Origin of the sequence: Providencia sp. R33, assembly GCF_019343475.1 — a bacterium.
In the GTDB taxonomy this organism is placed as follows: Bacteria; Pseudomonadota; Gammaproteobacteria; order Enterobacterales; family Enterobacteriaceae; genus Providencia.
The window spans coordinates 1,610,233-1,664,033 of the sequence record NZ_CP072453.1 but is presented as its reverse complement, the minus strand read 5'-3'; the positions used below and the strand labels follow the sequence as shown (position 1 = coordinate 1,664,033).

Below are 53,801 nucleotides of genomic sequence, written 5' to 3'. Positions count from 1 at the left end.
GTTATGTGTGCTCATTCCTTCTAGATCTACCATCACATGGTTATATTTCATTGTTAGTCCTTATTTATTTAAGCGATATACTGGGATGTTATTTGCCCTGCTTTTTTCTTCATTAATATGCGTAAAGCCATGAATCCTGATCCACTTCTCGCCTTTTGATTCCATGTAACCAATGGGCTTTAGGTTATTTATGTGCTCCAATTCCTTCTGCATTTCAGTACATTTATCAGCTAACTTAACTACCAAACTAATCAAGGTTAAGTTTTCCTGCTCCCTTGCATCAAGTAACTTATGCCATTCAGCATCATCAGCGCAGAACGCTTCGATTAATTTAGTACTATCTTCATTGACCTTGTAAGCGTGTTCAATGTACTCACAGAGTTCAATTACCTGATGATAATTAGACAAAAGAATAAAGTATTCATATGGTGAGCCATGACTCCAGTCGTCTGTTAATTCATTTTTTAGCCAAATATGATCATATTTATTGACCTTCAACTTTATTGCCGCAGCTTTTAATTCCTTGACTAATTCAAGCACCTTATTATTCATAATCACACTCGCTTAAACTCAATAACCCACACCCACGGGTTACTATCCCATCCGTCAGTGCCGTTGATATTTTCCCAATCACGCCGAAATGCTCTTACTGGTTTTTCAAACCACCCAATTGAATTAGCGGCATCAGATTGTGAATTATCAAAGCCTTCTGCCTTTGCATCTTCTTCACTAATTGATTGCAAGCGCTCTACGCGAACATCAGTAATTTCTAATGTAATGCGTGAAGCCCAGCGAGGCATATTGCTTGATGGCTTCCAACCGTAGTGAATATTGCCATCTAAATCGCAAAACTCAGGACGGTACCCACCATCGGCTGCATACTCACAGAATTCACTGGTCTGGAATTTGTCTGCATCGGCGCGATAATTGTCGAGATGGTCTTCATCAACTAACGGGCCTTGCCATGTTTCACGAACCCAAAGGCGATCACCAACTTTACCAAGTGGACATTTTTTGTGTGCAAAATTACGATTAGTTTCTCGGTCATCACTACCGGCACCAAAAAGACCACCTTTCCACTTAAAGCCTGATTTTTGCGTTAGCTCTGGTTGTGGATTAATAATTCTACGAGTTTGAGTTTTACGGCCATCAAGGATGGCGCGTACCATTTCTGAGTTAAAAATAATTCCGCGCTCTTTCATATCAGCCACCTATACGTGTAGCAGTTCTAATGCGTTCATAAACCTCACTAGCTTGAATACGTTCATCACCAACATCACAGGCGCAGAAATATTCAAATGCAGCTTTTTCAGCCTCTTTATGTGCTCTGAGGAATTTTGCCTTTAGTTTTGCCACATCAGGCCTTAGCCATGAACAAACAGGACCATCTTCTGATTCAGAAATGCCACCGATAAACCAACCATCACCTTGAGGTTTGCTGGGCACCCACCCTGAGATATCACACTGGCCATCTTCAAAATAGAGCTTGAATGCTGGGTGGCTTTCATCAATATCGCCATCCATATAGACATTACAGATTTCAAGGCAGTTGTTATCAAACCATTGTTTTAAATATTCACCGTCTTCACTTACAGGAATTTGAGAGTGAGCCCAGTAGCCAAGTTCATCGCGTTCTACTAACTCAGGTTTAATAGACATATGCACCCCTACACAATAATTCTGTAAACTGAATTAACTGTTTGTATATAGCCATCAGTTAAATAAGTATCGATATTGATAACTCGTGATGTTTGAATAGGGTCACCATCTTGAAAGCGTTTTTTCTTATCTAAATAAATGTCACCCCAAGCGTATTCACCACGGATTGTGCTTAATCTTATATCTGCATCGAATTTAGGTATCGTTCCTGTTAGCTGGTTATAGCGATAAATAAACATTGCTCTTGCTTGTACAGGTGACAATGGGCTAACTGTAATTAAATCAGTTGCCGGAATACCGTCTAAAATTGGCCAGTAGTTATCACCGTCAACTTCTAAATCTCGACGTTCTGTTGCTAACATTGTTAAATCAGCATAATGCACAACATCACTTAAATTGGCTGGTAAGTTCCATTTGTCAGTTATTACCAGTTGTACTCTGCGCTCAATTTCCTTGTATTCTGGTAACAGCGCTTTTAATGGGCTAGGCAAGTCTTTGCAATATGCTTCCGATGCATCGTGCAGTAATGCTTCCAGCGCATATTCAGGCGGTACAATTTGACTCACATAAACAGAATGCTGAGCAACAGAATAAAACTGGTTAATTTGCCCGGCAAAGCGACATTCATTAGATAAACCCTGCGCAATATCATTGATATCGATATCATCCGCACTGATATTGATAAAATTAAAATGTTTGCCAGTAAAAGTTGAAATATAAGACATAATTAATACTCCACACAAAATTTAGATAATAAGAGTCCGTCTCTTAATAAAGAGAATTAATTCCTTGGTGTTGGCTAAATAGTTACTCTGATTCTTCTTTGTATTTTAATAATTCGATTAATAGCTCGATGGTATCTATCATATAAAACATAAATAAAGAATTTACATGTCGATGACGGAAAGCTCTATCTCCATCACAATAAACTTCACTAGTTGGTTTTATTCCCTTGAACTCGAAGTTATCACTTAATTTAAAGACAATATCAAGCGTTGCTAATTCCATTAGGCTGACACGAAATCCATTTGATAAACTCTCACTTAATTCGCGTTGAACATAGCACAGTTCAGCGTCGTATTTAACAGATTCTAATTTCTTCTCAACTTTTCTTTGCAGTAAGTAGAAATTACAAGGGTATAATCTCCCTCCAAAGCTGTCTGCTGGCGGTTCGTTGTTTATGTAGTTAATTAGGCGAGTTGTTATACCGTTCTTAGCATCATCAACATGGATTGTTTCTGTTTTTACTGAACCACAAACCTTAATTAAACATCTAACAAGCGCTTGGTGCTCTGGTTTGCGAGTGCTCGATACAATAAGAAAGCCTTTTTTAACGTGATAAAGGGCGGTGATGATTTTTGTTTTAGTTAAAGCAACTTTAAGCATTTCCTCTATAGCAATTCGCTTTACTTCCGCTTCATTTAAGTCATTAGCGCCTTGTTCTTTCAATTTTTCAATGCGTCTATTAACCTCAAAGGCGATAGCTGCTTTAGGAATTATCTTTTCATCAATACGAAAATTAATAATATAGCCACCTTCAATTGGTGTAACTAATTCACCAGTGATTTTATTAGGAATAAATCCGTAGCTAATAGAATGTGACTCTAAAATATCAACAAAGGGTAATTCTTTTAAATGATTTTCTAAAGCTTCGGCGTTGGGTAATTCAGCTTTAAAAATAACACAGCTAGTAATTGGAAAACGTTTCATTTGTTTTTTCCTCAAATATAATTAACTCCACACAATAAATAAGACCACTGACAATATATAAAGACATATTACCTAGTATGGACTGACATAAAGTCAGTGGCCTTATGTATTATGAAAAAGGGCGGTGCGATACCGCCAAAAACTACAAGGGTCAATCACTAGCAGTGGCAATACTGTTTTCAGCTAAGATACGCTGATAAATTTCTTCACGATGTACAGCAACATCCTTTGGAGCTTCAATACCAATCCGCACTTGGTTTCCATTGAGACCCAAAACAGTAACCTTAACATCATCACCAATCATTAAAGTTTCACCGACTCGGCGAGTTAAAATAAGTCTTCCCATACTAAGCACTCCACACAGTTTATAAGGTTGCCTGAACTAACTTATCCACATCAGGCGGCTGTGGTTCCTGCTATTCCCCAACAGAAGGAACTTTGATATATTTCCCTTACCTCAACAGAAAAAAAGGAAATATGAATGTCAACCTACGAAGAAAAACAGCTACCTAGAAAACCTGCACCAGCTCATAAACCTGATGGTCAAGTACCTAGGAAGCCAGCACCGGCACCAAAGCCACCCCAAAAATAAAGAGGTATTACCATGAGCCACCAAGATCCAATTTTTAACATTACTAGTTCTTACTACCTAAACGAAATGCAAAGTGTTCTTTTAGGTCGGATTGATAAATTTATATCAATCACACTTTTTGTTCTTGGCGGCTCCGTAATGCTATCTTTCTCAAGCCTGTTCATTGTTGGTGCCTTAATTTCTATTCTTTCAGCGCTCCAATTCTTTTTGCAGTTCGGTAAGCAATCAGACCTTGCAAATGAGCGATCAAAAAAATACCTATCTCTGCTGCACAACTCCGACATCATCCCAAAAGAAGAACTACACCGACAATTCGAAGAGCTATTAAAAACAGACATTCCCGTTTTTGGTGTTCTTTACAACCCAGCCTTCAAAAGGGCAGCAATAAAACTAGATCGTGTTGATGACACCACGCTAACCAAGTTTGAATCTGTTGTAGCTTGGCTAGCTGGAGATCTTCCTCGCTAATACCCCACACATTTAAAATTCAGTTAAGCACTAATAATGACTTGGCAGCGTTCAGATTGGTCGAAAATTTGCTCATCAAGCTTTTCTAGCTGCCGCTGCAGGTCGACTTGCTTAGCTTTAAGTGCCGCCAGCTTTTGAAGTTCAGCGGCTTTCTCCATAATCCATGCCGCAGCATCTTCTTGCGACATAGCAACGCTAAAAGTGACGATTGGTTCATTTGAATTAGTTTGCATTGAGCACCTCCTAAGTTGTCTTAGATATAAACTAATTCAACTTAGGATTTGTGTCAATATAAAATCTAAGAAAACTTAGATTAAAATTAAGGAGGGAGGTTATAGCTCGTATTGAACACCGCGAACGAGGCCGACTATTTCGCAGTTACCGTTGATTGGGATGTTGTTATATCGAGGGTTTAGTGGCATTAAAAACTTGTTGGGGCCATCAACAACATAACGTTTTACTGTAACTTCATCAGAGCCTTGCAATCTAGCGACAACAAATTTACCACTGACAACCTCAGCTTCAGGATCAACTATAACTGTTGACCCTTCTGGGATTGACGGTAAGCCATAAGGGTTTGTCATAGAATCGCCAATGACGCGCAGGGCGAATGATAGAGGTGATACTTTAAGGGTTGTCTCTATAAACTCTAAATCATCATCGTAGATCTGATTTGGTGCATAGTCAGTGAAGTTGCCAGCTTGGACATAAGATAAAATCGGCACTTTTTGGGCGTTCGTGATTATGTTGGATGCCTGCTTAGATGGAATACCATACAATATATACGCTTCAGTTGTATTGAAATATCTAGCTAATTTCAATAGAGCATCACTTCGCGGGGCATTTAGGTCTCTCTCCCAATATCCGACTGTAACATCAGACACGCCACAATACCGCCCAAGTTCTTTTTGGGTGGTTTTAGTGATGTCTCTCAAAGCTTTTATTCTGCTTCCGATGGTGTTTTCAGTTTTACTCATTCCTAAGTCCATTTCATACAAACCTAAGTTATCTTAGTTTTTATTGACCAAATATAAATTAACAATTAATATCTAACTTAACTTAGAAATCAGGAGGTGTTATGACTACAGAGCAGATCGAAAAATACTTCGGAACAACTAATAAAATTGCTGAGTTTTTTCGGATAAGCCCCGAAGCTTTTTACCAATGGAAAAAACGACCAAATCAACTAATTCCGAAAAATCGTGCCATGGAGGCTGATTACAGAACGAAAGGTGAATTGAGATTTAACCCAGAGCTTTACCAGAACAGTAGCAAAACCAACTAACCGAGTTAACTACCAACAAAACAACGGAATTGTAGATATGTGCAAACAAACATTAAAAGAAGTCGTGAAAGAGATGTGTAAGGCGTACCCCGGTGGTCGTTCAGCGATGGCTGGCGCATTGGGTATGACAGAAACCACGTTCAATAACAACTTGTATGAAAAAAACGGGTGTCGTTTTTTTGAGCGTGAAGAACTTGAGGCAATGGAGGATTTATCTAACACCTCATTTCTTGCTGGGTATTACGCAAACAGAAGAAATTTGCTGCTGGTGGAAAAGATAAGCCCAGAGGATTTAGACGAACCCGAATTATTTAAATTACAAACTCGAGCATCAACAACTCGCGGTGAGTTAGTTGTATTCATTGGTAAGGCATTGGAAGACGGTGTTGTTGATAGACATGAAGAAAAACAAATTCTGACCATGTTGGATAGGGCAATCGCAAGCACTAGAGGGGCTATCAATGCGCTCATTAAATTACATAAGAAAGGTTGACGCCCCAGATATGCGGTCCGAGGCGTCGGGTGCTAATAACAACTTGTGTGGAGTAACTAGCATGAGCAGTGTAACGAATTTATCGGGTAGAGCGCAAGTACGCGCTTCAATCCGTAATAACCGTTTCGTCTATGAGATTAAATTACCAAATGGTTACCAAGAAACCAACTACCCATTTATGCAGTGGTTGGTAGATGAATTTAATGCCAATTGCGGGAGAGGGGATCATGTCCAATGAAGACGCCAATAATCTCAATCGCATTTATCTGGATAAGCGGGGTATCCGTGTTCGTGTCATACGTTATGACCGAGTCAAGCAGTGGGTCATTTTCATGCGTGACGGTTATGAACATGAATGCTTCGCCCCTTTGTACAGATTTAAAGCTGAATATACACGAGTCGAATAGGTAACAGCATGAGCGTAAAACTATCAAGTTATGTATGGGATGGCTGCGCAAGTGCAGGTTTAAAAATAACCTCTGTTGCGATTATGGCCCGTCTTGCCGATTTTTCTAATGATGATGGAGTATGTTGGCCATCGGTACCGACAATTGCTCGGCAAATAGGCGCGGGTGAAAGTACAGTGCGTACGGCAATTAAAAACTTAGAGAAAGCGGGGTGGTTATCAAGCGAAAAGCGCCGTAAAGGTAACCGTAACGCAAGTAATATCTATCAATTGAATGTTGATAAATTAGCTTCAGCGGCAATGGCTGCACTTTCTCAACCATCAGCTTCTGATACGTCAAATCCTGACGCATCAAATTCTGTTGCATCAAAATCTGTCCCGTCAGAATCAAGCAAAAGTAACCGTTTTGACCCGCCAGAATCTGGGGGCGATCCGTCAGTAACTTCAATACATGATCCATCAGTAACTAACTCTTCGTCGCAGAATTCTAGCGAATCCAGCGACCAGTCAAAAATTGATTTTTTAAATCGTTACCCAGAGGCGGTGATTTACAGCGCTAACTTCCAGAAATGGGGCTCAAGCAATGACATCAAGTGCGCTGAATGGTTGTTTGACCGCAAATGCGAAGTTTTCAAAGACTTAGGGCTCAAAGCTCCTAAGGAGCCTAACTTCACCGATTGGGCTAACGAAGTTCGCCTGATGGTCAGTGTTGACGGGCATAGTCACAAAGAAATTTGCCAATTCTACAAGCGTGTTACCCAAGACGATTTCTGGAAGAAAAACGTTCAGTGCCCAAGAACACTGCGCAACCAATGGGATGACCTCGCATTGCGTTTATCTGGTGAGCAAAAAGTGAAAGTCGATGCAGTTGAGCGTGATGAAGCATTTACACGGATCATCGGTTCCCGTTCAAAACCTCAAAACCGCACTGAGGAAATCGCAAGTGAACTGGCGGGTAAATCAGGTGTTCGTCGCATGACTGATTTTGTAGGCCGTAAGGCATGGGCAGGCATTTGGCAGCAAGCGGCAGAGCAAGCAGCGAAAGAGGTGACAGCGTGATGCGTAGTGAATCTAAGGAAATTTACGGGGCTAACGTTTTTGGTTTAGTCGCCATGTTTCATCAATTGCGCCGCTGGTGGGCTATTCGTGAATTGCGTCGTCAGTGGAACCAAGATAGATATTTTTTAACGATATCTAGGAAATATAAGCACTTAAATTGCTTAGTTGATGGTTTCAGTGTTCAGCATCGCTATAAGCATGTTCGCTTATTCGCAGAGGTCTTCAAGCAAAAGGAGATTATCTAATGGCTGTTTATTCAAGTAATACCGCGCCCGAAGATAAAGATTGCTGGCAAACACCTCAGTGGCTATTTGAAGCTTTAACGCTTGAATTTGGTTTCTGGTTAGATGCTGCGGCAAATGAACAAAATGCCCTGTGTCCATACTTTCTCACCATAGAACAGAATGCATTGGAAATCGATTGGGTAAGTCGTGGCGCCATATGGTGTAACCCGCCTTATAGCAAGATTAAACCGTGGATCGCTAAAGCTGCGGAACAATGCACAAAGCAAAATCAGCCAATAGTTATGTTATTGCCAGCAGATAAATCAACATCCTGGTACTCATTGGCGCTAAAAAGTGTTGATGAAGTTCGAACTATTATCGATGGCCGTATTAATTTTGTTGATCCCAATACTGGAAAAGAGAAAAAGGGCAACAGTAAAGGATCAATTCTTCTTATCTGGCGTCCATTTGTAGAGCCAAAAGCAATTGGTACGCATGTCTCAAAAAATCGCTTAATGGAAATAGGCAAAGCAATTTTGGGGGTGGCAGCGTGAGAGTCGACACTTACCAACAGTGCATTGAAATAATTAAAGCGGGTCGTCAATTCGACACCTTTAGTACAAATCACCTCAAAAGCGTGTGTGGGTATCATAAATTATTATCCAGAAGAATGCTTGTCATCCTGATTGATCTTGGGTGCGTCAAATACCTTGGTGAAATGAAGAAGGAGGGTAAGGGGCAAGCAATGAGCCATTATCAAGTGACGCCATACACTATCACCAAACTAAAACAGTCAATTGAGAAAGAGAAACAAGAAAAAGAGCGCAAGCAGGCTATAAAAGCCAAGGCAAAGCTTAAATCGCAGCCACCAGCCGAGCCTAAAAAAGTGGATGAAATCAAGAAGTGCGAGCCTGAGTCTCAATTCGAGTGTGGGATTAAAGTTGTTGAAAAAGCTTACATAGGCGATATGGGAAACCAATCACTTAAACAGTTAGATCAGTTGCTGGCGGGGGTGAGGCCATGAGTGCAGATGACAATGTTATTCAATTCAAAGCGCCTAGTGATGCAATTCCCACTATCGACACGGAAGTAAAGGGAAGAAAAAGCAGACAGCAAATGTACTGTAAGCATCATTCACTAGTTATCGATGAAGAGAATAGAACAGTTGAATGCAACGATTGTGGCTGTGTTGTCGAGGCTTTCGATGTTCTGTTAGCTAGGGCGAATAATGCCGAGTCGGTAATCCGAGGTATGAGTGAATTACTTGATAAGCGTGACGAACTGCGCAAATCAGTCGATGGGCTTTTGAAGGAAGAAAAGAACACTAAAGCTAGATTACGTAGCGCAAGAACAGATTTAGCGTTTATTGAAAATAAAAAGCTTCAGCATGAGGGAAAGGTTGGATGAAAAATAAAATGCCAGAAATTCAGCCTTGCCGTTATTGCAATAGTTCTGACGCGACAGTTGAAAGTCATAGCTATAGAACATGGTTCTACGTTCGTTGCCATAGCTGCGGTGCTAAAGGTCCCGATGTTAATGATAAGCCAATGGCGGTGACTGTATGGAATAAGGGGGTAATTAGTGAGTAATTCAATTTCTCTAATTTTACCTTTTCCTCCCAGCGTTAACGCTTGCTGGCGGAACATTAATGGTAAAACGTTAATCAGTGCAAAGGGACGGGCGTTCCGGGCAAATGCAGCAGCAGCCATCTATGAGCAATTACGTAGAAGACCGAAAGCAATCACTGAGCATGTATCTGTCATTGTGAAGATGTATCCACCGTCAAAACGCAGAATGGATATTGATAATTACTTGAAAGCGCCTTTTGATGCATTAACGCATGCTGGCGTTTGGAGTGATGACGCTCAGGTTAGACGTGCAGTCATTGAGTGGCATGAAGTCGTAAAGGGCGGTCGATTTGAAATTGAGATAAGGCCACTCAATGCAGAAGTGGAGAAAGTATCATGAGCCACCAATGGATATTAACCCCAATAATAATCCCTGAGCTTAGCGCGGTGATATTCAGACCAGGAGCAAGCCTAAATTTGTTTAATGGCAGAATGCTGATCACGACATTACCTGATGAATTAAAGCATCAACCGTCAGGCCTTATCTCTTTTTCTGACCCATACCTCAGCGACGTAGTTAATGATGAACGGGTATCGGAAACTGTATTAAATTTAACCATCGACCCCGAGCCACCAGCAAGTCTAATGCTAAAGCCAAAGTTTAAACGCTGGACAAGCGACGAATATCTTAAGTGGGTTAAATCACAGCCCTGTTGTGTTTGTGGAGCCACAGCAGATGATGCTCACCATTTAATAGGTTACGGGCAAGGTGGAACAGGCACCAAAGCCCATGACTTGTTCACTATTCCATTATGTCGCATTCACCACAGCGAGTTACATAAAGATCCAAATGGGTGGGAGCGGGAGCACGGAAGCCAAATCATTTTGTTATTTAAATTTCTAGATCGGTCTATCGGTCTGGGCGTTTTTGGTTGATAGAGGCGGATATCATGAAATTAGAAAATGTACTTAAAAACTTTCACCCTAAGTCACCTACATTCGGCAATGTAGCTGGCTGCACATCCCCAGACCGTTTAACAGGTACCGATATTATGGCGGCTGTGGGCATGACTGAATCGCAAGCTGAATTCGGTATGGCGGCTTTTTTGGCGAAAAATGATATCAGCGAAGAGGATAAGTTTTCTACAGTGGAAGCCTTAACTCAATACGCTAAAAAAATCACACCAAAGCTGGTGGCTAAAGCTGCAGGTAAAAAATTAGGTTATTGCTTAATTGTTCTGGCCAGAATGGCATTTGAAGATTATGCCCGTTCAGCCGGTTCAGTTTTTCCATGTTCAGCATGTAGCGGTAAAGGTCTTATTTATAAGCGCAAGGACGTAGTCAAACATCCTGGTATAACGAGACTAGACGGAACAGTGGTTATTGAGCCATGGATTGAAAACGAAAAGGTGGATGAGTTATGTGTTTCTTGCAATGGAAAAGGGCAAATAGCGCACCGTTGCCGCTGCAAAGGGCGAGGTAAGGTATTAGATGACATTCAAACTAAGCTGCAGGGTGTTCCTGTATTTAAAGATTGTCCTCGTTGTGCTGGTAAGGGGTTCAACCGTGTACCGTCGTCTGTGGCATATAATGCAATAAGGCATTTAGTACCCGACCTTAACGAAAGAACATGGCGTAGAAACTGGAAGCCGTTCTATGAAAAATTAACAAGCAAGTGCTTTATTGAAGAAAGCATGGCGGAACAAGCATTTAGTAAAGTGATTAAGTGAGTTGTTCGAATAAATAGTAAAACTTGAATTTTGTCCGAAATTGGCTTATTATCTTCCAATAATGGACATTCTATACCTAGTCGCATTAAACCAATTCAAGGCCTCGCAATCGCGGGGCTTTTTTGTACCTAAAACAAACATAAGACTTGCTGTTACGTTTGGTCAGAGTTACATGTGTAGTTAATGAAATGTTACAATTATTAATTGCAAGTCAGATGGCTGTAGCATAACCTACGTGGCGCTATAGGTATCAAGGATGATTAGCAGGTCCCTATAGCGGAACCCGTCAGCAATGGCGGGTTTTTTATAGAGCGGATTAAGGATACTTTTATTGGCCAAGCTTTAATAATCTTTCTATTAACTATCATGCTAAAAATAATAAGAAAGGAATGGAGTATGGAATACTACGTAGACACTTTAATTGATGAATACGCTTATCATCGTGTGCATAAAGGGGGCTGCGGATATCTACCTGAGGGTAAGAGACGATTATTCCTAGGTAAATTTGATAATCATTTCTCAGCCACCTATGTTGCTCAAATGTATTTTTTCCCGAAAGTTAAAGCATGCCCTAATTGCTGCAATACTTGATTGTATATACTGAACGTGAGAAAACTAAAAAAGCCACCCCACGAGGTGGCATAAATTAGAAAAAATGACAAATTTAGTTAGCAATGTACGAAGAATCACCTTATCATTAATTTTACTTAAGGTAAATGAGTAAAAAGTATTCAGCTCACATAACAGCCACAACATATTAAATATAATTATCCGTCAAATATTTAATTGGTTGTTTGTTGATTTGATTGTCCGTACATCTCATTTTGCATGCATTTTGCGTGAGTTGGACCTCTCTCTGTTCCACACACTTTTAGTGCCTCATTATGCTTTTCACATAGAGCGGTATTAACAGTACTAGAACAGTCTAACAACCGAGGACCTCTTACTGTTGATCCTTGATTGATGTTTTGCATATTAACTCTATTTTGATTAAATGGGCGTTCATTAGCCGTATCTTGCCAACGAGGATTATTTGAGTTTTTCCATGGCCCTGGTTGTGCAATTGCAATTATAGGAACCAATAGAAGTAGAGGAAATAAAGCTTTCATAATCTGACTCCTTATATTTCTAATTAACAGGTAGGTGCTAGATTGCTTTTTTAGTTTACTTAAAAACCTTTTAAAAAGTATGGAGATATAATGAGATATATTTGAGGATTTTATGATGATAATTTATGTATGGGGTGCTTAGTATTACTTTGGCGTGTTTCTCATAATGAAAAGATAACTTCACGTGGTAGGCCCGCTGCTTTTGAAATCCACTCGTAAAGCTGGGAGTTACCTTTTCATTGTGGATAACGCGAGTGCTGAGTACCTACCCATATATTCTTTCAATTATTTACCTGCGTTAGATCTATTCATTGATACAAAGTTGTCTATTTGCTAGGTTGAAATAACAGGGAAAAGAATAAGGCAGGGCGTTATGGATTATTATTTAACAAAAAGCGATCGTGGTGGAGTGGTCATATTACACAAAAAAGCATGCCCGAAACTTGCTCAACACAGTGATGCTACTTATGTGGGTTACTACTTTGGTGAATATGGCGCAATACAGAAAGTTAAGAGTATGACCACGAGCACTGTTGTTAGTTGCCCTGAATGCATGAGTGATATGCAAGCTGAGAATAGCGTTTTTGAAAAAAAACGATAAATACTAGTTACTATCATTTTAAGTATAGGAAGTAATTCAACAACAAACTATTCCAAGGGCTACGCATCTACGCATTGCGTGGCCTTTTCTATTTAAGAGAGGTAGTTATGAGTCGAAATATCAAGAAAGCACGAATTGCCCGCATTTCTAAGGTAAAGGCAGACCGTAGTTTAGAAGAACGCGTAATAGCATTAGAAAAACAGCTCAATGACATGCAAGCGGCAATGAGCTGTGGGTCTAAAATGGTCAGAATAGCATCTGGAAACTTTGAACAATCAATAAAAGCAACCCTTTCTATGGGGTAAGTTGATTATTTCATATACATATTCATATACTTGATTTGCTTTTCTTGCAAAATCAAATCAGTGTGAGTTGAGCTTTTATTTTGCTTAGTCTTTTCATAGGAATTGACCACCATTTTCTTAATTAACTCTTTATCATCTTCAGTTAAATATTTTTGGATCAGTACATTCAATATAGTCCACTGCAAACCTGTTTGTGCAATTAGGTTTAGTATTACTTCATCAGTATCTGAAAATTGAACAGAATCAACATTGTTCGTTTCTGACATAACATTTCCTTTTTCGAAGTTAATCAGCCATCCCTTCGGTAAGTCACATAGGGCTGAACCTCTAACTTAACCTAAATATCAACAGAATTCATTAACCCACACTGGCTTCTGTAGCTGGTGGTTCTGGATTGTGAAAAATGTGAATATCGCTTAAGTATTGTTTTGTTGTTCCATGTATTATCTCCTAGCGTACGCAACAACTGGAGAATAAGTATGGATTACTATGTTCACATATTTAAAGATGCACAAGGTGACTACGAGGTACATCAGGATGGATGTCAGTATATGCCATTGCCGTCAAATAAATTGTATTTGGGGAATTTCTCAGTTGTCACTCAGCAGTATTGGCGGCAAAAAATCAAGGATACACTCCAGCCAATGGTTGTTATTGGTGTAGCAGGGGTTGTCATACATCTTAAGCTATCAAATATGAATTAACTTAAGGTCTCCATTTGGAGGCCTTTTTTATTACCTATGCACTAAGGAACGTAACTATGTACGCACTTAAATTAATAACTGAACGTGAAGGCCGTAAAGTTGAAGAGTCACATTATTTGGGAAATATGTACCGGTTGGAGTTTTATCCAGCGGTTGATAATCCCGATATTGCCGCTCGATTAGAATACACAACAAAAGACGGTGTACCTGCATTTGATATTAAGCGAACTGACCATGCTTACATTACTACGGTAACGGGCGATACAGTTCGGGTTATCTGCAGAGGTAAAACACCTTCTCATTAACAACGGGCACTTGGTTGTTTTATTTCTGAGAGTCACATATTAGATATATTTATCGTTATGCAGTATGGTCTATTGGCTGATTTTTCAGCTAAACAATTACTGCATGAGGTATATATGAAAGATGGGATTTACTACGTTACTTTTCGAAGTAATATGCAAGATTTTGGAAATGGCACGGTAGTCGTTCGAAATCACGAAGTTAATGGTGGCGATTTTGTGTATTCATACAAGGGTCGAGTGTTAGCAAATGATGTTATTTTGCAATTAGAACAACATGACAAGTCTGTAACTTCTGTGTTTGGTGATATTGGCAATTTTACTCTTGGTTTATTTACATTAACCACTCCCACTGGCTATATATTGAGAGGTGGCGTTCAAGGGATGCCAGAAACCATGATTGAAGTAGAAGCAAAGTTTATCGGGGATTTATATTAAGGCACCTCTATAAATGACAAGGTCACTTAGGTGGCCTTTTTTATTGGAGATAATATGAAAAATATATTTATTAATCTATGCATTAAATTGTCTGGTAAGACTAAAGAACAGTTAAGTTTAGCCTGGTCATTTCATTACTTTCTAACTCGCTCAAAATACAAAGCCTATTGGCGAGCTGTATTTCATTAATTTATCGAAAACCTCATGCAGAGAAATCGATATCTGCGCGTAAGGCGGAGTTGCGCCCGCCACCTATTCAGTTCTAGCTGCTATTGCTGGTGGCTTCCTATCAACTAAAAACAGGTGTCATTTATGCCACACACAGTAACAGCAGGTATCGCCGTCGGTGGTGCAGTAGGTGGTTCGCTTGGCGGTATGTTATTTGGCGCTGATTATGGCGTGGTATTAGGCGCTATTATTGGTGCTTCTGCTTCCGTGATAGCGTCGAAAGACAATAACCGACGAAAGATACTGCATTTTATTCTCGCTTTTTGTGCAGGAATACTCGTTGCTAAAGAAGCATCCGAGGTGATTGCTCAAGTTTGGACTTGGAATATCAGCCCTCGAATAATGGCTATTGTAGTTTCAGCCTTGCTAATCCCCGTTCTGGTACTTGCTGCAAACAAAGACAACCTTAGAAAGTTGTTTAGCCGTATTGCAGCATCAATAGACCGAAACTTCAGCAGTATCGTACAGGCCATTAAAGATTGGCGAAATAAAGGGGGTAACTGATGGACGCCTTCTTAACAGTTTTTACCACCGTGACGCGCTGGATAGATATCAATCCTCTAGGTTCCGCTGATATTTTATTTAAATCAGCCTCGGCAATCACCGTGTTTTTGTGTCGTTATGCTAAGCGCCGAGATTCGATTATCGGTACGGCCTTATTTATTTGCTGGGTTTATCAAATATACCAAACCGTTGCAGGCGACCGAATAGCAGCATCATCAGATGTATTGCTCAGCGGTATTTTGTTTATCGTCATATTCTCAGCGGGTGGCAACATCATGTCGGTTGTTGTCATCAGTAAACTAATGTCCCGAATCAAATCAATCTGGCTGCTAATTAAGCGGCCTTTTACTTTTATGGTGAAGAAATGAGTAACCAACAGCGAAAAATAGCACGCGGTGAGCGCAATAATAACCCGGGTAATATTGACTATAATCCTGCGAATAAATGGCAGGGTCAGATAGGTATTGAGATAGGTGTTGATAAACCTCGCTTCTGCCGCTTTGAAACGGTTGAATACGGCATTCGTGCCATCTATAAACTACTTCAAACTTATCAACGTAAATATGGGTTGAATTCTGTAGCCGCAATTATTAACAAGTATGCGCCACCGATTGAAAATAATACGTCTGGTTACATTAACCGCGCTGCTGCTTCAATTGGTGTAGGTATTAATGATCATATCGACACTAATAATAAAAAAGTGGGGATTGCATTAGCAACTGCAATTGTCAGCGTTGAATTAGGTTATCAACCCTATAGCGAGGCTACGTTCGAAAAAGCGTGGAGCTTGCTGTGAACAGCTTAAAATCATGGCTACCTGTTCTGTTGTGGGGTGGGTTGTGTATTGCTTTGTTCTTTTCGACTAAAGAAATTATTGAGCTTGGTAAAGAGAATAAAGACCTAAAGAAAGCAAACAGCTCCCTCGTTGCTGAAATGGCAGACTACGAAAAGCGTATTGAATCACTTCACGAACTCGATATCAAACACACAACGGAACTCACAAATGCAAAAGCTAAAATTGACCAGCTGCGTATTGCTGCTGAGCGCAATCCTGAGCGGGTGTACATCAGAGCCAGTTGTCCGAAAGGCGAAACCAATTCCACCTCCAGCTTGGATGATGGAACAGCCGCCAGACCTACTGACTCCGCTATCGGAAATTATTGGTTACTCAGGCAACGAATCGCAGAGTCCAAGCAAATGATACTTGGCTTGCAAGATTACATTAGAGCAGAGTGTTTAAGATAAAGCTAAAAATAACCTGAAAGCTTGCTTAAAGCTTTTATTGCTGAAATAGCGACATCTTTATTAGGGTCTTTACATAATTCAATCAGCCTAGAAATAGCTAAATGTTGCTCAATAGTGGCTTTATAGTCACCAAGCGCACTAACAGCTGCTATTTTAACGTCATCATTGCTTCTGCGAGTTAACTCAACAAGAGTGCCTATTATATTGTGTTCCATGTATTTATTAACCTATGTGTAGTTTTCTTTTGCCTAATTTTATATAAGTCTATATATAATTTTCATTTGTAAATTTTATATAAACCATATTAATCATTATTTTCACACCAACAGCGCTTGGTGACTAATTAGAATGATTAGTGATGATAATTTAAGAGATGCGCAAGAAAGCAATACGGGAAATTGAACAACAACGACATAACTAACGAGGTTTACATGTCAAATCCAATCATGAAGTATTTTGAATATCAACACTTACCCGCTCACCTGCAAGAGGTTAGCAAGCCAATTGGTGATCTAGCTAAGCAGATGGATGAGCAGTTACCAGATGGTGCTGAGAAGTCAGCGGGGCTTCGCAAGTTGCTTGAAGCTAAAGACTGCCTTGTCCGTGCGAAATTAGGTTAGTTGCAATAAAAAAGCCCCTCGTTGGCGCGGGGCAAATACTACACTTGGAATGATTATTACTAATTATATGAACAGCCCGAGTAGGGGTCGTTGATAGTACCAATATAAGTTAAATAATCTAGGGGTTAATTGTTACAAGATACGGAAAAGACTATTGATTGATGAGTTTGATAGCAAAAAAAGCCTACACAGCGGTAGGCTAAAGATGTTGCTTTATACAAATGAATATCAGCGTTAAGCCTAGCAGGTTATTTCAAATGCGCAATTATATTGGTGATTATCAAATGACATAAAAAAAAGCCCATCTATAGAAGGGCATATCTAATGGAAATGTAGCTTTATCATTATTGTTGTAGGACCAGTCATCCTTGACCAGCGGCGAGATATTATCACTACTTATTACTTAATCCAAATCGGAGTATCAATCAAATGGGTAAATTGTACTAACACCAGAACAAATTAAGTATCTTCATGAGTTCGCACAAGAAGAAGGGCAACCGTCTTACACCATTGAAGTGGGTAAGGTCTTTGATGGTTATGAAGTAGTTTATGAAGGGCTGTTGGCTTATTCAGGCTCAACCGAACACGGTGTTCTGCAGCTAGAGAACTAAAGATAAAAAAAATAGCCCATCAAGGATGAGCAAATAATGCAGTAATTTCACTATATCCTTGTCACGGGATAGTAAACAATGAGTTAGCATAAATCTTATTGTTATTCCCAATGACTCTGGGTGTACTGCATGAGGTCAATGACAGTACGTGTTTATTCAAACAATAGCCATCTTATATTTGTAAAGGTTCATAGCCATCAGCTAATCACTGGTGGCTTTTTCATTTGAGGAACAAGTCATGTCAGATAAAAAAGAAATAGCCACCCTATCTATAAAGATATCAGTCGATAGCACTGACTTAGATAAGCTGGAAGCACAATTAAAACGTATTGAAGGTCTAATGGTGAGCACTGGATTAAAACAGCCAGCTCAGCAAGGCTTCACAATGGATTTTGGTATATTCAACCCTAAAGGGTGTTTAGAACCTGTGTTTACAGTTTCTTCTGGCAGAGTGTTCATTAATGATGTGTTTATTGAGAATGGCACTATAGAGAAAATAGTACTGCCGCCAGTAAAAGAAGGTGCTAGAAAAGGCGCTGAGCAAGCGCGGTTTGAAATAACCACAGGCATTAATGATAACCGTGAGCAAGTATCTGCTGAGATGATCCTTAAATCTTCCGCTGAAATTAGCCGAACAAGTGAAGTTATTTCTCGTGAGCAGTCAAAATACGAAAAGCTTCAGCAACTGATTGAGGATAAGTTTAATTACTTGGAGTCTTCAATTACAGCCATTCAGCATACGCAAGCCAACTCAGAGATAGCGAGCTCGAATGCTATAGAGCAAGTTCGCGCTGAAATTCAACGTAAAGAACCACTTGATTTATAAAATTCTACAAACGTCATTCACTGAGTGGCGTTGATAGAGTTTTATATAGGTTTTTATAGTTTAACTTCACAACGGATCTTGAAGATATATCGATATGTCCAGTTAAATATTCTGATTGAGGAAATTATGAGTGATGAAGCATTTGCTAGGCCATATCCACCTCATGAGTTTATCGAATCATTTTCTCCACATATAAAAATAACGCCTGCTCCTGAGGTTAATGAGTGGGTACAGCAACACCTACTCAATGATGACGGTGATATTCATAATCCTGATCATATGCACTTAATTGATGCGGATATTTGTTTTATGTGGGCCTCAAACTCATTCAATAAGAAAGGTCGGTATGTGCTAGGTCAATGTGAAGAAGTCATGATGCGTGCTGGTGGCTGGCAGAAAGCCAGAATGGAACAACAAATGTATGAATGGTTTGGTCGTATACCTAAGTTTGTTATCACATTAGCTGCTGATTACTGCGCTCAATGTTCGGATGCCGAGTTTTGTGCATTGATTGAGCATGAGCTTTACCATATAGCACAAGACATGGATGAATTTGGCGCACCCAAGTTCACTCAGGACGGTATGCCTAAGCTGAAATTAAGAGGGCATGATGTAGAAGAATTTGTCGGCGTTGTTCGTCGATATGGCGCTAGTGAAGAGGTTCAAGCAATCATTGATGCCGCAAGCGAAAAACCAGAAGTGGCTAGGTTGAATATATCCAGAGCGTGCGGAACCTGTTTAATGAAACTGGCTTAAATTTTTGACTAGTTTTGACAGGTATTGATTATGGCAGCGTTAAAATCAGAGGTTAAAATTTATATTATTCAATCCCTTGCCTGCTATGACACCCCCTCTCAAGTGGTTGAGTCCGTCAAAAATGAATTTGGGTTAAAAGTGAGCCGCCAGCAAGTTGAATCTCATGACCCAACAAAGTCAAGTGGGCGTAAATTGGCGAAAAAGTGGGTAGAGCTTTTTAATGAAACCCGCGAACGATTCCAAACCGAAATAACAGACATCCCCATAGCGAATAAAGCCTACCGTTTGAGAATGTTAGACCGAATGGCGGTTAAAGCTGAGAACATGCGTAATTTTGCGTTAACGGCACAATTGGCTGAACAAGCAGCAAAAGAGTGTGGGGATGTTTATACCAACAGACACAAGGTAGAGCAGAAAGTTGAGACGACGCACAACATTATGCCTGTTCCTGCTTGTGACAGCGTGGATGATTGGGAGAAAGTCGCACAACAGCAACAGGGCGGGGTATTAGGTGAATGAATTACAACGTAGTTTGGAAGCCTTTGCCTGGTTCGCAGTCGTTATCCTTAAGTTGCCCATGCAATGAAATACTGTATGAAGGCACGCGAGGTCCTGGTAAAACAGCGGCACAGCTTGCCCGTTTTAGGCGCAATGTGGGTATTGGCTATGGTTCATTTTGGCGCGGTATCATATTTGACACGGAATACAAAAACCTTGCTGACATCATCACGCAATCAAAGCGTATGTATCGGTTGTTTAAAGATGGCGCTCGCTTTCTTGCTTCAGCCTCAGAATTGCGTTGGGTATGGCCGACAGGTGAAGAGTTACTATTTCGTTTTGGTAAAGAAGCGGATGATTATTGGGATTACCATGGGCAAGAGTTTCCCTTTATTGGTTTTAACGAGTTAACCAAGCAAAAATCAGCTGATTTCTATGAGGCAATGTTCTCTTGTCGACGTTCATCATTTAGGCCAAAAGATTACCCCCTTGAAAATGGCACATTACTAAAGCCTATTCCGCTTGAGGTTTTCAGTACGACCAACCCGTTTGGTATTGGTCATACATGGGTGAAAAAGCGTTTTATCGAACCAAAGCCACGAGGAACCGTTATTCGGGAAACACAGAAAGTGTTTAACCCTCAAACTGAGCGTGACGAAGAAATCACATTAACTCGCGTCGCTATCCACGGTTCATTTAAAGAAAATCCGTACTTAGATCCCCAATACATCGCCACGCTCATGAGCATTAAAGATCCAAACCGTAAAAAGGCGTGGGTGGAAGGCTCTTGGGATGTGACAAGCGGGGGGCGTTTTGACCATCTTTGGAATGCAACACACCATGTTATTAAGCCGTTTCAGATCCCCGACAGTTGGATTGTTGACCGCTCCCATGACTGGGGGGAGTCAAAGCCATTTTCTAACTTATGGTGGGCGCAATCGGATGGTACCGAAGCCACCTTACCCGATGGTCGTAAGTTTTGCCCACCAGCAGGGACGTTAATTTTGATTGGTGAGTGGTATGGGTGCCCGCCTGATGAGCTCAACAAGGGGCTGAATATGTCATCAACCAATGTTGCTAAAGGCATTAAGTGGATTGATGAGCGCTTAGCTGGCTTAGATAGCGTTATCCCTAGTGAAATAGTTCAAGACGGTATTACACAGGGGCAAATGAATATTATGCCAAATATCTGTAAAAAGGTGATTCAAGGTCCTGCAGATAATTCTATCTATACCCCTAACGATGATGAGGACTCTATCGCACAAAAAATGGAGGCTCAAGGTGTCGAATGGATGAAAGCGAATAAAAACCCCGGCTCCCGTATTAACGGTGCATCACTTTTTGCCGATATGCTCGAGGCCGTGATTGAAGGTAAGAAAAAAGAGTCAGGCATACCAGAAAAAGCGGCATTTTATGTCTTTGACTATTGCCGAGGCTGGATCAGTCGAGTTCCTGTTTTAGTTCGAGACTCTAAAAACCCTGATGATGTAGATACCGAGCAAGAAGATCATGACTGGGATAGTACACGCTATCGTGTTCTCCATAAACCGAGTCGTCCAGCCTTTGGCATTAATTTAGGAACAACCTTCTAATGAGTACAAACAACGTTGATTTTACTCGCCCTGAATACAAAGCGGCTGCACCTCAATGGAAGTTAGTCCGTGATGTATGTCGAGGTGGCGAGGATATAAACACTTATTTGCCAGAACTTGTCGAGCAGGATGATGCCCGTAAAAAGAAACGTAACAAAGACTATCAAGACAGGGCCGTGTTTTACCCCATAACGGGCAATACCCGAAACGGTATGATAGGCATGGCGTTTAAAAAAGACCCCTTAGTTGCCGTTATCGAAAAGCTATCGTGTTTAAAAGACGATGCTGACGGGGCAGGTTCAAGTATCTATCAATTGGCTCAGTCTTCACTTGAGTCAGTATTAGAAGTCGGTCGGCATGGTCTGTATGTGGATTACAACAGCGATTCGAAACTCCCGTACATATTCCAATATCGTGCTGAAGACATCATTAACTGGCGTACAGCGCGTATTAATGGGCGCACGATGTTAACGCTGGTGGTATTGCGTGAAACGGTAGAAGAAGAGGACGGGTTTGGTTTTAAGGATGAGGTTCAATACCGTGTATTAGCCATTGAAGACGGTCATTTCATTTGCCGTGTTTATCGTAAGGCGGCAGGGCAAAGTGTATTTCAAATCGATTCTGAGTACATGCCTGAGCGTGCAGGCAATGGTGTGTGGGATGAAATCCCGTTTACGTTTATTGGGGCGCAGAATAATGACCACACGATAGACGAGGCACCCTTATTGGGGCTGGCAAAGATTAACCTAGGGCATTATCGAAATTCGGCCGATTATGAGGACTCTGTTTTCTTTTGTGGCCAAGTTCAGCCATACCTTGGTGGGTTAGATACCACGTGGCGAGATCATTTAGAGAAAACAGGGGTTATTGTGGGCTCTCGTTCACCTGTTATGCTGCCTAAAGACGGCTTTTTTGGTTACGCTCAAGCACAACCTAACATGTTGGCTAAAGAGGCGATGGACAGTAAGCGTGATTATATGGTTGCGTTGGGTGCTCAATTGGTCTCTGCGGATAGCAAGGTCAAAACGGTTATTCAGTCTGTCGGTGAACAGAATGCCCAAACTTCCATTTTGAGTATTTGCTGTTCAAACGTTTCCGATGCATTTAGTAAAGCGCTAATGTGGTGTGCTGAATACTTAGGTTTAGATACTGCAGACATTTCGTTTGAGATTAACAAAGACCTTGTTAACCACATCGCAGACAGTGCGATGATCCGCGAAATAGTTTCAGCATGGCAATCCAGTGCAATACGTAAGTCTGACTTAGTCCGTAGTTTGCAAAAATACGATGTTATCGACCCTGCAGATGATATTGAGGTGGTGGTGGATGAACTGAATACCCAGCAGCCCACGATGGTAGGTGAAACGTGATATCCGTGAATACGCAGTTAATGGATGAGTTAATGGCTCATTCGCTCTTTTCGGGTCGCTATTCCACCAGCGTCGCTAAACGTATGGTCAAGGTATTGAATGAGTTCGATGCTGAGCTCACGGCAACATTAATTACTGTACTGGATGATGCTGACATTGATATCAATAGCTTTACGGTTAGGCGGTTGGAGTCATTATTGTCCAGCGTCGAACGGATTAATGGTCAAGCAATAGAGCGGGCATTTGCGTTTTTATCAAATGAAATGAAGGCGTATGCTTTTCATGAAGTCAGTTTTTATCCTTCCTTGTTCAATGCGCTGCTGCCTGATGCAGTATTACGCCATTATCCCTTTATGGGGATCAGCGAGGAGATGTTATACGCCTCAGCGATGTCTCGACCTTTCCAAGGGAAGTTATTGTCTGAGTGGGCATCAGGGCTAGAAAAAGACCGTATGACCCGTATCAGCAATACCGTGCGTAATGGTTATCTCAATGGGGATAGCGCCGTTCAAATCGGGCGAAAAATTCGTGGTCATGCGAAGCAGAATTATAAAGACGGCGCATTACAGATGAGCCGTGCAAATGCCACCACGCTAGCCAAAACAGCTATCAATCATGTGCAAGCCACTGCACGTGAACATTTAGTGGACGCCAATAAAGACATCATTGATTGCAAACAGTGGCTCTCAACGCTGGATAACAAAACCTCTCATGATTGTATTGTGCGTGACAGGCTGAAATATACTTTAAGCGGTCATCCGATTGGTCATAAGGTTCCCTATAAACGCGGCCCCGGCAAAATCCATTGGGGATGCCGCTCAACGGAAACACTCATTCTTAAATCGTGGCGTGATTTAGGCATTGATGTGGATGAAATGGACAATGAAACTCGTGCTTCGATGGATGGGCAAGTTCCCGCTAAAACGACGTATTTAGAGTGGATCCAAAGGCAACCAGAATGGCGACAGCGCCAAGTGTATGGTGAAGTGCGGTTTAGATTGATGAAAGAGGGCGGCATGGCCCCTTCTGAGTTTTATACCGATAAAGGCGAATTTATTCTGTTGTCCGAATTAAAAGCGCTGGATGAACGGGCATTTAAAGAGGCGGGCTATCAGTGACAGAGGGTAATTATGGTGAATAAAACGAGTCAATTTCTCACGTTAGAATATGAAGGCATTGAGTATGTCATTAATAAAGACTCAATATGTCATATGTATGAAAAAGAAGGCTATCACGGTATTGAGGGGCATTTGGTGTTAAAAAGCGGCAAGGAGTTTATTTACAGTATGCCGCTTAGCGAATTGCGTAAGGCGATCGAAGATAAGTTTCTAATGGTTAAAATATAGATCCTTTGGTAGCGGCTCAGTTTCTTTTCTTTTTTGCTTATCAGCAGCTTCATAGCACTCTGGGTAAAGCGCCTCAATTTCAGCCATCAATTGATCAGGCGTTTTAATTGAACTTTGCTTAGCGGCTAATGCTAAAGCCATATCAAAAGCGACCCTCTCTACTGGGTTATGATCGGTAATAACCTTTTTAGACATTGATTTAGTCCTTTTTATCACTGGGGAAGCCAAAGTATATCTGATTTATTACTGGGGAGTAATAGACCACCTCGCCTGATGTGGTTAAACGCAGGCATCGTTAACTCATTCAAGTATTCAATATTAGACCTCTAGTAGGTCTTTTTTTATGGCTTAAATTCAGCTGAGGGCTGAACTAACTCAACGCGCTAGGCGCATTCAATCCCAAGGGGAATCACATGTTATTTATGAATATCGAACGCAAATACTATTCACAGGCTGGTGGCGAGGATAAAGGGGGCGGTGCTGGTGGTGCTCCCGAAATCACACCTGAAATTCAAACCCTTATCGACCAGCAAGTGTCTGGACTAAAAGCCAAGAACACCGAGTTACTCGGCAAAATCAAAGAGCAAGGCGATAACCTGAAGCGCTTTGATGGTATTGACCCTGACACGGTGAAAGGGATGCTTAAACGCTTTGAAAATGACGAAGAAGCCAAACTCATTGCAGATGGCAAGATTGATGAAGTCATTAATAAGCGTACCGAGCGCATGCGTGGCGATACAGATAAGCAGTTAAAAGAGGCTAATGCCCGCGTGGAGAAAGCGGAAGCTTTTGCCAATAAATTCCGCGCACGTGTGTTGGGCGATGAAATTCGTTCAGCGGCGGGTAAAGCGGGCGCATTAAGCAGTGCGCAAGAAGATTTAATTCTACGTGCCAAAGGCATTTTTCAAATCAACGACGAAGGTCAGGCCGTCGCTGTTGATGAAGATGGGGATCCAATCATGGGCAAAGATGGCCGAACACAGTTATCCCCTATTGAATGGATTGAATCCCTGAAAGAAAGCGCACCGCACTTATTTCCTGCCGCATCGGGTACAGACGCGGGGAAACATAAGCAAGGTGGTGCACACCTTAAACGTTCTCAAATGTCCGCCAGCGAAAAGGCTGAATATATTCGCCGCTATGGCCGTGACACCTATTTAAGACTTCCAAAAGAGTAAGGAAATATAAGTAATGGCTACGACAACTAATAGTGATTTAGTAATTTATAATGATTTGGCACAAACCGCGTTCTTAGAGCGTCGCCAAGATAATTTAGCGGTATTCAACCAAGCATCGAATGGTGCAATTGTACTGGATAACCTATTTATTGAAGGTGATTTCCGTAAACGTGCTTTCTATCAAATCGGCGGATCTATTGAGCACCGTGACGTTGATTCAACAAAAGCCGTTGAGAGTAAAAAAATCGGTGCAGGAGAATCGGTTGATGTCAAAGCGCCGTGGAAATATGGCCCATACGCAACAACCGAAGAGGCATTTAAACGCCGTGGTCGCGATGTGTCTGAATTCTCTGAGCTGGTGGGTACGGATGCAGCAGATGCTTCGTTAGAGGGGTATATTAAATACTCTTTGGCTGCATTAGGTGCAGCGATCGGCAATAACAAAGAGATGGTTGTCACGGCGGATATTGCGACCGATGGCAAGAAAACACTGACCAAAGGTTTACGCAAATACGGTGATAAATTCAACCGTGTTAATTTATTTGTCATGCATTCAACGACCTATTTTGACATTGTTGATCAGGCTATTGATAACAAAGTGTATGAAGAGGCGGGTGTTGTTATCTATGGCGGTCAGCCCGGTACGCTGGGTAAACCTGTGTTAGTCACAGATACCGCGCCAGTGGATGCTATCTTTGGTCTTGTTCCTGGTGCTGTCACTATCACTGAATCCCAAGAGCCGACTTTCCGCTCGTTTGAAATCAACGACAAAGAGAACTTGGAAATTGGTTATCGTGGTGAAGGCGTGGTTAACGTGGGGGTTCTTGGCTATAGCTGGGATGAAGCAAAAGGCAAAAACCCTGACTTAACCAAGCTGGGTACAGCGGGTAACTGGAAAAAACACTTTAAGAGCGACAAGTTAACAGCGGGCGTCATGATCAAGCTGACCGATGCAGGTGCAGACGTGGGAAAGTAACTGAGCCAAAAGTAGTGGAGACTGAGAACGCTACTGATGGTAAATGATAATAGGGGCACTTTGCCCCTTTATTTTTGAGGGGCTTATGATTGATTCAGATAAAACCTCCCTGACCTTTAACAGCTATGCTAGCGTAACGGATTTAAAGGCCTATGCTTCAGCAAGGCAGTTAACGCTCCCTAATGAGGGATTAGAAGGATTGCTCATTGTGGCCATGGACTATCTCGAATCCCAAAAGTGGTTAGGCAAGCGAACCGATGTTCATCAGCTGCTCTCTTTTCCTCGTACGGGATTAATTCGTGATGGTATTGCGGTTTCAAGTGAGATTATTCCTCAGCAAGTTATCCAAGCCCAATGCCGCTTAGCCATTGAATCTCAAGAGAACGACCTGCAACCCACTTTAGGCGGGGAAATCATTGCAGAACGTATTGAGGGCGCAATTGATTTGAAATACGCGGAAGGCACCAATACAGGCGCTCCGAATTTTGCTTGGTTAAAAGGCTTATTATCGGGCTTGATTGATATCTCTGAGGGGTTCGCCATTAATACGTTTGCAATGAGGTAGCCATGAATATCTATCAGCGTGGTCACCACACAGCGTTGCGAATGCTGAAGAAATACGGTGCTTCATACCCAGTTAAACGGGATGGCAAACATTGGGTTGATGATGAGACGGGAAAAGAGCACCACGCGCCTGAAACCGAGTTTCTCGCCACAGGGGTTAAGGTGCAATACAAACCTCATGATATTGACGGGACGCTTATTCTAGCGACAGATATCAAAATGGTCTTTTCACCTGACACGGTTATTCAGAAAGGGGATCGGGTATTCGTTGACGGGGTGTGGTTGCGTGTACAAGAGCCTAACCCAATTAAACCTGCTGAACTCGTAATTTGCTATCAATCTCAATTGAGGGCGTGACATGTCACAATCATTTATGCGTTCAATTAACCTGTTTGTTGATAATGCCCAAACAGACATGGAAACGGTTGTTAAGAAAACGGGGTTTAAAATTTTGGCTCAGTTGGTTCAAATGTCACCTGTCGGTAATCCTGAACTCTGGGAAGTCAACCAGACGGCAGTCAGTTATAACCAAGCAGTATTTGAACACAATGAAGAACTTAGAAAAGACCCTAATAACCTTACTCCGAAGAAACGCCAGTTAAAAAAGCGCGTGCGTATCAATGACTCCATGGATATCAAAGCCCCTTCGGGTTATACCGGTGGGCGTTTTCGGGGTAACTGGCAAGTGACGTTTGATACACCTGCAGACGGTGAGACAGGACGAATTGATAAATCAGGCCGCATGACCGTCTCTATGGGAAATTACGTCATTAAGCACTTCAAGGTAGGCATGAGTGCTATCTACTTTACCAATAATGTGCCCTATGCTTACCCGTTAGAAATGGGCCATTCAAAGCAAGCCCCGAATGGCATGGTGGCTATCACTGCACAGAACGTGAGTCAGTTCTTTAGAGAGGCCATGGCTGAGGTGAAATCATGAAGCAATCCGAAATTAATCAGTCAATACGTGCGCTGGTGGCTCAGATTGCGAAGCAAGAGGGGTTAAAGGTGGCATGGCCTAATATGGCTTTTGATGAAATTAACTCCCCTTATTTGCAAATGCATATTTTGCCAGCGGCAACGGAGAATATGGGGCTAGCGCTCGATATGCCGATTTTAAAAGGGGTCATTCAAATTAATCTTGTAGGCAAGGTGGGGAGCGGTGACGAACACTTAAGCCTGATTGCGGATAACATTAAAGCTCAGCTTGAGAATGGACTCACACTGACCAAAACCCTTTATCTCAATAGTGAGCCAAATCAATTACCCCCTCTCGTGGGGGATACCCACTACACCATTCCCATACGCACATCCTATCGATGTGATTCAGTTCGATAACACCGCCAGCTGGCGGTTTTTTTATGCATAAATAAAGAGGTTCATTATGGCGGAATATAGCATTCCTAATGGTTCTACTGTTTCGGTGTCCAGTGGATATGGTGAAGCAATCGCGATTACTGCTGCATCGAATGCCAGTGAGGTTGTTCTTACTGTTGCAAGCGCGGGCGATATTAAAGCGGGTGATGTTGTGATCATCAGTGACAGCTGGAGTAATTTAAATGGCCCTAAACGGGTTAAAACGGTTGCAGCCAGCAATATCACCATTGAAGGCTTTGACAGTACGGATAAATCTAAATATCCAGCAGAAGAAGCAATGGGCACTATCAAGAAGGTCACGGGTTGGACGCAAATCAAGCGTGTGACGACGGTGGGCATTGAAGGGGGCGACCAGCAGTCCACCAGCATTCAGTTTCTTGAGGATGATCAGGCAATCAGCATTGACACCTTTAAGAACCCGTACATCATTACTTACACATTAGCCTATAACGCCGATGCTAAACATCATGCTTTATTGCTGGGTTATGATGAAAGTAAGTCGCTGGTGGCTGTGCGTTTTTATAATAAACGTGCCGAACAAGATCGCTATTATTTGGCATCGACCTCGTATAAAGAAATTCCTGATACGGCGGTGAACGAAATTGAAACAACGACCGTTCGCTTCTCTTTGCGTTCTAAACAGTCTGTCTACGCCCACGCAAAGTAATCCCGGTATCTGAGCTCACAATTGATAAACCGATTGCCACAGGTGTTGTGGGAGAGGCGATTTTACTCAACCTCACCTTAACACCTGCTAATGCATCCAATCAGAATGCGACATGGAAGAGCTCTGATACCGCAAAAGCGACTGTGAATACCGCAGGTAAAGTCACACTGAAAGCCGCGGGCAAAGTGACTATCACTGCCACGGTTGACGATGTGACAGTCAATTCAGTTATTACAATTAATGAAAAGGCGAATAATGGCTAAGTTAACTTATAACCCAACACCAACATTTGAACATACTGTCAAAATTACAACACCTGACGGTAAGCAAGGTGATTTACCGTTTGTATTCGTTCACAAGAAAATGAGTGAACTGGATGAGATGGGGAAAGCTGACGATCTAACCGATACAGGATTTTTGCTTCAAATTGCGAAAGGGTGGGGATTTAAAGATCGCGAGTTTAACCACGATAATGTGGCAGAATTTTTCGATAACTACCCAGGGGCAGCTTTCGAAATTTTTACGTCCTATCGCCAAGCGCTCTTAGGTATTCGGGAAAAAAACTCCTAGCGGTTGCGCAGGCACTTTACAGTAAGCCACTGTCAGCGATTGAATTAGATTTGCTGGGGGATCTTGATGACAATGATGTTGAGGTTACCCCAGATATTGAAGCTTCAGTCACGCTATTCCAAGCGCTATCAACACAATGGCGGGTCAGTATGGACGGTCCTACTGGGATTGATTATACCGTTATCCCCATGCTGGCCAGTGCTTACGGTATTTGTGATCTGGCAACCGTGATTAAAGATATTCAACTGATGGAATCAAAAGCGTTAGAATTGCTCCATAAAAAATAGGGCTTACAATGCCCTAAATAATCAAATCTGTTTATTTATACAGTTTTTTGTGCAGCGATATTTAACGTTTAGATTTGCATTGAACAATAGCTTTCTATTGCAGCACAAAGTGGAACGTGGCAATCTCGCGGGGCGCGAATTATACGTATGACAATGTAAAATACAAGCAACGCTATTGACTTAATGTAACTTAACTTACATTATAACCACAGGTAATACGGATCGTATACCTAGATGTAATTTATAACTCATTGGTTTATAACGAGGTTAATATGGGTCACGCACTGCAAAAGCCTAATCGCTTAAATATACCTGCTCGTGACAAAAGTAAAATTGCAGCACCAAGAGCTGCCATGAGCGAGCAAGGAAATCATGATAATCAAGTCAAGAATGCTTTTGACTTTGGTTTCACTCGCTATGAAAAAGCCATGGAAAAATTAGCTAAGGTATAGTGAGTGATAAATATCACAGGGGAGTTTGTTGAAGGAATTAACTATCTATCTACCGATGATCTAATAAACATCAATAGAATATTGATAGAGCTGCAAACTCCCAATGAGCCAATCGAAGTATTGAACTTCAATAACCTTAGCTCATCCCAATCAAGACCAAGCCAAGTGAAATATTATGAGCAGACAGATGACATGTTTGTTCTTACTGCCGTATTAATTGAAAGTCTGATACAAAACCACCCTTTTGCCAATGCGAACAAACGAACTGCCATGATGGCGGGATACGTTTTTTTATTGCTTAATGGCTATGAGCTAACAGCACCAGAGGATGAAGTGGTAGAAATGGCTCGCGGATTAGCAACCAAAGAATATTCGCTTGATGAATTGGACAGTTGGTTGTGTAATTGGTCAAGAGATTTTGATTCAAGGCAACTCTGCAAAGAGCGAATAGGTATTGAATACTGTTCGATATTCAGAGTTAAATCAGACTAGCCCACTTCGGTGGGTTTTTTATTGCTCTGATTTTCGTTTCCACCAGCTGGTGGGGTGTAATTTAGATCACATTACCAGTCTCATAATCGAAGGTTTCTGTATTTGTTTGATAACATCCGTAAGTAAAAATAAAGCTTATCGGAGAGTACTATGAAATCTAAATCATTAGGATTAGATCCATTGTATTGGCAAGTTGTTGATTTTGTTATTAATGAAAAATCGGTATCTGAACTAACATTACAAAGCATGTTTGGCATCACACCGCAAAGGGTTGAAAGGTTGATGTTAGAACTTGAGGAGACTGGTGTTGTTTCTAAGGAAACGCCTAGGATTGTTTATGGATTTCCTTACAAGCTTGAATGGCGAGAGGTTAGCCCGAACGCCCATAATGGCAATATAAGCACAGATAAATATACAAATGTATTGAAATTAGATAAAGGAAAATCAGTAATTTACCAAGAGTCGTACAATAGAGGGTTTTCGGGTAAGCCTGAGTTTATTATTGATATCCATAGCGACATAAGTTCATATGGCATTATAGAAACAGGATCGGTAGATGAGCGACTGAAACATGTGTTTTTATCAACATATTGGTCGAGAGAGACTATTGTAGCATTTCACTATGACTCTGAACTTAGAACTTTATTTATAGATGTGGACTTACCAGAAATTGAAGACACGCCAGTATCTAATGGTGAGCGGCTAAAAACAGCCGAAGAATATTACTATGATTATGCAAGGCATGTACATTCTGTGGCTCTAAGAGTTGCTGGGGTAGCATTTAGAGTATGTAACGAAATAGATTTCGTTATTGTTGCGGGTTATTCTCAAATATTTAATCATGATACAGGCGAAGAAGAAGACAGATATCTGATTAATGTAAAATTAAACCGATATAGGTTTGAATGGTTGCCAATAAAAAATATCTCACAGTGCGACCCTATACAATTTTTATCTGGGTTTGATGCAATAGTGAACATGGCGAATAATTATAAAATGAATATGATTAATTTGAGGTGGTAACTGGATGAAAAAACTATTATTAGGATTTTTACTTTGTTCGATTGGGTTTGGGGCTGTTGCTGACTGGAAGTATTCTGAGAAAGTTGATGAAATGCGAGGAACTACTCAGTACTTTGCAAGCTTAGCACCAGAGAAGGATAATGAAGGTGTAGCAATAACGTTAATAGCGGAAGGCTATAATAACAAAGAAGCATATAACTTTCACTTTTCCCTAAATGGCGCTGAATTTGATTGCAAAGTAGGGGATATCTGTTCTGGACTAATGAAAGCTGATAGCGGCGAAATTAAAGAATTATTATTTGAACTCGATAAAAAAAATCAGTTTTTGGGATTTGTTATTGGAATGCGTAATTTTTCAACAGAATTATCTGGCGCAAAAATCCTATATATAGAGCTTCCTATTTTAGGCAAAGGCATGATGCAATTTAAGTACGAGCCCAATAAACTAAAATGGTCGATGTAATAATCATTAATAGTCACACATAACCACCTTCGGGTGGTTTTTTTGTACCCGAGGAAAGTTATGACACAAGAAATAGCCAGTATTTCATTTAAGGTCAGCACTAGCGAACTCGAAAAAGGTTCTAAAGCGCTAAATGATTTACAACAAGCCGCCAGCAGGACAGATCAATCCGTTGATGAGTTAAATAGTACGTTTAAACAGTCTGAGCCAGCACACAAGGCAGTAGCCCATTCTATTTCTGAGTTAACCAAAATACAAAGAGAAACGGTTATCTCTGTTGATAACATGAATGCGAAGTTCAAGGAAAATGCCTCATCACTGCGAGACCAAATTCTATCCATAAAGAAAGCGGGTGATGCGAGCAATCAATTTGCAGAAATTCTGAAAAAACTGAATGGGCAGTATGAAAGTGGAAGAATTAGTGGTGTGCATTTTGCCATACTGGAAAATCAGATTAAAAAAGCGGTAAGAGAGACGGAATCAGGTAATACAAAAGTTGCTGACTCGTTCGCGAGGCAAATTGAAAGTATTGAAAAAGTATCGGGTTCAACAGCAAAACTGACCGCAATCAGAGAGAATCTGACCCAAGTATACCAAAAAGGCAATATTGATACTGAGCGGTATCAGGCATTACTTGAAGATATCACCAATCGTACCAGTGGATTATCTGTCGCTGAAAAAGAGCTTTCTGTTTTAAAGGATTCCTTTCTACGAAAAATGCATGAGCAAGTTTTTCTGTATGGTGCCAGTAAAACAGAAATGTTGTCGTACAAAGCTGCTCAGATGGGGATTTCAAAAGAAGCTGCTCCCATCATTACCCAGATGAAAAAGCAGGAAGAACGCACGGCAAGGCTGGCTTCCGAGCAAAAACAAGCAGCTCAAGCGGCAAGAGAGTTAGCCAGAGAGCAACAAATAGCAGCGGCCACAGAAGCGAGGGAGGCTCAAGCCAAAGAAAGCTTTATTCAAGCGTTAAAAAATGAAGCGGACGCAATAGGTAAAACAAAATCTGAATTGCTGCAAATGAAAGCGGCTCAATTAGGTGTGAGCCAACAGGCAGAACCGTATTTAGCGAAGTTAAAGCAGCAAGATCAGGCCTACCGCAATGGCGCTATTACATTAGGGCAGTATCGTAATGCTATGCGTCAATTGCCAATGCAAATGACCGATATTGTGACCTCGTTGGCTTCAGGTATGCCTATTTGGTTGGTCATGGTTCAGCAAGGTGGGCAAATAAAAGATTCCTTTGGTGGCGTTGGAAATTCATTCAAAGCGGTGTTGTCATTAATTACACCAATGCGCATTGCGATGTTTGGGCTGGTGGGCACTGCAGGCGCACTGGCGATAGCTACCTATAAAGGATCCCAAGAATTCACTGAGTACAATAAGCAACTTATTTTAACGGGGAGCTATGCAGGAAAAACAGCTTCGCAACTTGATTCATTGGCTAAGCAGCTTTCTGGTAATGGCATTACGCAATATCGTATGGCCGATGCGTTAGCGAAAGTGGTGGGTTCTGGTGCATTCTCAGGCAATCAAGTCGGTATTGTTGCTGATATTTCTGCAAAGATGGAAAAAGCAATCGGGCAGGATATCGATAAAACGATTGAGCACTTTAAACGTCTTAAAGATGATCCAGTTAAAGCGGTAACAGAGTTAAATAACTCGTTGCATTTTTTAACCGCTAAGCAGTATGAGCAAATTGCGGCAGCAGAAGCGCAAGGCCGCACGGAAAAAGCGGCTGAACTTGCAACTAAAGCCTATGCCGAGGCAATGAATCAGCGCTCAATGTCTATCGTGGATAACCTTGGTACTTTAGAGCGTGCGTGGAATTGGATTGAGAACGCAGCGACTAAAGGCTGGGATGCTATGCTAGGTGTGGGTAGAAACCCTGGTCTTGCATTGGAAAGGCAGACAGCATTTACTGAACTTCAGCAAGCTCAAAAACAGTATAATCAATTACAGAAAACTCTCGGTTATTCTAAAGGGTATGAGGGAAACAATGTAAATACAAAACAAGATGCCGAACGTTTAGCTAATGCTGAGCGTGATGTTGAGCTAAAAACACAAGCCTATGAACTTATTGATAAGTCTTGGGCGGCAGAGGGATTAAGAATCGAACAAGGGCGGTTAGCTCGACAAGATGAAGAAAGGGCTATTAAGAACCAAGAGACCTTTAACGCTGGCGTCAAACGGGGGCAGACAGCAGCTGAGAGGAGAAGCGAGGAGTACAAAAAGCTTAATAAATTAATTCAAGAAAATAAGCTAGATGCTAAAGAGGGTCGCAAAGCGCTTTTTACACAGGAACAAATTGAATCCTATAAAAGGGGAATTGAGGAACAGTTCAAGGATAAGCGTGTTCCAAAAGGTAAGGAATACCGCCCTGATTATGGTACCCGCCACGATGAAGATCTCCAAAAACAGCTTTTAGCACTCGAGGCGCAAACAAAAGTGGCTCGTGATTTCTCACAAACAGGTGACCGCATTGTGAGTAACGAACGTAAGCAACTTATGCTTACTGAGGCCCAATTCACTATCTTGGATAGGATCGTTAAAAAAGGTGAGCGTCAATTAACGGCTGATGAAAAATCACTGTTAATGAGACGTGAGTCTATTTTGTCTGGGCAGCGTGAACTTGCAGTTAAAGGTGATGCTTTGGAAAAGCAAAACCGTGAAAACAAGCTGCTTGAGGAAAGAGCTAAACGTATTAAAGAGATTGAAAATCGTATTCAGGCTTTAAAAGGCAGCGCAGGATTAACCGATAGACAATACCAGCGTAATATCGCATTAGAAAAGGCGGATTCACCTGAGCAAAAAGCCAAGTTAGAAGAGTTTTACCGTGAGGAAGATGAACTTCGGGGAAACTGGCGTGACGGTATCAAGAAGGGTTTTGCGGAGTTTGAAGAAGACGCAACCAACACTTATGGAAAAGTCGCTCAAGCCTCGCAGTTTGCTTTTGTTGGGATGACTAATTCTCTCACGGATTGGGCTATGACAGGCAAGGCTAATTTTGGTGATTTTGGGCGTTCGTTTGCTCGGATGGTTACCGATATGCTGATAAAGGCTGCAGCACTAAAGGCGATGACAGCAGCATTTGGTGGTACTAGCTTTGGTAACTTCTTAGGTATTAAGCCGGGCTTTGCGCGTGGTGGTTTTACGGGGTCAGGTGACAAGTACGAACCAGCAGGCGTTGTCCATAAAGGTGAGTTTGTTTTCACAAAAGAAGCCACAAGTCGTTTAGGTATTACCTCGCTAATGTCATTAATGAAAAGTGCCGAAAAGGGTTATGCTTCTGGTGGGTACGTTGGAAACAATCATCCTATGGCGAATGTACCTGTTCAGCGTATGTATGGAATGCAACCTGCTGGCGGACCTCAAGTCCATATTAGTATGGGGGACTTTAATTTTGGTAACTCTCAGCAGCAAGCCTCATCAAGTCAAATCAGTAATGGTGCCGTGGCGCGCGAATTCGAACAAATGGTAGAAACGGGTGTTAATAAACTGCTTCGCAATCCCGCATCAAATTTATATCGAAAGATAAACGGTAAATAACAGCCACCAGCAGGTGGCTTTTTTATAGGTAAAACCATGGCTGAAGTATTTAAATGGCGCACTCAAATACAGGAGACGCCAACAGGCGAGTTTCGCCACCGAATAAAAGAAGTTGAGTTTGGTGATGGTTACAAACAGGTTTCTGGCGATGGCATTAACACTGAGTCTCAGTCATGGCCATTTACTTATACGGGGCAAAAAACAGAAGTTATGCCCATTTTTGCTTTTATTCGGCGGCACGCGACAAAATCATTTATATGGACGCCCCCTTTTGGGGAGAAGGGGCTGTATCGAGTAAAGGCTGACTCCATCACATTGAAACCTATTGGTGGCAGCATGATCACTATCACAGCAACATTTGAACAGGCATTTAGCGCATGAATATAACCTCAGACATTCAAAAACTAGAGCCAGGTAATAAAGTCCAATTAATAGAAGTTGATGGTAGTGAATTTGATGCACCTATTCTTCGCTTTCATGCCTACAATATCCCTCATACACCAGAAGAAATTGATGCCGCTGGGGATAACATAAAACCCAAGCCAATTTGGTGGCAAGGTAACGAATATGGTGCATGGCCTTATGAATTAGATGGGATGGCAAAAAATAGTGATGGGAGCCCCGCAAGACCAACACTGAGAGTGTCTAATATTGATGGATTAATTTCATCTCTGTGTTTGCGTTTTGACGATATGGCACAAGCGAAAGTCACTATTTATGAAACTTTTTCGCATTACCTTGATGCAAAAAACTTTCCAGACGGGAACGCCATGGCTAATGCTGATGAGTTCTTTTCTCAAGTTTATTACATTGACCAAAAAATTAGTGAAGTTGCTGGTGGATCCGTTGGGTTTGAGCTATCGAGCCCATTCGATTTGCAAGGGATGATGATACCCGTTCGCCAGATACATAACCTGTGTTACTGGTGTATGAAAGGCGATTATCGGAGCGGTCGAGGGTGTAACTATACGGGCAATAAGTACTTCAATGAACGGGGTGAGCCTGTCGATGATCCATCGTTAGATAAATGTGGTGGGCTTATCAGTGATTGTAAAAAACGTTTTGGTGATAATGAGCCTTTGGACTTTGGAGGGTTCCCTGCAGCAGGATTAATACGATGATCACAAAGAAATTAACCGAGGCGATATTTCAGCATGTACAAGCGGAATATCCCAAAGAGGCCTGCGGTGTTATTTGCCAAAAAAGCCGAGTCAAAAAATACTTCCCCTGCAGTAACCTTTCCGATAACCCCAACGAACATTTTGAACTTTCTCCAGAGGACTATGCTGTTGCCGAAGATTGGGGGGATCCTATTGCGATTGTGCACAGTCATTGTGGTGATGGTGTGACGACTCAACCCTCTGAAATCGATAAGTTACAGTGTGATGCTACGGGGTTACCGTGGATTATCGCATCATGGCCAGAAGGTGATATTCGACTCATTCAGCCTCGAGCAGGGCGAGAATTAGAAGGGCGTCCCTTTGTGCTTGGGCATGCAGATTGTTGGTCTTTAATTATGGACTACTACCGACAAAAACACGGTATTGAGCTGCATAACTACAGCGTCGATAGGCACTGGTGGGAAGAAGGCGAAAACCTGTATATGGATAATTACCAGAAAGCGGGTTTTGTCGACGCCACTGGTGAGCCTAAAGAAGGTGACATGGTGATTATGCAAGTGCAAGCCGATGTTCCCAACCATGCAGGGGTGATAGTTGACGGCATGTTACTTCATCACCTATATGGCCAACTGAGTCGACTTGTTCCCTACAGCGATTATTGGCGTGATCGGACGGTTAAAATTGTTCGGAGGAAAGAGTTAGCATGACTGAACTTAAAACAATACGCCTTTATGGCCAACTCGGTACCCAGTTTGGGCGAGAGCATAAATTAGCGATTGACTCCCCTCGTGAAGCTATAAAAGCATTGACTGTGCTCTATGAAGGTTTTGAGCAGTTTCTTGCTAATGCACATCTTAAAGGGCTCGAATTTGCCGTATTTAAAGGTAAGCGCAATATTACCGAGGATGAGCTACATCTTGATACCTGCGAAGATATTCGCATCGTACTCGTGATTAAAGGGAGTAAACGAGGTGGATTTTTCCAAACTATTTTAGGTGTGGCCATGATTGGTGCTGCTATGATGATGGGGCCTGCTGGTTGGGCAGCATTTGGTGCTAGCGGTTTTGCGGGGGGCGCACTCGCTCTGGCTGGGGCGGCAACAGCGATTGGTGGCGTAATGCAAATGTTGTCACCTCAGCCAAGCGGAATATCAATACGTCAAGATGCGGATAATAAACCATCGTATGCTTTTGGTGGTACAGTCAATACCACAGCTCAAGGCAATCCAGTACCACTACTTTATGGGCTCGGTCGCCGTGAAATCGGCGGCGCAATTATCTCCGCAGGAATATACACGGAGGATCAGCAATGACATTCATTGTTCGCAGTCGAGTTGATTTCGCTGCTGAAGGTTGTGATTGGGAAAAACCACACTGGGATAAGCGTGAAAAAGTTCACTGTTGGCGAAACTATGCACCACTTGAATTGCAGCAAATGTGGCACACATTCACGGATGAACAAAAGAAAACGATATTCTATGCTCTTAATTTAGTTGCGGGCGATGAGCACTGGGAATAACACAACAGTAATTCAACTTAACCACCTACGGGTGGTTTTTTTATGGGTGAAATATGAGAATTCAAGGCGCGAAAGGTGGGAGTTCCAAACCTCGGACACCCGTAGAGCAAAAAGACAGCCTATTAGCAGAATCAACGGCAAAGTTACTGCTTGCTATTTCTGAAGGGGAAATAGCTGGTGGATTAGATGATACGTGTATTTTTCTTGATGATACCCCAATCGGTAATGCTGATGGTTCTAAAAACTTTGACGGTGTGACGTGGGAATTTCGTGCCGGTAGTGAACATCAGGAATATATTCAAGGTATCCCCTCCGTTGATAATGAAATTGCGGTGGGGATGGAGTTAAAAGACGACCAGCCATATGTAAGAACGGTCAATAACACCCAGTTATCGGCAATCCGCATTCGTTTGTCTGCGCCTCAATTTCTCCAGCAACACGATAACGGTGATACCACAGGTTATCGTGTCGATTATGTCATTGAGCTTTCCACGGATGGGGCTGGCTATAAAGACGTGGTTAAATCCGCCTTTGACGGTAAGACCACCAGCGAGTACCCAAGAACGCACCGCATTGATTTACCCAAGGCTTCTACAGGTTGGCAAGTTCGTGTTCGCCGTTTAACGAAAAACCAGAATAATGCACGTATTGCGGATCGAATTAATATCGCCGCGATTGCGGAAGTGATTGACGCCAAATTGCGGTACCCAAATACGGCTCTGTTATTCATTACTTTTAATGCCCGTCAATTTAATAACCGTATTCCTAAAGTCAGTGTGCGCCCACAAGGGGGCTTGTTGATTAAGGTACCAACAAATTATGATCCCATTAATCGGACCTATTCGGGTGTGTGGGATGGAACGTTTAAACTGGCTGCAACGAATAACCCAGCATGGGTATTTTATGACTTGGTACTCAATAACCGTTACGGCTGTGGTGACCGTATCAAGGCGTCACAAATTGATAAATGGGATTTGTATAAAATTGCACAATATTGTGACGAATTAGTCCCAGATGGACATGGCGGTGATGGTAAAGAGCCCCGCTTCTTGTGTGATGTGTATATTCAATCGCAAGAGTCGGCTTATACCGTCCTGCGTGATATTGCGGCGATTTTCCGTGGCATGACGTTCTGGGCGGACAATAAAGTGAATGCTATCGCTGATATGCCAGCGACTATTTTCCGTACATTCACCAATGCGAATATCGTCGGTGGTAAGCCGTCATATTCAGGCGGCAGTATTCAGAATCGCTATACTCAGGCCTTGGTTTCTTTTACGAATATCGATAACCACAGCAATGATGATGTAGAGCCTATTGCAGACTTAAAGCTTCAGCGGCGCTATGGTGTTCGAAAATTGGAGTTATCGGCTATTGGGTGCACTCGTCGAACTGAAGCCAATCGTCGTGGACGCTGGGCATTATTAACCAATGCCAATGACCGCATGATTTCCTTTGCGACAGGGTTAGAGGGGGCAATACCTTCTCCTGGTCATATTATCGCAGTTGCTGATTCATCACTAGCGGGGCGCAATACGGGTGGTCGTATTTCATCAGTCGAAGGCCGTAAAATTACCCTCGACAGAACGACCTCAATTAAAGCGGGTGATCGCTTAATTGTGAATTTACCGAGCGGTGGCTCTGAGGGGCGAACAGTTACGGCCATAAATAAAAAGGTTGTGACGGTTTCTGTTGAATATTCACAAGTACCCCAAAAGGAAGCTGTGTGGGTGGTGGATTCTGACGACTTAGCCGTTCAACTGTATCGAGTGATTAACATCAGTGACAATGGTGATAATACTTACACTATTAACGGTACCATTCATAACCCTGACAATTATGGTCACATCGACTCAGGTGCGCGTATTGATGAACGGCCTATTACAGTTATTCCACCCAATGTGCAGCCAGCACCGAAAAACGTGCGCATTTCCTCCTATTCACAAGTAGACCAAGGTATTGCATTCACCACATTGCGTGTTGATTGGGAAGCCGCTGAGAGTGCGATTGCGTATGAAGCCGAATGGCGTCGAGATAATGGTAACTGGATAAATGCGCCACGTACATCGACACTGGGCTTTGAGGTCAATGGTATTTATGCCGGGCGTTATCAAGTTCGCGTACGCGCAATTAATGCATCTGAAATTTCTAGCGTGTGGGCTAGTGCGGAAGAAACCCAACTCAACGGTAAAGAAGGTAATCCACCGAAGCCACTTAATCTACGTGCGACCTCAGAGGTTTGGGGTATTACATTGGATTGGGGCTTTGATGTAAATACCAGCGATTCTCTTAAAACAGAGCTACAGTATTCCCTCGAAAACACCGCGGATTCTATGCAGTTGCTGGCGGATGTGCCTTATCCACTCAAATCCTATCGTATGTCAGGACTCAAAGCGGGTGTACGGTTCTATTTTCGTGCAAGGCTGGTGGATAAAAGCGGGAACGAGTCAGAGTGGACAAGCCTTGTCTTAGGTGAATCATCAACAGATGTTGAGGGTATTCTGGAAGCGGTTGGCGATAAGTTTCTCAGCACTGAAGCGGGTCAGGAGCTACAAAAGCAAATCGACTTTAACAAAGACCATATTGAGGATCTAACGTTAGAACAACTCGAAATTAAGCATGACCTTGTTGATATCGATAGCAAGACAATTGACTTAAATAACAAAGTTGTTCAAATCAATACCGATGTTGAGATTGTGAGTGAAGCGGTCATGCAGAACACACAACTCACAACACAAGTTAGCTTTAAACTCAGTGAAGAAGTTGCGGATCGCAAAGCTGAAATATTCAGGCTTGAACAAGTTCGAGTGACAGATTTAGATGTCCTAGCGCGTTGGCAAGAGCAAATTAGCGTTACGGTTGGTTCTAATACGTCATCAATCCTTGAAGTCAAAGAAGCGCAAGCGACTTATGAAAAGGCCTCAGCGCAGCAAATCAGTCAAGTTAAAGCCGATGTTGATGGAGTAACGGGTCGTGTAACTGAAGTTGAAACTGCAACGGCAACGCTAACAGAAGCTCAAGCGAAGTTTGAACGTAGCACAATTGCGCAGTTTGAAGAGCATAAGGGCTATATTACTAATATTGAGACAACCGTCTCAAATATAGACTTCACTGTTTCAGAAGCATTGATGCAGTTGAGCGCAGCGCATAACTCATTGAATGATAAACAGCTTAAATCCGAAGCAAAAATCACAAAAAATGAGAAAGCGATTGCAACAGAGACAGAAGCCCGAGCAACGATGGGTGTTCAGTTAGAAGCGCGTATTGCTGGTAATGAAAGCGGAATAACTGAAATTAAAGAAACTGTCGCGGAGCAGGGCAAAACCATTGCATCAACCACTGAGCAATTACGTGCTGAAATTAAAACGGGTGACGACAAGCTGCAGGAGGGGATTGATAATCAGGGCCGTGAATTATCGAAAGTCAGCAGCAGCGTTGATGAGCAAAAAACAGCTATTGCGGATCTCAATAAAACACAAACTGAAATCAAGCAAACTCAGAAGAGTAATTATGAAGAAACACAGGCATCAATTGCAAATTTAACGCAAACCCAAGCGTCAGATGTTGAAGCATTATCTGAATCAATTATTCAAAATACGGCGAGTATCAACAAGCAAGGGACTGAATTAACCAAAACCAATGCGGAGGTGAGCCGTATATCAAAAGCGGTTGCTGATACGGATAAATCGCAAGCTGAGCTATCAGAAAAAGTCGATGCACAGCACAAAGATAATCAGGCCACTTTTGTTGATATTCGCAAGTCGCAAGCTGAGGATAAAAAAGCGGCTTCTGAGCACACGGAGCAAGTGCGCGCAGAACTTGGAAAAGATATTGCTGAGAATAAAGGCGAGTTATCGAAAATCAATGCAGTCGTTACGGAACACTCTAAATCTATTGCGACACTTGAAGAAACGACAACTCAAATTCAGCAATCACAGCAAAGTCAGCATGAAGATACTCAAGCAAGTATCGACGCGCTGAAACAGACCACAGCGAATACCAGCGAAGCACTAACGCAGGCAAAAGAGGAGGCTAAATCCCACTTTGAAGATAACGATGCATCGATTGCCAACATTCAAAACACGCATGCGGATGCGGAATCATCATTAGCTGAAATCGGTATGCAATTAACCGCCCAGCAGAATATGCAGGGGACTGAACTTCTACGCGCTAAAGCATCTATTGAGCGCGTTGATAAAGTGGTTGCCAACGATAAGCTTGCTTATGCGCAATCATTTGAAAAGATTGAGGCTCAGTTTGACAATCTCAATTCAAGCATTACCACTCTTAAGAAAACAGTTTCTGATAATGAGAAATCACAAGCGGAGGTTAATGAACTCATTAAATCGGAAATTAGTGATAACAAGGCGGCAATTGAGTTGCGGGGGCAAACTGTTTTCGATCACAAGGGAAATGGCTCTGCTATCTATACAATTAAGACCGGCATTAATTGGAATGGCCAATATTATGATGCTAAGTTCATGATGGGCGCTAGTGTTAAAAACGGTAAAGTTGAGACACAGATTGGTTTCAGCGCTGATACATTTGCTATTTTAAATAATGCCAATGGTCAATTTGTTACCCCCTTTGCAGTTGTTAATAACCAAGTCTTTATTGGTGCGGGTTTCATTCAAGATGGCTCAATTACGAATGCTAAAATCGGTAATATCATTCAGTCTAATGATTACAAGGAAGGTGAAAAAGGCTGGCAGATACCTAAAAACGGCAATCCAGAATTTAATGACGGGATATTCAGGGGGAAGATTTATGCAACGGATGGGGATTTTAAAGGCACTGTTCATGCAGAAAAATTTATAGGTGATGTCGCAACAGGTACAATCTATGAATCAGTTTCACAGCAGTTTTATAAAAATAAAGATATCTCAGTTGAAACGTCAACAACTTATGTAGGGGGACTGCCTTACGACGTCGATTTAATCATGCCGACAATGCACTTCTCATCTGAGTATATGGAACACGCATTGCAGGGTGATTTTTTTATAGATGTATTTGCAAATGGGGTTAAGCAAACTGTCACAGTCACAACTACAGGTGTAACTCAAACTAATGGATTTTATAACAGGTCATGGTCTGCTATAGCATCTTGCTACGTTAGAATCCCGAAAATGCAAAAAAACACAAAAATCACAATACGATTATCTGCGCGAAGCGGAGGTGGTGATAATTCATACCTCACACTAAGAGCGAGTCAATCTCTTGTTTTAGCATGTAAAGCAAACCCATCTTCATTTTCATGATCTAACAAATAACTAAATCACAAACAAAGCCGCTTAATTGCGGTTTTTTTGTATCTAAATTTCGGAGAATCAATATGTATAACATCGGCACAGTCACAATAACTGCAAACAGTAATAAGCTGGTGGGCACCGGTACAAAGTGGAAAGAGAATATTAATGGCATTCAGCCCCAGCAGGTTATTCAAATTGTTGTAGGTGGCATTGTCTATAACAGTAGTATTCAATCAATTGAATCGGACACGGCACTCACGCTTAATTTCCCGTTCCATGCGGCTGTTAAAGATGCGAAATACGTTATTTTAACAACGATGGTTAATTCAGTATCTTCAGCAACAAACTATATGGTCGCACTGAATACCTCGAATATGCAGGCAAGGGATGTTGCGAATGCATTTATGACCCTTGAGGGCACCGTTTCAATGACTGCCCCAGATGGAACAAAAGTCAATTTACGCACTGCAAAAGAAATGGATAAGCAGCTAGATGGGAAGTTTGATAAAGCGGGCGGGGATGTAAACGGAGCAATAAAAGCAACAGGGGCAATACAAACAAATCAAGGTGAAATAACAGCCTATAAGGATGGCGGATCCGGTGTGCAAATAAGCGGCAGTGGAAATGAAGCTGTAATTAAAAGTAGAAACATGGGCGGAGCGTGGCAAACACATATTATTCCAAATTCAGCTGGCACATTAATGCAAGTTGGTGATTTTGGGCTTGGCAGTATTGCTGTTCAAATAACACAAGGTGCAGACCTACAGGAGTTCTTTAAAACTGTAAGCACAGGATTTTACCGTGGGGGCGCTAGCGAAATTAACAAACCAGCAGGCGTTTCCTATGCTGATTACGTGTATATAAAACATGGGGCACAGGGAAAACTAATCTGCTATGGCAATACAAATATTACATATGAAAAATATTTTGATGGCACAAGCTGGTCTAATTGGGCAACAAGCTACTCGACAGCCAATACCACAAAAGATGCTAATGGTAACTTAAAAGCAGCATCACCGATTGTGAAACTCTTTGCTGATGACATTGAGTTAAACGACGAATCTGAGGGCGTTGAAATGGAACATCTTGGTGTTGGTCATTACCTCATTAAAGGTGTTGTGGGTTTTAATGCCGATGGTGCATGGGGTATCAATAACGGCTTTGTCATTCCTCAGGACCACAACGGTAAAAATATGGTCCTCATTGATTATGAGGTGAGACCCGACGGCGATATTGAAGTTTTTGTTTTTCACCAACAGAACGCGGACATGCCAGAACGTTTCCAGAACAAGCGCATTAAGCACTTTGATGAAGAAGGCGTGCCTGTTTACTTCGAAAACTACGAGGCGTGTGACGTACCCGAATCCCGTTGGATAGACATGCGTGTCGAAATGCCACCTAACTCACTCTACAATCAAAAGCAAGCTGAAGCTGAGAGACTCGCTAAGATAGAAGCAGAGCGATTAGCACAAGAAGAAGTTAAACGTATTGCTGAAGAAGCAGAAAGAGCAGACCAGAAAGTCGAATAAATTTAGCAATATTATATTCGATTGTATAATACCTGATAATAGAGTTAAAAAGATAATATCTCCTTAAAGTAAATATTGAAACGTATCATTGTGCGGTGAATAAAAATACCCCTTTTAATATACTTATTAAAGGGAGCATTAAACCGATCTTGCTTACAGCAAGAGCATTATTTGAATGGAGCCGCATGAATGATTGCTAAAAATACATATACGGTATTAATTGGGAAAAAAATTAAAGAGTTAAGACTAGGATCTGGTTATAAGCTTTTTCAATTTGCTCAGCTCATAGATTGCAAGAGCGAGCAACAATTGTACCGCTATGAGAGAGGGATAAATAAAATTGATATAGATACACTGATATTAGCGTTAAAAGTATTAAACGTTGATGTTAGAGAATTTTTTGAACAGTTAGATGAAGAATTTATTCAAGAATCAACAGATAGCAATATGAATATATAGTTGTTATCAAATTAAAGCCACATTATTGTGGCTTCATTTACTATATGCATTTATTATTTCTTGAGGGCTCACATCAAGAACATCAGCTATTATGAGTAAGTCATTGAGGTATACGGATACCTCACCACTTTCATACCGTAGATACTTTGCTTCAGAGGCAATTAAGTGTTTCGCCATCTCTTTAGTTGAAATATTTTTAGCTAACCGTTTATTTTTTATAAGGTTACCAACAGATTTATTTCTCATATTCCTCTCAATCAGTCCAGTTGCAAAGTTAGTTAGGGTGAGAGGGTATTTTACAAAAAATCATACAGGCTTCAAACGAAACAAGACTAAGCAAGTAGTTTATAGACAGAGCAGTAATAAAAACTAATGCGCGAGCTCGAGTAGTTGGCGCACCTAGATCACTTATCAAAATATTCCACTTCGGCTTCTTGGGTTTCAGGAAGCCAATCACCATCGATAAATATCTCTTCCAGTGTTTCTTCAATATAAGTTTTCTTCTCATTCTTCCCAAGACCATCAATAGAGACATTATCTTGAGTGCTCCAGTTTATATCGATATTTAGATCGGGGTATTTGGCACTTAATCTTTTGGTTATTTCATTTCTTAATGCTTCAAAAGTACCTGTAGGTAATTTACCTTTTTTATTGCTATTAAAGCGGATCTTGATGGTAACCATAAAACACTCCTTCGCAGATTAAATTGACAGGGTTTTTATACAGTGAAACATAACTGTAATTATATACAGTAAAGTTAGGGTGTGAATCAAGAAGTTTGATTAATCTGACTCTATGAATGTTTAAAAGTAGTTCCCCAAAACTATTTAAATAGTTTCGATCTATCATGAGGTTAAATGAATCGTTTAGAAGCATTAATTCTGGTGTGTTTTGGCTATGTTTTTCTTTAATATTAAACTGTTACATGTATTTTAATGGTGTGAAGATAGGTCATATTAAAAATAAATCTATTTTTGCTGTCTGAAATGAATTGCATGGTTTTAACTAAAAATATAATTATTTTGTAAACTTTGCATATCCTCTGCTTGATTAAAAACCCCTGACTACAAGAGTAATCAGGGGTTAAATTTATAATCCTAATTGGGCCTGTATCTGCGCTATTTCATCAATCCATTGTTGCTGGAGTTGTGGCTTTTGGTGACTTAATTTACGTTGCTTATCAGCGTGTAATTTTTCCTCTAAAACCAATAAGTTCTCTAACAATTCATCCTCATGAGAAATAACCTTTGGGTGAACATTTACTGCATTACTGTATTCAACATCGTCAGGATGATTATGCGGTAACAATTGCGCTTGTTGCTCGATTTTATGATAAATATCTTCAATATTCAGGTATTCCACTAACTGATGTTCATCAATAAACCAAAAACGTTGGCAACTATTTTCAATCAGCCATCTGTCGTGGCTGACGACCAGTAATGCCCCTGAAAATTGGCTAATTTCTTCACTCAGATCCTCTTTTCCTTCAAGGTCAAGGTGGTTGGTTGGCTCATCCAATAAAATAAGTTCATACTGGGCCAAACTTAAACCAATAAAAAGCAGCCTTGCACGCTCACCGCCACTGAGTGTTGCCACGGTTTGTTGGTGGCGCGAATAGGCAAATCCAGCACCAATAAGCGCCATTTTGCGCTGTTCATCCGTAATAGAGGCAAAAGGACGTAGTGCGTCCAATAGGCTATCGTCATCATTCAATTGTTCTAATTGCTGGTCATAATATCCAGCGCGAATAGTTGGATGAAACTTCAGGTGTTTGGTATAGCGTAAATCTTGTTGATAATGCTGCCAAAGTAGGCGCAACAGTGTCGATTTACCACAACCATTTGCCCCCATAATCGCGATACGGTCACCGCTTTTTACCTGATGAAACGCAGTTTTAAACAAATTTTCACCCGTCGGCGTTGAAACCTCAGTGCCTTCGAGCTCTAAAACACGGTCGGCAGGAATCGATTTACCATTTAATGCCAACTTCCATTGATAACCTTCAGTGAGCTCTGTTTGAGTCTCTTTAAGCCTATCAATGTGTTTCTCCATTTGTTTCGCTTTGCGAGATAGCCCTTCGTTATCATATACATGGCCCCAAATTGCCAAACGTTTGGCACTGGAGGCGATACGGTCAATCTCTTTTTGTTCCGCTTGATTACGTCTTTCATCGGTAATGTCTTTTTCGGCCAGGGCAAGGCGTGCCTCACTGCATGGTAACCGATAGAAATGTAATGATTTATCACGTAAAACCCACGTACAGTTAGTGACCTTATCAAGTAAAGCTTGGTCGTGAGAAACCAGTACAAAGCTTCCTTTCCAAGACTGAAGGAAATTCCCTAACCAAATCAGGGTAGGTAAGTCTAAGTGGTTACTCGGTTCATCTAGCAATAATAAATCAGGCTGTTCAATCAATGCGCGGCCTAGCAAAAGGCGCGTATGTTGCCCTCCACTAATTTCATTAGCTTTTTGTTCCCATTGTTGGGTAGTAAAACCTAATTCAGACAGTAATACTTCAGCCCGCCAACGTTCAGCGATTTTGTCTTGTTCTGGAATTTTTTGAACAAGCGCATCGATGAGTGTCATATGGGCAACATCATCGGGTAAATGTTGTTCGATATACGCCGTGACACAGTGGTTTGCGTAGATAATGCTACCACTGTTGGGGGATAACTGGTGGGTAAGTAGTTTTAATAGGGTACTTTTGCCACTGCCATTGTGCCCAATTAACCCGATGCGGTCGCCTTGCTGCAAGGTGAATGAAACATCATTTAACAGTGTGTTGGTAGAAATGTCGTAATTTAATGATTTTACAGATAATAATGTGCTCATAGCTTACTCAAATTTTAGGCACGCCAATGCCTTGGATAGTCATAACGACAACCCAGTAAGCTGAGGGAAGATCTCTTTGCGGCTTCGCTCAGGCAGGGTTATCGCAGTATAAAACTGTGAAAGCCTGAGCTCTGGCGATTACCAAAGAAGTGTGAGTATTCGATAAGATCACACAACAGCATAAATTAGCCTCCTTATTTTTCGTTAGGTTGAACAATGCGCGCATCATAACAAACTGAGTGGGGAGATCAAAACCCAGAAATGCGTTCTTTCATAATTCTTATCGTTATAAGTAAGAAAACAGGTATAAACCTCGCTTATATCACGTGGGGTTATATGAATTAAATTGCTAACTGTTGGGCGTTCGAGGCGTAAGGCATAAAATTGCCGCTCAAATAACAAGAGAGTCGCAAATGAACGTAGAAATAAAGCCAGCAACAGTGAAAGACGCTAAATTGATTTTAGAGATGATCATTGAATTAGCAGAGTATGAAAAAGCCCGCCATGAAGTTAAGGCCAGTGTTGCTGATATCGAAAATTCACTCTTTGGTGCAGATTCTAAAACAGAAGCCCTTATTTGTTATGTGGATGATAAACCCGCAGGGTATGCGGTTTTCTTTACTAGCTATTCAACTTGGTTAGGGAATAACGGTATTTATTTAGAAGATTTATATGTATCTCCCGATTTTCGCGGTGCAGGTGCAGGGAAAAAACTGCTAAAACATATCGCTGTATTAGCCGTAGAAAGAAAATGCCAACGTCTTGAATGGAGTGTTTTAGACTGGAATCAGCCCGCTATCGATTTTTATAAAAGCATCGGTGCACAGCCACAAGATGAGTGGGTACGTTACCGTATGGATGAAAAAACCATCGCAGAGTTTGCACGCTAATTGCAAATACAACGAATAGTTAAACGAATATAAATCTTGTATGAACAAAGCCAGTAATAAACTTACTGGCTTTGTTTTTATATTTTTTAATCTAAAGTTGTACAATTAATGCCTTCTGATGAAATTTGTTAATTTATTCTGTTTTTTTGTGATGCAAGGCAACCCTACTTAATCTAAATTTTGATAAACTTTCGTTAAATTAGATAGATAGCTGATGGTTGAACAGCAATGACACTGATTTAGCTTATTTTAAAAATATAATTTTCTTTTTTTGTATTTAGCCGTATTTATTTCGCATATTAACAGTTATATGCCTTTATTAATTTCACCAGGTTAATAAAAATAATTGTTGTTCATTGTTTTCTCATTTAATGGAAAAGGGATGGTATGAAAATAAATAAGCAGAAAATATCTTTTTACATCGTTTTAATATTCATTATTGCTGCTGGTGGTTTTTATTATTGGAGCGTTAATTCCAGTGGGTTACCCGCTGGTTTTGCGCAAAGTAATGGGCGCATAGAAGCGACAGAGATTGATATTGCAACGAAAACTGCTGGTCGGATTGAAACCATTAACGTAAGAGAAGGGGATTTTGTCAAAGAAGGGCAAGAACTCGCTCGTATGGATACTCGGGCGCTCCAAGAACAACTCCATGAAGTACAAGCTCAATTACGCCAAGCCATTAGTGCTGTAACTACTGCAGAGTCTGGGCTTGCTCAACGCAAAAGTGAAAAAGTGGCAGCTCAAGCAGTGGTTCGCCAACGCGAAGCGGAGCTTGATGCTGCGCAAAAACGCCTTAATCGTTCAAGAGCATTGGTAAGAACTAAAGCTGTATCTCAACAACAGGTTGATGATGATACTGCGCAAATGCAGGGCTCTCGTGCTGCATTAGAAGCCTCAAAAGCACAAGTTGCAGCGGCAACATCTGCGATTGACTCTGCAAGAGCGGGTATTGTCCAAGCTAAAAACCGAGTTGATGCCGCGACGGCGACAGAACGCCGTATTATGGCTGATTTAGATGACAGTATTTTAAAAGCCCCTCGCAATGGGCGCATTCAATACCGTGTCGCAGAGCCAGGGGAAGTCCTTGGAGCGGGTGGTCGCGTATTGAATATGGTGGATTTAAGTGATGTATATATGACTTTCTTCCTACCAACTGAAGATGCTGGGAAAGTGGCGCTGGGAAGTGATGTACATATTATTCTTGATGCCGCCCCCAATATTGTTATTCCCGCAAAAACCACGTTTGTTGCTAGCGTTGCCCAGTTCACACCCAAAACTGTTGAAACACAAAATGAACGCTTAAAACTAATGTTCCGCGTTCGTGCGCGTATCTCCCCTGAATTACTTGAGCAGCACCTTGAATATGTGAAAACTGGTCTACCGGGTAAAGCTTATGTGCGTTTAGACCCCAATGAATCTTGGCCCGCTGAACTTGAGGTGAGATTACCACAATGACCAATAAACTGATGGATGATGTGATCATTGATATACAGCATGTCAGCCAGCATTATGGTGAAAATTGTGCATTGGATGACATTGTGCTTTCGATTCCAGCTCGCAAGATGGTGGGGTTGATAGGGCCAGATGGCGTGGGGAAATCCAGCTTAATTTCATTAATAGCGGGAGCGCGGGCTATTCAGCAAGGGAATGTGATTGTACTTGATGGTGATATGAATGATGTTGATCACCGTCGTGCAGTATGCCCACGCATTGCCTACATGCCGCAAGGGCTCGGTAAAAACCTCTACCATACGTTATCGGTTTATGAAAACGTGGACTTTTTTGGGCGCTTATTTGGGCAATCAAAGGCAGAAAGGGAGTACCGCATTCAGGATTTGCTCGAAAGCACGGGTTTAGCACCATTTAAAGACCGACCTGCAGGCAAGTTATCTGGTGGGATGAAACAAAAACTCGGGCTATGTTGTGCATTAATCCATGATCCTGATTTATTAATTCTTGATGAGCCGACCACAGGGGTTGACCCGCTATCCCGCGCCCAATTTTGGGACTTAATTGATCGTATTCGCCTGCGTCAAACTAATATGAGCGTATTAGTAGCAACTGCCTACATGGAAGAAGCGGAGCGGTTTGATTGGCTAGTGGCGATGGATGATGGAAAAGTGCTAGCTACAGGCCATGCTTCGGAGTTAAAAGCCCAAACACAATGTGATGATCTCGAAGCGGCCTTTATCGAGTTACTGCCAGAAGAAAAACGCAGTGGTCACAAAAAAGTCATCATCCCGCCGAGAGACACCTCGAAAGATGACGTTATCGCGATTGAAGCGCAGGATTTAACCATGCGCTTTGGTAACTTCGTTGCTGTTGATCACGTGAATTTTAAAATTCCAAAAGGGGAGATTTTTGGTTTCTTAGGTTCAAATGGATGTGGTAAATCAACAACCATGAAGATGCTGACCGGGTTGTTGCAGGCCAGTGAAGGTCAGGCGTGGCTATTTGGGCAGGAGATTGACCCGAAGGATATCGAAACACGTAAACGTGTTGGGTATATGTCACAAGCGTTTTCCCTGTACAGCGAACTGAGTGTGGAGCAAAACCTGGTGCTACACGCAAAACTGTTCCATATTCCAGAAGACAAAATTGCGCGTCGTGTTGATGACATGTGCCAACGGTTTGAGCTTGATGAAGTCAGGGATACTATGCCTGATGATTTACCATTAGGTATACGTCAGCGCTTATCCTTAGCGGTTGCCGTAATCCACGAACCAGAAATGTTAATACTGGATGAGCCTACATCAGGAGTTGACCCTGTTGCCAGAGACATGTTTTGGAATTTGATGGTGGATTTATCGAGACGTGACGGTGTCACAATTTTTATCTCCACGCACTTTATGAACGAAGCAGAGCGTTGTGACCGTATATCGCTAATGCACGCAGGTAAAGTGCTTGATTGCGATACCCCTGCAAACCTCACCAAAAAGCGAGGTTTGGCGACACTTGAAGAAACGTTCATTGCTTATTTACAAGATGCAGTCGGTGATGCAGGGCAAGGAACAGAAACTGCACCTGAGTTCCATGTTGACCCTGAACTCAAAGAACAAGCCACGGAAGCATTGAAAAAACGCTTTAGTTTACGTCGCTTATTCAGCTATTCCATTCGTGAAGGGATGGAATTACGGCGCGACCCCGTTCGTTCGACGCTTGCTTTACTTGGTACGGTGATCCTGATGTTCATTATGGGCTACGGGATCAGTATGGATGTTGAAAATTTACGTTTTTCTGTGTTAGACCGTGACCAGACAGGCCTAAGCCAAGGTTATACGTTAAACCTTGCAGGTTCCCGTTATTTTATTGAACAGCCTCCTCTTCAAGATTATGACGCACTCGAAGAGGGCATGCGCAGCGGGCAAATTACGGTTGCGATTGAAATACCACCGAATTTTGCTCGAGATATTGCCCGTGGTAATAATGTAAAAATCGGTGTTTGGATAGATGGCGCGATGCCAAACCGCGCAGAGACAGTTCGTGGTTATGTACAAGCGATGCACCTCGCATGGTTGAGTACCATGGCAGCACGCCAACCTGTAGGCGTAGCAGGTATGCCTGCTATCGATATAGAAACACGGTACCGTTATAATCCAGATGTACGCAGCTTACCCGCGATTGTACCTGCTGTTATCCCATTGTTATTAATGATGATCCCAGCCATGTTAAGTGCACTAAGCGTGGTACGTGAAAAAGAGCTCGGTTCAATCATTAACCTTTATGTCACCCCGATCACCAAATTAGAGTTTTTACTGGGTAAACAGCTCCCCTATATTCTATTAGGGATGTTTAACTTCGTACTGCTTTGTATTTTGTCGGTGTATATTTTTGGTGTGGAATTTAAAGGCAGCTTTTTAACGCTAACCTTGGCTGCATTTTTGTACGTTAGTATTGCGACAGGGATTGGCTTGTTGATTTCTTGCTTTATGAAAAGCCAGATTGCAGCCATTTTTGGTACATCGATCATCACATTAATCCCCGCAACTCAGTTTTCTGGAATGATTGACCCAGTGTCTTCATTAGAGGGAATGGGGCGTTGGGTGGGTATGGTTTATCCAACCTCACATTTTCTCACTATTACGCGAGGGACTTTCTCCAAAGGCCTTAACTTGTTTGATTTACAGGCATCATTTATCCCGTTGTTGATTACGGTTCCTCTCGTCATCGGGCTGAGCGTGTTGTTCCTGAAAAAACAGGAGTCCTAATGATGATACGTAAAATCCAAAATATCTTTAATTTAGGTGTCAAAGAGTTACGGAGTCTAGGGCGTGATAAAGCGATGCTGGCGTTGATTGTTTTCGCCTTTACTGTTTCGATTTACTCATCTGCAACGGTAACGCCAGGCTCATT

At 41.7% G+C, this 53,801-nt stretch carries 73 protein-coding genes and 1 pseudogene (2 of these 74 only partly in view); 58 read left to right on the top strand and 16 right to left on the bottom strand.

The annotated features are described in order from the left end of the window. From J6836_RS07860 to csrA, 7 genes and pseudogenes are all read right to left on the bottom strand, one after another. A protein-coding gene (locus J6836_RS07860; protein ID WP_255586351.1) for a 3'-5' exonuclease crosses the window boundary here: on the bottom strand, positions 1–51 show its beginning. 519 nt of this gene lie to the left of the window's left edge; only the first 51 of its 570 coding nucleotides appear in the window; the start codon lies at positions 49–51; the stop codon falls past the left edge of the window. A 9-nt stretch (positions 52–60) separates the two neighbouring features. Further along, positions 61–552, bottom strand: a complete 492-nt coding sequence (locus J6836_RS07855; protein WP_219248259.1) for a hypothetical protein — start codon at positions 550–552, stop codon at positions 61–63. 2 nt (positions 553–554) lie between these two features. Further along, positions 555–1,202 carry a morphogenetic protein gene (locus tag J6836_RS07850; RefSeq protein WP_219248258.1) on the bottom strand — a complete coding sequence of 216 codons (648 nt, stop codon included), beginning with the start codon at positions 1,200–1,202 and terminating at the stop codon, positions 555–557. Between the two features lies 1 nt (position 1,203). Beyond that, positions 1,204–1,659, bottom strand: coding sequence for a hypothetical protein (locus J6836_RS07845; RefSeq protein WP_219248257.1), 456 nt, complete (start codon positions 1,657–1,659; stop codon positions 1,204–1,206). Between the two features lie 209 nt (positions 1,660–1,868). Beyond that, positions 1,869–2,384: pseudogene (locus J6836_RS07840) on the bottom strand (hypothetical protein); the annotation flags it as partial. 82 nt (positions 2,385–2,466) lie between these two features. Next, positions 2,467–3,369, bottom strand: a complete 903-nt coding sequence (rdgC, locus tag J6836_RS07835; RefSeq protein WP_219248253.1) for a recombination-associated protein RdgC — start codon at positions 3,367–3,369, stop codon at positions 2,467–2,469. 151 nt (positions 3,370–3,520) lie between these two features. Next, positions 3,521–3,715: a carbon storage regulator CsrA gene (gene csrA, locus J6836_RS07830; protein WP_219248251.1), complete on the bottom strand. Its 195-nt coding sequence runs from the start codon at positions 3,713–3,715 to the stop codon at positions 3,521–3,523. A 258-nt stretch (positions 3,716–3,973) separates the two neighbouring features. Here csrA and J6836_RS07825 point away from each other — a divergent pair, with 258 nt between their 5' ends. Next, entirely contained in the window at positions 3,974–4,429 is a 456-nt protein-coding gene (locus tag J6836_RS07825) for a hypothetical protein (RefSeq protein WP_219248249.1), read from the top strand. 23 nt (positions 4,430–4,452) lie between these two features. Here J6836_RS07825 and J6836_RS07820 read toward each other — a convergent pair whose 3' ends face one another. Next, positions 4,453–4,662: a hypothetical protein gene (locus tag J6836_RS07820; protein ID WP_219248247.1), complete on the bottom strand. Its 210-nt coding sequence runs from the start codon at positions 4,660–4,662 to the stop codon at positions 4,453–4,455. 99 nt (positions 4,663–4,761) lie between these two features. After that, positions 4,762–5,406, bottom strand: coding sequence for a LexA family protein (locus tag J6836_RS07815; protein ID WP_219248245.1), 645 nt, complete (start codon positions 5,404–5,406; stop codon positions 4,762–4,764). A gap of 101 nt (positions 5,407–5,507) precedes the next feature. Between J6836_RS07815 and J6836_RS07810 the strand changes: the two genes are divergently transcribed. The 13 genes from J6836_RS07810 (at position 5,508) to J6836_RS07750 (ending at position 11,194) form a co-directional block, all read left to right on the top strand. Then, a complete protein-coding gene (locus J6836_RS07810) occupies positions 5,508–5,714 on the top strand; it encodes a Cro/CI family transcriptional regulator (RefSeq protein WP_219248243.1) in 207 nt (68 codons plus the stop codon). Between the two features lie 37 nt (positions 5,715–5,751). Further along, positions 5,752–6,207, top strand: a complete 456-nt coding sequence (locus J6836_RS07805; RefSeq protein ID WP_219248241.1) for a YmfL family putative regulatory protein — start codon at positions 5,752–5,754, stop codon at positions 6,205–6,207. 61 nt (positions 6,208–6,268) lie between these two features. Continuing rightward, the gene (locus J6836_RS07800) at positions 6,269–6,445 is read left to right on the top strand and encodes a hypothetical protein (RefSeq protein ID WP_219248238.1); all 177 of its coding nucleotides are present in this window, start codon (positions 6,269–6,271) and stop codon (positions 6,443–6,445) included. Further along, positions 6,435–6,614, top strand: a complete 180-nt coding sequence (locus J6836_RS07795) for a DUF4222 domain-containing protein (protein WP_217008392.1) — start codon at positions 6,435–6,437, stop codon at positions 6,612–6,614. Before J6836_RS07800 ends, J6836_RS07795 begins: the two co-directional genes overlap by 11 nt. Positions 6,615–6,622: 8 nt before the next feature. Further along, positions 6,623–7,672: a helix-turn-helix domain-containing protein gene (locus tag J6836_RS07790; RefSeq protein ID WP_219248237.1), complete on the top strand. Its 1,050-nt coding sequence runs from the start codon at positions 6,623–6,625 to the stop codon at positions 7,670–7,672. Continuing rightward, positions 7,672–7,917, top strand: coding sequence for a hypothetical protein (locus J6836_RS07785; protein ID WP_219248235.1), 246 nt, complete (start codon positions 7,672–7,674; stop codon positions 7,915–7,917). The genes J6836_RS07790 and J6836_RS07785 overlap by 1 nt, the downstream gene beginning before the upstream one ends. Next, the gene (locus J6836_RS07780) at positions 7,917–8,450 is read left to right on the top strand and encodes a phage N-6-adenine-methyltransferase (protein WP_219248233.1); all 534 of its coding nucleotides are present in this window, start codon (positions 7,917–7,919) and stop codon (positions 8,448–8,450) included. Before J6836_RS07785 ends, J6836_RS07780 begins: the two co-directional genes overlap by 1 nt. A gap of 191 nt (positions 8,451–8,641) precedes the next feature. Then, positions 8,642–8,920, top strand: coding sequence for a hypothetical protein (locus J6836_RS22715; RefSeq protein ID WP_255586350.1), 279 nt, complete (start codon positions 8,642–8,644; stop codon positions 8,918–8,920). Beyond that, positions 8,917–9,303 carry a TFIIB-type zinc ribbon-containing protein gene (locus tag J6836_RS07770; protein WP_219248230.1) on the top strand — a complete coding sequence of 129 codons (387 nt, stop codon included), beginning with the start codon at positions 8,917–8,919 and terminating at the stop codon, positions 9,301–9,303. Before J6836_RS22715 ends, J6836_RS07770 begins: the two co-directional genes overlap by 4 nt. Further along, complete coding sequence (locus J6836_RS23145) at positions 9,300–9,485, top strand: Lar family restriction alleviation protein (protein ID WP_219248228.1); 186 nt, start codon at positions 9,300–9,302, stop codon at positions 9,483–9,485. The genes J6836_RS07770 and J6836_RS23145 overlap by 4 nt, the downstream gene beginning before the upstream one ends. Beyond that, positions 9,478–9,864 carry a RusA family crossover junction endodeoxyribonuclease gene (locus J6836_RS07760; RefSeq protein ID WP_219248226.1) on the top strand — a complete coding sequence of 129 codons (387 nt, stop codon included), beginning with the start codon at positions 9,478–9,480 and terminating at the stop codon, positions 9,862–9,864. The genes J6836_RS23145 and J6836_RS07760 overlap by 8 nt, the downstream gene beginning before the upstream one ends. Next, complete coding sequence (locus J6836_RS23140) at positions 9,861–10,400, top strand: DUF968 domain-containing protein (RefSeq protein WP_219248225.1); 540 nt, start codon at positions 9,861–9,863, stop codon at positions 10,398–10,400. Before J6836_RS07760 ends, J6836_RS23140 begins: the two co-directional genes overlap by 4 nt. Before the next feature lie 14 nt (positions 10,401–10,414). Then, a complete protein-coding gene (locus J6836_RS07750; RefSeq protein WP_219248223.1) occupies positions 10,415–11,194 on the top strand; it encodes an antitermination protein Q in 780 nt (259 codons plus the stop codon). Between the two features lie 782 nt (positions 11,195–11,976). On the opposite strand, the gene J6836_RS07745 is transcribed toward J6836_RS07750, so the two are convergent. Next, positions 11,977–12,303 carry a hypothetical protein gene (locus J6836_RS07745; protein ID WP_219248221.1) on the bottom strand — a complete coding sequence of 109 codons (327 nt, stop codon included), beginning with the start codon at positions 12,301–12,303 and terminating at the stop codon, positions 11,977–11,979. 373 nt (positions 12,304–12,676) lie between these two features. Here J6836_RS07745 and J6836_RS07740 point away from each other — a divergent pair, with 373 nt between their 5' ends. Continuing rightward, complete coding sequence (locus J6836_RS07740; RefSeq protein ID WP_219248219.1) at positions 12,677–12,904, top strand: hypothetical protein; 228 nt, start codon at positions 12,677–12,679, stop codon at positions 12,902–12,904. A gap of 107 nt (positions 12,905–13,011) precedes the next feature. Next, positions 13,012–13,209, top strand: coding sequence for a hypothetical protein (locus J6836_RS07735; RefSeq protein WP_219248217.1), 198 nt, complete (start codon positions 13,012–13,014; stop codon positions 13,207–13,209). A gap of 5 nt (positions 13,210–13,214) precedes the next feature. Here J6836_RS07735 and J6836_RS07730 read toward each other — a convergent pair whose 3' ends face one another. Beyond that, entirely contained in the window at positions 13,215–13,475 is a 261-nt protein-coding gene (locus J6836_RS07730) for a hypothetical protein (RefSeq protein WP_219248215.1), read from the bottom strand. Between the two features lie 213 nt (positions 13,476–13,688). Between J6836_RS07730 and J6836_RS07725 the strand changes: the two genes are divergently transcribed. The 7 genes from J6836_RS07725 to J6836_RS07695 all read left to right on the top strand — a co-directional run bounded on the left by J6836_RS07725 (position 13,689) and on the right by J6836_RS07695 (position 16,630). Continuing rightward, complete coding sequence (locus J6836_RS07725) at positions 13,689–13,913, top strand: hypothetical protein (protein WP_219248213.1); 225 nt, start codon at positions 13,689–13,691, stop codon at positions 13,911–13,913. 56 nt (positions 13,914–13,969) lie between these two features. After that, positions 13,970–14,218 carry a hypothetical protein gene (locus J6836_RS07720; RefSeq protein WP_219248210.1) on the top strand — a complete coding sequence of 83 codons (249 nt, stop codon included), beginning with the start codon at positions 13,970–13,972 and terminating at the stop codon, positions 14,216–14,218. A gap of 114 nt (positions 14,219–14,332) precedes the next feature. Further along, the gene (locus tag J6836_RS07715) at positions 14,333–14,653 is read left to right on the top strand and encodes a GrlR family regulatory protein (protein ID WP_163861255.1); all 321 of its coding nucleotides are present in this window, start codon (positions 14,333–14,335) and stop codon (positions 14,651–14,653) included. Positions 14,654–14,965: 312 nt separating this feature from the next. After that, positions 14,966–15,385 (top strand): putative holin, encoded by a 420-nt coding sequence (locus tag J6836_RS07710; protein ID WP_219248208.1) that lies wholly within the window; start codon positions 14,966–14,968, stop codon positions 15,383–15,385. Further along, a complete protein-coding gene (locus tag J6836_RS07705) occupies positions 15,385–15,753 on the top strand; it encodes a hypothetical protein (RefSeq protein WP_219248206.1) in 369 nt (122 codons plus the stop codon). The genes J6836_RS07710 and J6836_RS07705 overlap by 1 nt, the downstream gene beginning before the upstream one ends. After that, positions 15,750–16,181: a structural protein gene (locus tag J6836_RS07700; RefSeq protein WP_219248204.1), complete on the top strand. Its 432-nt coding sequence runs from the start codon at positions 15,750–15,752 to the stop codon at positions 16,179–16,181. Before J6836_RS07705 ends, J6836_RS07700 begins: the two co-directional genes overlap by 4 nt. Then, a complete protein-coding gene (locus tag J6836_RS07695) occupies positions 16,178–16,630 on the top strand; it encodes a lysis protein (protein ID WP_219248203.1) in 453 nt (150 codons plus the stop codon). The genes J6836_RS07700 and J6836_RS07695 overlap by 4 nt, the downstream gene beginning before the upstream one ends. A gap of 2 nt (positions 16,631–16,632) precedes the next feature. Here the strand turns inward: J6836_RS07695 and J6836_RS07690 are convergent, their stop codons facing one another. Next, positions 16,633–16,845, bottom strand: a complete 213-nt coding sequence (locus J6836_RS07690) for a HEAT repeat domain-containing protein (protein WP_219248201.1) — start codon at positions 16,843–16,845, stop codon at positions 16,633–16,635. A 216-nt stretch (positions 16,846–17,061) separates the two neighbouring features. Between J6836_RS07690 and J6836_RS07685 the strand changes: the two genes are divergently transcribed. From J6836_RS07685 to J6836_RS23135, 8 genes are all read left to right on the top strand, one after another. Next, positions 17,062–17,250, top strand: coding sequence for a hypothetical protein (locus J6836_RS07685; protein ID WP_172767698.1), 189 nt, complete (start codon positions 17,062–17,064; stop codon positions 17,248–17,250). Positions 17,251–18,099: 849 nt separating this feature from the next. Then, positions 18,100–18,687, top strand: a complete 588-nt coding sequence (locus J6836_RS07680) for a hypothetical protein (protein ID WP_219248199.1) — start codon at positions 18,100–18,102, stop codon at positions 18,685–18,687. A gap of 126 nt (positions 18,688–18,813) precedes the next feature. Continuing rightward, complete coding sequence (locus J6836_RS07675) at positions 18,814–19,443, top strand: putative metallopeptidase (protein ID WP_219248197.1); 630 nt, start codon at positions 18,814–18,816, stop codon at positions 19,441–19,443. A 30-nt stretch (positions 19,444–19,473) separates the two neighbouring features. Continuing rightward, positions 19,474–19,962: a DUF2280 domain-containing protein gene (locus J6836_RS07670; RefSeq protein WP_147675542.1), complete on the top strand. Its 489-nt coding sequence runs from the start codon at positions 19,474–19,476 to the stop codon at positions 19,960–19,962. Next, the gene (locus J6836_RS07665) at positions 19,959–21,533 is read left to right on the top strand and encodes a terminase (RefSeq protein ID WP_219248195.1); all 1,575 of its coding nucleotides are present in this window, start codon (positions 19,959–19,961) and stop codon (positions 21,531–21,533) included. Before J6836_RS07670 ends, J6836_RS07665 begins: the two co-directional genes overlap by 4 nt. Then, complete coding sequence (locus J6836_RS07660; RefSeq protein ID WP_219248193.1) at positions 21,533–22,903, top strand: DUF4055 domain-containing protein; 1,371 nt, start codon at positions 21,533–21,535, stop codon at positions 22,901–22,903. Before J6836_RS07665 ends, J6836_RS07660 begins: the two co-directional genes overlap by 1 nt. Continuing rightward, entirely contained in the window at positions 22,900–24,021 is a 1,122-nt protein-coding gene (locus tag J6836_RS07655) for a hypothetical protein (RefSeq protein ID WP_219248192.1), read from the top strand. The genes J6836_RS07660 and J6836_RS07655 overlap by 4 nt, the downstream gene beginning before the upstream one ends. 12 nt (positions 24,022–24,033) lie before the next feature. Beyond that, positions 24,034–24,249 (top strand): hypothetical protein, encoded by a 216-nt coding sequence (locus J6836_RS23135; protein ID WP_219248190.1) that lies wholly within the window; start codon positions 24,034–24,036, stop codon positions 24,247–24,249. On the opposite strand, the gene J6836_RS07645 is transcribed toward J6836_RS23135, so the two are convergent. Continuing rightward, a complete protein-coding gene (locus tag J6836_RS07645; protein WP_219248189.1) occupies positions 24,232–24,444 on the bottom strand; it encodes a hypothetical protein in 213 nt (70 codons plus the stop codon). The genes J6836_RS23135 and J6836_RS07645 overlap by 18 nt on opposite strands. Positions 24,445–24,662: 218 nt before the next feature. Between J6836_RS07645 and J6836_RS07640 the strand changes: the two genes are divergently transcribed. The 23 genes from J6836_RS07640 (at position 24,663) to J6836_RS07530 (ending at position 45,723) form a co-directional block, all read left to right on the top strand. Beyond that, positions 24,663–25,427, top strand: a complete 765-nt coding sequence (locus J6836_RS07640; protein WP_219248187.1) for a hypothetical protein — start codon at positions 24,663–24,665, stop codon at positions 25,425–25,427. A gap of 13 nt (positions 25,428–25,440) precedes the next feature. Further along, positions 25,441–26,403 carry a major capsid protein gene (locus J6836_RS07635; protein WP_219248186.1) on the top strand — a complete coding sequence of 321 codons (963 nt, stop codon included), beginning with the start codon at positions 25,441–25,443 and terminating at the stop codon, positions 26,401–26,403. Positions 26,404–26,488: 85 nt separating this feature from the next. Further along, entirely contained in the window at positions 26,489–26,968 is a 480-nt protein-coding gene (locus J6836_RS07630) for a DnaT-like ssDNA-binding protein (RefSeq protein ID WP_219248185.1), read from the top strand. Between the two features lie 2 nt (positions 26,969–26,970). Continuing rightward, positions 26,971–27,324 carry a hypothetical protein gene (locus tag J6836_RS07625; protein ID WP_196718801.1) on the top strand — a complete coding sequence of 118 codons (354 nt, stop codon included), beginning with the start codon at positions 26,971–26,973 and terminating at the stop codon, positions 27,322–27,324. A gap of 1 nt (position 27,325) precedes the next feature. Continuing rightward, positions 27,326–27,907, top strand: coding sequence for a hypothetical protein (locus J6836_RS07620; protein ID WP_219248183.1), 582 nt, complete (start codon positions 27,326–27,328; stop codon positions 27,905–27,907). Further along, positions 27,904–28,305 (top strand): phage tail terminator-like protein, encoded by a 402-nt coding sequence (locus J6836_RS07615; protein ID WP_219248181.1) that lies wholly within the window; start codon positions 27,904–27,906, stop codon positions 28,303–28,305. Before J6836_RS07620 ends, J6836_RS07615 begins: the two co-directional genes overlap by 4 nt. Positions 28,306–28,351: 46 nt before the next feature. Further along, positions 28,352–29,011 (top strand): phage tail tube protein, encoded by a 660-nt coding sequence (locus J6836_RS07610; RefSeq protein WP_196719272.1) that lies wholly within the window; start codon positions 28,352–28,354, stop codon positions 29,009–29,011. A 47-nt stretch (positions 29,012–29,058) separates the two neighbouring features. Next, entirely contained in the window at positions 29,059–29,274 is a 216-nt protein-coding gene (locus J6836_RS07605; protein WP_255586348.1) for an Ig-like domain-containing protein, read from the top strand. Further along, complete coding sequence (locus J6836_RS07600) at positions 29,267–29,581, top strand: phage tail assembly chaperone (protein ID WP_164528721.1); 315 nt, start codon at positions 29,267–29,269, stop codon at positions 29,579–29,581. The genes J6836_RS07605 and J6836_RS07600 overlap by 8 nt, the downstream gene beginning before the upstream one ends. A 50-nt stretch (positions 29,582–29,631) precedes the next feature. Beyond that, positions 29,632–29,868, top strand: coding sequence for a DUF1799 domain-containing protein (locus J6836_RS07595; protein WP_219248180.1), 237 nt, complete (start codon positions 29,632–29,634; stop codon positions 29,866–29,868). Between the two features lie 272 nt (positions 29,869–30,140). Further along, on the top strand, positions 30,141–30,320 hold the full coding sequence (locus tag J6836_RS07590; RefSeq protein ID WP_006657771.1) for a hypothetical protein: 180 nt from the start codon (positions 30,141–30,143) through the stop codon (positions 30,318–30,320). 12 nt (positions 30,321–30,332) lie between these two features. Beyond that, positions 30,333–30,812: a type II toxin-antitoxin system death-on-curing family toxin gene (locus J6836_RS07585; RefSeq protein WP_219249432.1), complete on the top strand. Its 480-nt coding sequence runs from the start codon at positions 30,333–30,335 to the stop codon at positions 30,810–30,812. A 150-nt stretch (positions 30,813–30,962) separates the two neighbouring features. Beyond that, positions 30,963–31,835 (top strand): hypothetical protein, encoded by an 873-nt coding sequence (locus J6836_RS07580; protein WP_219248178.1) that lies wholly within the window; start codon positions 30,963–30,965, stop codon positions 31,833–31,835. Positions 31,836–31,839: 4 nt separating this feature from the next. Next, complete coding sequence (locus J6836_RS07575) at positions 31,840–32,298, top strand: hypothetical protein (protein ID WP_219248177.1); 459 nt, start codon at positions 31,840–31,842, stop codon at positions 32,296–32,298. Between the two features lie 60 nt (positions 32,299–32,358). Next, the gene (locus J6836_RS07570) at positions 32,359–35,847 is read left to right on the top strand and encodes a phage tail tape measure protein (protein ID WP_219248175.1); all 3,489 of its coding nucleotides are present in this window, start codon (positions 32,359–32,361) and stop codon (positions 35,845–35,847) included. 36 nt (positions 35,848–35,883) lie between these two features. Then, positions 35,884–36,228: a phage tail protein gene (locus J6836_RS07565; protein ID WP_219248172.1), complete on the top strand. Its 345-nt coding sequence runs from the start codon at positions 35,884–35,886 to the stop codon at positions 36,226–36,228. Beyond that, positions 36,225–36,968 carry a phage minor tail protein L gene (locus J6836_RS07560; RefSeq protein WP_219248171.1) on the top strand — a complete coding sequence of 248 codons (744 nt, stop codon included), beginning with the start codon at positions 36,225–36,227 and terminating at the stop codon, positions 36,966–36,968. Before J6836_RS07565 ends, J6836_RS07560 begins: the two co-directional genes overlap by 4 nt. Then, on the top strand, positions 36,965–37,675 hold the full coding sequence (locus J6836_RS07555) for a C40 family peptidase (protein ID WP_219248169.1): 711 nt from the start codon (positions 36,965–36,967) through the stop codon (positions 37,673–37,675). Before J6836_RS07560 ends, J6836_RS07555 begins: the two co-directional genes overlap by 4 nt. Continuing rightward, positions 37,672–38,280: a tail assembly protein gene (locus J6836_RS07550; RefSeq protein ID WP_219248167.1), complete on the top strand. Its 609-nt coding sequence runs from the start codon at positions 37,672–37,674 to the stop codon at positions 38,278–38,280. The genes J6836_RS07555 and J6836_RS07550 overlap by 4 nt, the downstream gene beginning before the upstream one ends. After that, on the top strand, positions 38,277–38,486 hold the full coding sequence (locus J6836_RS23130; protein ID WP_219248165.1) for a recombinase RecA: 210 nt from the start codon (positions 38,277–38,279) through the stop codon (positions 38,484–38,486). The genes J6836_RS07550 and J6836_RS23130 overlap by 4 nt, the downstream gene beginning before the upstream one ends. Before the next feature lie 53 nt (positions 38,487–38,539). Next, the gene (gpJ, locus tag J6836_RS23125; RefSeq protein WP_219248163.1) at positions 38,540–43,744 is read left to right on the top strand and encodes a TipJ family phage tail tip protein; all 5,205 of its coding nucleotides are present in this window, start codon (positions 38,540–38,542) and stop codon (positions 43,742–43,744) included. Between the two features lie 74 nt (positions 43,745–43,818). Then, positions 43,819–45,264 carry a phage tail fiber protein gene (locus J6836_RS07535; protein WP_219248161.1) on the top strand — a complete coding sequence of 482 codons (1,446 nt, stop codon included), beginning with the start codon at positions 43,819–43,821 and terminating at the stop codon, positions 45,262–45,264. A gap of 189 nt (positions 45,265–45,453) precedes the next feature. Next, complete coding sequence (locus tag J6836_RS07530) at positions 45,454–45,723, top strand: helix-turn-helix domain-containing protein (protein WP_219248159.1); 270 nt, start codon at positions 45,454–45,456, stop codon at positions 45,721–45,723. Positions 45,724–45,756: 33 nt separating this feature from the next. Here the strand turns inward: J6836_RS07530 and J6836_RS07525 are convergent, their stop codons facing one another. The 3 genes from J6836_RS07525 to J6836_RS07515 all read right to left on the bottom strand — a co-directional run bounded on the left by J6836_RS07525 (position 45,757) and on the right by J6836_RS07515 (position 48,555). Then, positions 45,757–45,969, bottom strand: coding sequence for a helix-turn-helix domain-containing protein (locus J6836_RS07525; RefSeq protein ID WP_219248158.1), 213 nt, complete (start codon positions 45,967–45,969; stop codon positions 45,757–45,759). 158 nt (positions 45,970–46,127) lie between these two features. After that, positions 46,128–46,406: a DinI-like family protein gene (locus tag J6836_RS07520; protein WP_211889594.1), complete on the bottom strand. Its 279-nt coding sequence runs from the start codon at positions 46,404–46,406 to the stop codon at positions 46,128–46,130. A gap of 406 nt (positions 46,407–46,812) precedes the next feature. Next, entirely contained in the window at positions 46,813–48,555 is a 1,743-nt protein-coding gene (locus J6836_RS07515) for an ABC-F family ATP-binding cassette domain-containing protein (RefSeq protein ID WP_219248156.1), read from the bottom strand. A 413-nt stretch (positions 48,556–48,968) separates the two neighbouring features. Between J6836_RS07515 and J6836_RS07510 the strand changes: the two genes are divergently transcribed. From J6836_RS07510 to J6836_RS07495, 4 genes are all read left to right on the top strand, one after another. Further along, the gene (locus tag J6836_RS07510) at positions 48,969–49,445 is read left to right on the top strand and encodes a GNAT family N-acetyltransferase (RefSeq protein ID WP_219248154.1); all 477 of its coding nucleotides are present in this window, start codon (positions 48,969–48,971) and stop codon (positions 49,443–49,445) included. A gap of 387 nt (positions 49,446–49,832) precedes the next feature. Then, positions 49,833–50,903, top strand: coding sequence for an HlyD family secretion protein (locus J6836_RS07505; RefSeq protein ID WP_219248152.1), 1,071 nt, complete (start codon positions 49,833–49,835; stop codon positions 50,901–50,903). Further along, the gene (gene rbbA / locus J6836_RS07500) at positions 50,900–53,656 is read left to right on the top strand and encodes a ribosome-associated ATPase/putative transporter RbbA (protein WP_219248150.1); all 2,757 of its coding nucleotides are present in this window, start codon (positions 50,900–50,902) and stop codon (positions 53,654–53,656) included. The genes J6836_RS07505 and rbbA overlap by 4 nt, the downstream gene beginning before the upstream one ends. A gap of 5 nt (positions 53,657–53,661) precedes the next feature. Further along, positions 53,662–53,801: the 5' end (the start) of an ABC transporter permease gene (locus tag J6836_RS07495; RefSeq protein ID WP_219249430.1), read on the top strand. Its footprint extends 985 nt past the window's final position; 140 of the gene's 1,125 nt are visible here — the first part of the coding sequence; its start codon is at positions 53,662–53,664; the stop codon falls past the right edge of the window.

What these genes read in the sequence shown, in the direction of transcription:
- J6836_RS07850 (WP_219248258.1), bottom strand. Translation starts at nt 1,202, where the DNA reads ATGAAAGAGCGCGGAATTATTTTTAACTCAGAAATGGTACGCGCCATC.
- J6836_RS07665 (WP_219248195.1), top strand. Translation starts at nt 19,959, where the DNA reads ATGAATTACAACGTAGTTTGGAAGCCTTTGCCTGGTTCGCAGTCGTTA.
- J6836_RS07750 (WP_219248223.1), top strand. Translation starts at nt 10,415, where the DNA reads ATGAAATTAGAAAATGTACTTAAAAACTTTCACCCTAAGTCACCTACA.
- J6836_RS07725 (WP_219248213.1), top strand. Translation starts at nt 13,689, where the DNA reads ATGGATTACTATGTTCACATATTTAAAGATGCACAAGGTGACTACGAG.
- J6836_RS22715 (WP_255586350.1), top strand. Translation starts at nt 8,642, where the DNA reads ATGAGCCATTATCAAGTGACGCCATACACTATCACCAAACTAAAACAG.
- J6836_RS07780 (WP_219248233.1), top strand. Translation starts at nt 7,917, where the DNA reads ATGGCTGTTTATTCAAGTAATACCGCGCCCGAAGATAAAGATTGCTGG.
- J6836_RS07645 (WP_219248189.1), bottom strand. Translation starts at nt 24,444, where the DNA reads ATGTCTAAAAAGGTTATTACCGATCATAACCCAGTAGAGAGGGTCGCT.
- J6836_RS07530 (WP_219248159.1), top strand. Translation starts at nt 45,454, where the DNA reads ATGATTGCTAAAAATACATATACGGTATTAATTGGGAAAAAAATTAAA.
- J6836_RS07550 (WP_219248167.1), top strand. Translation starts at nt 37,672, where the DNA reads ATGACTGAACTTAAAACAATACGCCTTTATGGCCAACTCGGTACCCAG.
- J6836_RS07515 (WP_219248156.1), bottom strand. Translation starts at nt 48,555, where the DNA reads ATGAGCACATTATTATCTGTAAAATCATTAAATTACGACATTTCTACC.
- J6836_RS07600 (WP_164528721.1), top strand. Translation starts at nt 29,267, where the DNA reads ATGGCTAAGTTAACTTATAACCCAACACCAACATTTGAACATACTGTC.
- J6836_RS07670 (WP_147675542.1), top strand. Translation starts at nt 19,474, where the DNA reads ATGGCAGCGTTAAAATCAGAGGTTAAAATTTATATTATTCAATCCCTT.
- csrA (WP_219248251.1), bottom strand. Translation starts at nt 3,715, where the DNA reads ATGGGAAGACTTATTTTAACTCGCCGAGTCGGTGAAACTTTAATGATT.
- J6836_RS07770 (WP_219248230.1), top strand. Translation starts at nt 8,917, where the DNA reads ATGAGTGCAGATGACAATGTTATTCAATTCAAAGCGCCTAGTGATGCA.
- J6836_RS07680 (WP_219248199.1), top strand. Translation starts at nt 18,100, where the DNA reads ATGTCAGATAAAAAAGAAATAGCCACCCTATCTATAAAGATATCAGTC.
- J6836_RS07745 (WP_219248221.1), bottom strand. Translation starts at nt 12,303, where the DNA reads ATGAAAGCTTTATTTCCTCTACTTCTATTGGTTCCTATAATTGCAATT.
- J6836_RS07685 (WP_172767698.1), top strand. Translation starts at nt 17,062, where the DNA reads ATGTCAAATCCAATCATGAAGTATTTTGAATATCAACACTTACCCGCT.
- J6836_RS07675 (WP_219248197.1), top strand. Translation starts at nt 18,814, where the DNA reads ATGAGTGATGAAGCATTTGCTAGGCCATATCCACCTCATGAGTTTATC.
- J6836_RS07730 (WP_219248215.1), bottom strand. Translation starts at nt 13,475, where the DNA reads ATGTCAGAAACGAACAATGTTGATTCTGTTCAATTTTCAGATACTGAT.
- J6836_RS07560 (WP_219248171.1), top strand. Translation starts at nt 36,225, where the DNA reads ATGAATATAACCTCAGACATTCAAAAACTAGAGCCAGGTAATAAAGTC.
- J6836_RS07610 (WP_196719272.1), top strand. Translation starts at nt 28,352, where the DNA reads ATGGCGGAATATAGCATTCCTAATGGTTCTACTGTTTCGGTGTCCAGT.
- J6836_RS07630 (WP_219248185.1), top strand. Translation starts at nt 26,489, where the DNA reads ATGATTGATTCAGATAAAACCTCCCTGACCTTTAACAGCTATGCTAGC.
- J6836_RS07620 (WP_219248183.1), top strand. Translation starts at nt 27,326, where the DNA reads ATGTCACAATCATTTATGCGTTCAATTAACCTGTTTGTTGATAATGCC.
- J6836_RS07525 (WP_219248158.1), bottom strand. Translation starts at nt 45,969, where the DNA reads ATGAGAAATAAATCTGTTGGTAACCTTATAAAAAATAAACGGTTAGCT.
- J6836_RS23130 (WP_219248165.1), top strand. Translation starts at nt 38,277, where the DNA reads ATGACATTCATTGTTCGCAGTCGAGTTGATTTCGCTGCTGAAGGTTGT.
- J6836_RS07820 (WP_219248247.1), bottom strand. Translation starts at nt 4,662, where the DNA reads ATGCAAACTAATTCAAATGAACCAATCGTCACTTTTAGCGTTGCTATG.
- J6836_RS23140 (WP_219248225.1), top strand. Translation starts at nt 9,861, where the DNA reads ATGAGCCACCAATGGATATTAACCCCAATAATAATCCCTGAGCTTAGC.
- rdgC (WP_219248253.1), bottom strand. Translation starts at nt 3,369, where the DNA reads ATGAAACGTTTTCCAATTACTAGCTGTGTTATTTTTAAAGCTGAATTA.
- J6836_RS07810 (WP_219248243.1), top strand. Translation starts at nt 5,508, where the DNA reads ATGACTACAGAGCAGATCGAAAAATACTTCGGAACAACTAATAAAATT.
- J6836_RS07660 (WP_219248193.1), top strand. Translation starts at nt 21,533, where the DNA reads ATGAGTACAAACAACGTTGATTTTACTCGCCCTGAATACAAAGCGGCT.
- J6836_RS07640 (WP_219248187.1), top strand. Translation starts at nt 24,663, where the DNA reads ATGTTATTTATGAATATCGAACGCAAATACTATTCACAGGCTGGTGGC.
- J6836_RS07590 (WP_006657771.1), top strand. Translation starts at nt 30,141, where the DNA reads ATGGGTCACGCACTGCAAAAGCCTAATCGCTTAAATATACCTGCTCGT.
- J6836_RS07785 (WP_219248235.1), top strand. Translation starts at nt 7,672, where the DNA reads ATGCGTAGTGAATCTAAGGAAATTTACGGGGCTAACGTTTTTGGTTTA.
- J6836_RS23145 (WP_219248228.1), top strand. Translation starts at nt 9,300, where the DNA reads ATGAAAAATAAAATGCCAGAAATTCAGCCTTGCCGTTATTGCAATAGT.
- J6836_RS07635 (WP_219248186.1), top strand. Translation starts at nt 25,441, where the DNA reads ATGGCTACGACAACTAATAGTGATTTAGTAATTTATAATGATTTGGCA.
- J6836_RS07700 (WP_219248204.1), top strand. Translation starts at nt 15,750, where the DNA reads ATGAGTAACCAACAGCGAAAAATAGCACGCGGTGAGCGCAATAATAAC.
- J6836_RS07535 (WP_219248161.1), top strand. Translation starts at nt 43,819, where the DNA reads ATGTATAACATCGGCACAGTCACAATAACTGCAAACAGTAATAAGCTG.
- J6836_RS07845 (WP_219248257.1), bottom strand. Translation starts at nt 1,659, where the DNA reads ATGTCTATTAAACCTGAGTTAGTAGAACGCGATGAACTTGGCTACTGG.
- J6836_RS07565 (WP_219248172.1), top strand. Translation starts at nt 35,884, where the DNA reads ATGGCTGAAGTATTTAAATGGCGCACTCAAATACAGGAGACGCCAACA.
- J6836_RS07580 (WP_219248178.1), top strand. Translation starts at nt 30,963, where the DNA reads ATGAAATCTAAATCATTAGGATTAGATCCATTGTATTGGCAAGTTGTT.
- J6836_RS07520 (WP_211889594.1), bottom strand. Translation starts at nt 46,406, where the DNA reads ATGGTTACCATCAAGATCCGCTTTAATAGCAATAAAAAAGGTAAATTA.
- J6836_RS07735 (WP_219248217.1), top strand. Translation starts at nt 13,012, where the DNA reads ATGAGTCGAAATATCAAGAAAGCACGAATTGCCCGCATTTCTAAGGTA.
- J6836_RS07805 (WP_219248241.1), top strand. Translation starts at nt 5,752, where the DNA reads ATGTGCAAACAAACATTAAAAGAAGTCGTGAAAGAGATGTGTAAGGCG.
- J6836_RS07570 (WP_219248175.1), top strand. Translation starts at nt 32,359, where the DNA reads ATGACACAAGAAATAGCCAGTATTTCATTTAAGGTCAGCACTAGCGAA.
- J6836_RS07505 (WP_219248152.1), top strand. Translation starts at nt 49,833, where the DNA reads ATGAAAATAAATAAGCAGAAAATATCTTTTTACATCGTTTTAATATTC.
- J6836_RS07740 (WP_219248219.1), top strand. Translation starts at nt 12,677, where the DNA reads ATGGATTATTATTTAACAAAAAGCGATCGTGGTGGAGTGGTCATATTA.
- J6836_RS07690 (WP_219248201.1), bottom strand. Translation starts at nt 16,845, where the DNA reads ATGGAACACAATATAATAGGCACTCTTGTTGAGTTAACTCGCAGAAGC.
- J6836_RS07815 (WP_219248245.1), bottom strand. Translation starts at nt 5,406, where the DNA reads ATGAGTAAAACTGAAAACACCATCGGAAGCAGAATAAAAGCTTTGAGA.
- J6836_RS07710 (WP_219248208.1), top strand. Translation starts at nt 14,966, where the DNA reads ATGCCACACACAGTAACAGCAGGTATCGCCGTCGGTGGTGCAGTAGGT.
- J6836_RS07795 (WP_217008392.1), top strand. Translation starts at nt 6,435, where the DNA reads ATGTCCAATGAAGACGCCAATAATCTCAATCGCATTTATCTGGATAAG.
- J6836_RS07615 (WP_219248181.1), top strand. Translation starts at nt 27,904, where the DNA reads ATGAAGCAATCCGAAATTAATCAGTCAATACGTGCGCTGGTGGCTCAG.
- J6836_RS07555 (WP_219248169.1), top strand. Translation starts at nt 36,965, where the DNA reads ATGATCACAAAGAAATTAACCGAGGCGATATTTCAGCATGTACAAGCG.
- J6836_RS07705 (WP_219248206.1), top strand. Translation starts at nt 15,385, where the DNA reads ATGGACGCCTTCTTAACAGTTTTTACCACCGTGACGCGCTGGATAGAT.
- J6836_RS07800 (WP_219248238.1), top strand. Translation starts at nt 6,269, where the DNA reads ATGAGCAGTGTAACGAATTTATCGGGTAGAGCGCAAGTACGCGCTTCA.
- J6836_RS07855 (WP_219248259.1), bottom strand. Translation starts at nt 552, where the DNA reads ATGAATAATAAGGTGCTTGAATTAGTCAAGGAATTAAAAGCTGCGGCA.
- J6836_RS07625 (WP_196718801.1), top strand. Translation starts at nt 26,971, where the DNA reads ATGAATATCTATCAGCGTGGTCACCACACAGCGTTGCGAATGCTGAAG.
- J6836_RS07510 (WP_219248154.1), top strand. Translation starts at nt 48,969, where the DNA reads ATGAACGTAGAAATAAAGCCAGCAACAGTGAAAGACGCTAAATTGATT.
- J6836_RS07825 (WP_219248249.1), top strand. Translation starts at nt 3,974, where the DNA reads ATGAGCCACCAAGATCCAATTTTTAACATTACTAGTTCTTACTACCTA.
- J6836_RS07715 (WP_163861255.1), top strand. Translation starts at nt 14,333, where the DNA reads ATGAAAGATGGGATTTACTACGTTACTTTTCGAAGTAATATGCAAGAT.
- rbbA (WP_219248150.1), top strand. Translation starts at nt 50,900, where the DNA reads ATGACCAATAAACTGATGGATGATGTGATCATTGATATACAGCATGTC.
- gpJ (WP_219248163.1), top strand. Translation starts at nt 38,540, where the DNA reads ATGAGAATTCAAGGCGCGAAAGGTGGGAGTTCCAAACCTCGGACACCC.
- J6836_RS07790 (WP_219248237.1), top strand. Translation starts at nt 6,623, where the DNA reads ATGAGCGTAAAACTATCAAGTTATGTATGGGATGGCTGCGCAAGTGCA.
- J6836_RS07575 (WP_219248177.1), top strand. Translation starts at nt 31,840, where the DNA reads ATGAAAAAACTATTATTAGGATTTTTACTTTGTTCGATTGGGTTTGGG.
- J6836_RS07720 (WP_219248210.1), top strand. Translation starts at nt 13,970, where the DNA reads ATGTACGCACTTAAATTAATAACTGAACGTGAAGGCCGTAAAGTTGAA.
- J6836_RS23135 (WP_219248190.1), top strand. Translation starts at nt 24,034, where the DNA reads ATGGTGAATAAAACGAGTCAATTTCTCACGTTAGAATATGAAGGCATT.